General features: G+C 68.3%; 52 protein-coding genes and 4 pseudogenes (1 of these 56 running past the window's edge). 23 read left to right on the top strand and 33 right to left on the bottom strand.

From position 1 onward, the window contains the following. The 7 genes and pseudogenes from AB0M79_RS34850 to AB0M79_RS34820 all read right to left on the bottom strand — a co-directional run. Positions 1-107, bottom strand: a pseudogene (locus tag AB0M79_RS34850) (Tn3 family transposase); its annotated part reaches 359 nt to the left of the window's first position; the annotation flags it as partial. Between the two features lie 201 nt (positions 108-308). Then, positions 309-750: pseudogene (locus AB0M79_RS34845) on the bottom strand (RidA family protein); the annotation flags it as partial. A gap of 14 nt (positions 751-764) precedes the next feature. Continuing rightward, complete coding sequence (locus tag AB0M79_RS34840; RefSeq protein ID WP_364222609.1) at positions 765-2387, bottom strand: amidohydrolase family protein; 1623 nt, start codon at positions 2385-2387, stop codon at positions 765-767. 76 nt (positions 2388-2463) lie between these two features. Next, positions 2464-3942, bottom strand: a complete 1479-nt coding sequence (locus AB0M79_RS34835) for an aldehyde dehydrogenase family protein (RefSeq protein ID WP_364222606.1) — start codon at positions 3940-3942, stop codon at positions 2464-2466. Next, complete coding sequence (locus AB0M79_RS34830; protein WP_364222603.1) at positions 3939-4295, bottom strand: cupin domain-containing protein; 357 nt, start codon at positions 4293-4295, stop codon at positions 3939-3941. The genes AB0M79_RS34835 and AB0M79_RS34830 overlap by 4 nt, the downstream gene beginning before the upstream one ends. A gap of 69 nt (positions 4296-4364) precedes the next feature. Beyond that, complete coding sequence (locus tag AB0M79_RS34825) at positions 4365-5966, bottom strand: NAD(P)/FAD-dependent oxidoreductase (protein ID WP_364222600.1); 1602 nt, start codon at positions 5964-5966, stop codon at positions 4365-4367. Between the two features lie 31 nt (positions 5967-5997). Continuing rightward, a complete protein-coding gene (locus AB0M79_RS34820; RefSeq protein ID WP_357543964.1) occupies positions 5998-6384 on the bottom strand; it encodes a nuclear transport factor 2 family protein in 387 nt (128 codons plus the stop codon). Positions 6385-6516: 132 nt separating this feature from the next. Here AB0M79_RS34820 and AB0M79_RS34815 point away from each other — a divergent pair, with 132 nt between their 5' ends. The 6 genes from AB0M79_RS34815 (at position 6517) to AB0M79_RS34790 (ending at position 13999) form a co-directional block, all read left to right on the top strand. Then, on the top strand, positions 6517-7605 hold the full coding sequence (locus AB0M79_RS34815; protein WP_364222596.1) for a PLP-dependent cysteine synthase family protein: 1089 nt from the start codon (positions 6517-6519) through the stop codon (positions 7603-7605). 147 nt (positions 7606-7752) lie between these two features. Next, entirely contained in the window at positions 7753-8820 is a 1068-nt protein-coding gene (locus AB0M79_RS34810; protein ID WP_364222593.1) for an extracellular solute-binding protein, read from the top strand. 155 nt (positions 8821-8975) lie between these two features. Beyond that, positions 8976-10592 carry an ABC transporter permease subunit gene (locus tag AB0M79_RS34805; protein ID WP_357543967.1) on the top strand — a complete coding sequence of 539 codons (1617 nt, stop codon included), beginning with the start codon at positions 8976-8978 and terminating at the stop codon, positions 10590-10592. Next, positions 10589-11680: an ABC transporter ATP-binding protein gene (locus tag AB0M79_RS34800; protein WP_364222589.1), complete on the top strand. Its 1092-nt coding sequence runs from the start codon at positions 10589-10591 to the stop codon at positions 11678-11680. The genes AB0M79_RS34805 and AB0M79_RS34800 overlap by 4 nt, the downstream gene beginning before the upstream one ends. Positions 11681-11691: 11 nt before the next feature. Continuing rightward, positions 11692-12453: an IclR family transcriptional regulator C-terminal domain-containing protein gene (locus tag AB0M79_RS34795; protein WP_364222586.1), complete on the top strand. Its 762-nt coding sequence runs from the start codon at positions 11692-11694 to the stop codon at positions 12451-12453. 73 nt (positions 12454-12526) lie between these two features. Further along, complete coding sequence (locus AB0M79_RS34790) at positions 12527-13999, top strand: NAD-dependent succinate-semialdehyde dehydrogenase (RefSeq protein ID WP_364222583.1); 1473 nt, start codon at positions 12527-12529, stop codon at positions 13997-13999. A 57-nt stretch (positions 14000-14056) separates the two neighbouring features. Here AB0M79_RS34790 and AB0M79_RS34785 read toward each other — a convergent pair whose 3' ends face one another. Then, complete coding sequence (locus tag AB0M79_RS34785) at positions 14057-14191, bottom strand: hypothetical protein (protein WP_364222580.1); 135 nt, start codon at positions 14189-14191, stop codon at positions 14057-14059. Between the two features lie 33 nt (positions 14192-14224). Between AB0M79_RS34785 and AB0M79_RS34780 the strand changes: the two genes are divergently transcribed. Both AB0M79_RS34780 and AB0M79_RS34775 read left to right on the top strand, forming a co-directional pair. Continuing rightward, positions 14225-14356, top strand: coding sequence for a hypothetical protein (locus tag AB0M79_RS34780; protein ID WP_364222577.1), 132 nt, complete (start codon positions 14225-14227; stop codon positions 14354-14356). 70 nt (positions 14357-14426) lie between these two features. Next, positions 14427-14798 (top strand): hypothetical protein, encoded by a 372-nt coding sequence (locus AB0M79_RS34775; protein ID WP_364222574.1) that lies wholly within the window; start codon positions 14427-14429, stop codon positions 14796-14798. A 622-nt stretch (positions 14799-15420) separates the two neighbouring features. Here AB0M79_RS34775 and AB0M79_RS34770 read toward each other — a convergent pair. From AB0M79_RS34770 to AB0M79_RS34760, 3 genes are all read right to left on the bottom strand, one after another. Then, positions 15421-15870 (bottom strand): SRPBCC family protein, encoded by a 450-nt coding sequence (locus tag AB0M79_RS34770; protein ID WP_364222571.1) that lies wholly within the window; start codon positions 15868-15870, stop codon positions 15421-15423. A gap of 375 nt (positions 15871-16245) precedes the next feature. Continuing rightward, entirely contained in the window at positions 16246-18069 is a 1824-nt protein-coding gene (locus AB0M79_RS34765; protein ID WP_364222568.1) for a glycoside hydrolase family 15 protein, read from the bottom strand. Between the two features lie 148 nt (positions 18070-18217). Then, positions 18218-19102, bottom strand: a complete 885-nt coding sequence (locus AB0M79_RS34760; protein ID WP_364222565.1) for an SDR family oxidoreductase — start codon at positions 19100-19102, stop codon at positions 18218-18220. A 944-nt stretch (positions 19103-20046) separates the two neighbouring features. Between AB0M79_RS34760 and AB0M79_RS34755 the strand changes: the two genes are divergently transcribed. Continuing rightward, positions 20047-20784, top strand: a complete 738-nt coding sequence (locus AB0M79_RS34755; RefSeq protein ID WP_364222562.1) for a PRC and DUF2382 domain-containing protein — start codon at positions 20047-20049, stop codon at positions 20782-20784. A 601-nt stretch (positions 20785-21385) separates the two neighbouring features. On the opposite strand, the gene AB0M79_RS34750 is transcribed toward AB0M79_RS34755, so the two are convergent. Continuing rightward, positions 21386-21886 (bottom strand): hypothetical protein, encoded by a 501-nt coding sequence (locus AB0M79_RS34750; RefSeq protein WP_364222559.1) that lies wholly within the window; start codon positions 21884-21886, stop codon positions 21386-21388. Between the two features lie 116 nt (positions 21887-22002). Here AB0M79_RS34750 and AB0M79_RS34745 point away from each other — a divergent pair, with 116 nt between their 5' ends. Together AB0M79_RS34745 and AB0M79_RS34740 are read left to right on the top strand one after the other, a co-directional pair. Continuing rightward, positions 22003-22416: a phage holin family protein gene (locus AB0M79_RS34745; RefSeq protein ID WP_364222556.1), complete on the top strand. Its 414-nt coding sequence runs from the start codon at positions 22003-22005 to the stop codon at positions 22414-22416. Between the two features lie 22 nt (positions 22417-22438). Next, positions 22439-23176 (top strand): DUF3618 domain-containing protein, encoded by a 738-nt coding sequence (locus tag AB0M79_RS34740; protein ID WP_364222554.1) that lies wholly within the window; start codon positions 22439-22441, stop codon positions 23174-23176. A gap of 548 nt (positions 23177-23724) precedes the next feature. Here AB0M79_RS34740 and AB0M79_RS34735 read toward each other — a convergent pair. Beyond that, on the bottom strand, positions 23725-25257 hold the full coding sequence (locus tag AB0M79_RS34735; protein ID WP_364222551.1) for an ISL3 family transposase: 1533 nt from the start codon (positions 25255-25257) through the stop codon (positions 23725-23727). 112 nt (positions 25258-25369) lie between these two features. On the opposite strand from AB0M79_RS34735, the gene AB0M79_RS34730 reads away from it, so the two are divergent. The 3 genes from AB0M79_RS34730 (at position 25370) to AB0M79_RS34720 (ending at position 26793) form a co-directional block, all read left to right on the top strand. Then, positions 25370-25774: a transposase family protein gene (locus AB0M79_RS34730; protein WP_364222612.1), complete on the top strand. Its 405-nt coding sequence runs from the start codon at positions 25370-25372 to the stop codon at positions 25772-25774. Then, entirely contained in the window at positions 25771-26421 is a 651-nt protein-coding gene (locus AB0M79_RS34725) for a transposase (protein WP_364222548.1), read from the top strand. Before AB0M79_RS34730 ends, AB0M79_RS34725 begins: the two co-directional genes overlap by 4 nt. A gap of 168 nt (positions 26422-26589) precedes the next feature. Beyond that, the gene (locus AB0M79_RS34720; RefSeq protein WP_364222545.1) at positions 26590-26793 is read left to right on the top strand and encodes an aldo/keto reductase; all 204 of its coding nucleotides are present in this window, start codon (positions 26590-26592) and stop codon (positions 26791-26793) included. Between the two features lie 305 nt (positions 26794-27098). On the opposite strand, the gene AB0M79_RS34715 is transcribed toward AB0M79_RS34720, so the two are convergent. From AB0M79_RS34715 to AB0M79_RS34705, 3 genes are all read right to left on the bottom strand, one after another. Then, positions 27099-27974 (bottom strand): alpha/beta hydrolase, encoded by an 876-nt coding sequence (locus AB0M79_RS34715; RefSeq protein ID WP_364222542.1) that lies wholly within the window; start codon positions 27972-27974, stop codon positions 27099-27101. Continuing rightward, positions 27971-28126, bottom strand: a complete 156-nt coding sequence (locus AB0M79_RS34710; RefSeq protein ID WP_364222539.1) for a hypothetical protein — start codon at positions 28124-28126, stop codon at positions 27971-27973. Before AB0M79_RS34710 ends, AB0M79_RS34715 begins: the two co-directional genes overlap by 4 nt. Positions 28127-28851: 725 nt before the next feature. Continuing rightward, positions 28852-30024 (bottom strand): GAF domain-containing SpoIIE family protein phosphatase, encoded by a 1173-nt coding sequence (locus tag AB0M79_RS34705; protein WP_364222536.1) that lies wholly within the window; start codon positions 30022-30024, stop codon positions 28852-28854. An 862-nt stretch (positions 30025-30886) separates the two neighbouring features. Between AB0M79_RS34705 and AB0M79_RS34700 the strand changes: the two genes are divergently transcribed. After that, on the top strand, positions 30887-31186 hold the full coding sequence (locus AB0M79_RS34700) for a MerR family transcriptional regulator (RefSeq protein ID WP_364222533.1): 300 nt from the start codon (positions 30887-30889) through the stop codon (positions 31184-31186). A 55-nt stretch (positions 31187-31241) separates the two neighbouring features. Here the strand turns inward: AB0M79_RS34700 and AB0M79_RS34695 are convergent, their stop codons facing one another. After that, positions 31242-31583, bottom strand: a complete 342-nt coding sequence (locus AB0M79_RS34695; protein ID WP_364222530.1) for a hypothetical protein — start codon at positions 31581-31583, stop codon at positions 31242-31244. 123 nt (positions 31584-31706) lie between these two features. Here AB0M79_RS34695 and AB0M79_RS34690 point away from each other — a divergent pair, with 123 nt between their 5' ends. Further along, the gene (locus tag AB0M79_RS34690; RefSeq protein ID WP_364222527.1) at positions 31707-32450 is read left to right on the top strand and encodes an Hsp20/alpha crystallin family protein; all 744 of its coding nucleotides are present in this window, start codon (positions 31707-31709) and stop codon (positions 32448-32450) included. A 727-nt stretch (positions 32451-33177) separates the two neighbouring features. Here AB0M79_RS34690 and AB0M79_RS34685 read toward each other — a convergent pair. The 12 genes from AB0M79_RS34685 to AB0M79_RS34630 all read right to left on the bottom strand — a co-directional run bounded on the left by AB0M79_RS34685 (position 33178) and on the right by AB0M79_RS34630 (position 45970). After that, positions 33178-33414 carry a hypothetical protein gene (locus tag AB0M79_RS34685; RefSeq protein ID WP_364222524.1) on the bottom strand — a complete coding sequence of 79 codons (237 nt, stop codon included), beginning with the start codon at positions 33412-33414 and terminating at the stop codon, positions 33178-33180. 292 nt (positions 33415-33706) lie between these two features. Next, complete coding sequence (locus AB0M79_RS34680; protein ID WP_364222521.1) at positions 33707-34666, bottom strand: aldo/keto reductase; 960 nt, start codon at positions 34664-34666, stop codon at positions 33707-33709. Next, positions 34659-35408, bottom strand: coding sequence for an SDR family NAD(P)-dependent oxidoreductase (locus AB0M79_RS34675; protein WP_364222518.1), 750 nt, complete (start codon positions 35406-35408; stop codon positions 34659-34661). Before AB0M79_RS34675 ends, AB0M79_RS34680 begins: the two co-directional genes overlap by 8 nt. Beyond that, the gene (locus tag AB0M79_RS34670; RefSeq protein ID WP_364222515.1) at positions 35405-36289 is read right to left on the bottom strand and encodes a sugar phosphate isomerase/epimerase family protein; all 885 of its coding nucleotides are present in this window, start codon (positions 36287-36289) and stop codon (positions 35405-35407) included. Before AB0M79_RS34670 ends, AB0M79_RS34675 begins: the two co-directional genes overlap by 4 nt. After that, entirely contained in the window at positions 36286-37749 is a 1464-nt protein-coding gene (locus AB0M79_RS34665) for a hypothetical protein (RefSeq protein WP_364222512.1), read from the bottom strand. The genes AB0M79_RS34670 and AB0M79_RS34665 overlap by 4 nt, the downstream gene beginning before the upstream one ends. Further along, a complete protein-coding gene (locus AB0M79_RS34660; RefSeq protein WP_364222509.1) occupies positions 37746-38684 on the bottom strand; it encodes a dihydrodipicolinate synthase family protein in 939 nt (312 codons plus the stop codon). Before AB0M79_RS34660 ends, AB0M79_RS34665 begins: the two co-directional genes overlap by 4 nt. Then, positions 38681-39652, bottom strand: coding sequence for a hydroxyacid dehydrogenase (locus AB0M79_RS34655; RefSeq protein ID WP_364222506.1), 972 nt, complete (start codon positions 39650-39652; stop codon positions 38681-38683). Before AB0M79_RS34655 ends, AB0M79_RS34660 begins: the two co-directional genes overlap by 4 nt. Further along, positions 39649-40575, bottom strand: a complete 927-nt coding sequence (locus AB0M79_RS34650; RefSeq protein ID WP_364222503.1) for an NAD(P)-dependent oxidoreductase — start codon at positions 40573-40575, stop codon at positions 39649-39651. The genes AB0M79_RS34655 and AB0M79_RS34650 overlap by 4 nt, the downstream gene beginning before the upstream one ends. Next, positions 40572-41855 carry a neutral/alkaline non-lysosomal ceramidase N-terminal domain-containing protein gene (locus tag AB0M79_RS34645; protein ID WP_364222500.1) on the bottom strand — a complete coding sequence of 428 codons (1284 nt, stop codon included), beginning with the start codon at positions 41853-41855 and terminating at the stop codon, positions 40572-40574. The genes AB0M79_RS34650 and AB0M79_RS34645 overlap by 4 nt, the downstream gene beginning before the upstream one ends. 14 nt (positions 41856-41869) lie before the next feature. Continuing rightward, positions 41870-43255 (bottom strand): aspartate aminotransferase family protein, encoded by a 1386-nt coding sequence (locus tag AB0M79_RS34640; protein ID WP_364222497.1) that lies wholly within the window; start codon positions 43253-43255, stop codon positions 41870-41872. Between the two features lie 52 nt (positions 43256-43307). Then, complete coding sequence (locus AB0M79_RS34635; protein WP_364222494.1) at positions 43308-45119, bottom strand: thiamine pyrophosphate-binding protein; 1812 nt, start codon at positions 45117-45119, stop codon at positions 43308-43310. A 47-nt stretch (positions 45120-45166) separates the two neighbouring features. Continuing rightward, complete coding sequence (locus AB0M79_RS34630; protein WP_364222491.1) at positions 45167-45970, bottom strand: IclR family transcriptional regulator; 804 nt, start codon at positions 45968-45970, stop codon at positions 45167-45169. Between the two features lie 293 nt (positions 45971-46263). On the opposite strand from AB0M79_RS34630, the gene AB0M79_RS34625 reads away from it, so the two are divergent. The 4 genes from AB0M79_RS34625 to AB0M79_RS34610 all read left to right on the top strand — a co-directional run bounded on the left by AB0M79_RS34625 (position 46264) and on the right by AB0M79_RS34610 (position 50152). After that, positions 46264-47592: an extracellular solute-binding protein gene (locus AB0M79_RS34625; protein ID WP_364222488.1), complete on the top strand. Its 1329-nt coding sequence runs from the start codon at positions 46264-46266 to the stop codon at positions 47590-47592. Continuing rightward, positions 47592-48512, top strand: coding sequence for a sugar ABC transporter permease (locus tag AB0M79_RS34620; protein WP_364222485.1), 921 nt, complete (start codon positions 47592-47594; stop codon positions 48510-48512). Before AB0M79_RS34625 ends, AB0M79_RS34620 begins: the two co-directional genes overlap by 1 nt. A gap of 100 nt (positions 48513-48612) precedes the next feature. Further along, positions 48613-49446 carry a carbohydrate ABC transporter permease gene (locus tag AB0M79_RS34615; RefSeq protein WP_357528994.1) on the top strand — a complete coding sequence of 278 codons (834 nt, stop codon included), beginning with the start codon at positions 48613-48615 and terminating at the stop codon, positions 49444-49446. A gap of 109 nt (positions 49447-49555) precedes the next feature. Further along, positions 49556-50152, top strand: a complete 597-nt coding sequence (locus AB0M79_RS34610; protein ID WP_364222482.1) for a carboxymuconolactone decarboxylase family protein — start codon at positions 49556-49558, stop codon at positions 50150-50152. Positions 50153-50741: 589 nt separating this feature from the next. Here AB0M79_RS34610 and AB0M79_RS34605 read toward each other — a convergent pair. The 3 genes and pseudogenes from AB0M79_RS34605 to AB0M79_RS34595 form a co-directional block, all read right to left on the bottom strand. Further along, the gene (locus tag AB0M79_RS34605) at positions 50742-51971 is read right to left on the bottom strand and encodes a phospholipase (protein WP_364222479.1); all 1230 of its coding nucleotides are present in this window, start codon (positions 51969-51971) and stop codon (positions 50742-50744) included. Between the two features lie 183 nt (positions 51972-52154). Then, the gene (locus tag AB0M79_RS34600; RefSeq protein ID WP_364222476.1) at positions 52155-52946 is read right to left on the bottom strand and encodes a hypothetical protein; all 792 of its coding nucleotides are present in this window, start codon (positions 52944-52946) and stop codon (positions 52155-52157) included. Between the two features lie 169 nt (positions 52947-53115). Then, positions 53116-53973 (bottom strand): annotated as a pseudogene (locus tag AB0M79_RS34595) (peroxidase family protein); the annotation flags it as partial. A gap of 62 nt (positions 53974-54035) precedes the next feature. Here AB0M79_RS34595 and AB0M79_RS34590 point away from each other — a divergent pair. The 3 genes from AB0M79_RS34590 (at position 54036) to AB0M79_RS34580 (ending at position 56507) form a co-directional block, all read left to right on the top strand. Then, positions 54036-54572: an alpha/beta hydrolase gene (locus tag AB0M79_RS34590; RefSeq protein WP_364222474.1), complete on the top strand. Its 537-nt coding sequence runs from the start codon at positions 54036-54038 to the stop codon at positions 54570-54572. A gap of 270 nt (positions 54573-54842) precedes the next feature. Further along, positions 54843-56021 (top strand): IS110 family transposase, encoded by a 1179-nt coding sequence (locus AB0M79_RS34585; protein ID WP_364222471.1) that lies wholly within the window; start codon positions 54843-54845, stop codon positions 56019-56021. A gap of 216 nt (positions 56022-56237) precedes the next feature. Further along, positions 56238-56507: a hypothetical protein gene (locus AB0M79_RS34580; RefSeq protein ID WP_364222468.1), complete on the top strand. Its 270-nt coding sequence runs from the start codon at positions 56238-56240 to the stop codon at positions 56505-56507. A 757-nt stretch (positions 56508-57264) separates the two neighbouring features. Here AB0M79_RS34580 and AB0M79_RS34575 read toward each other — a convergent pair. Continuing rightward, a pseudogene (locus AB0M79_RS34575) lies at positions 57265-57671 on the bottom strand (transposase); the annotation flags it as partial.

The following is a 57671-nucleotide window of genomic DNA, read 5'->3' as shown; positions in this document are numbered from 1 at the left end:
TCACCGATCCCGGGATCGAGCACGATGGTCAGGATCTCGTCCAGCGGCGCCTGCCGATTCTCCCCGCCCTTCGCCCGCTCGGCCAGGACCTCGGCGACCTTCCGCTTCACATCGGGAGGCATCGTTCTGAGCGTTACTGATAGTCCCACTTGGGCGTGGATTTCGGTCCCAGGTCCCGTCTGCCCATTTCTTTGGGCGCGTCTTCGAGACCCGCCCATTGTTTTCGGCTTCGTCTTTGACTGCCCGATCTTCCGTCGCAGATGCGGCGAGGCGGCACCCGTGTGGGACGGTCGCCGCACCGCCGACTTAAGTTCGACCTCGACAGGAGCGTCGAAGGGCAGCACAGCGACCCCCTACGGCGCTGCGTGCGCGCTGTCCTCGCGGCCCAAATGCTAGGTCCAGCAAGTCGCTCGCGCCGTCGGCAACTCCCGGTTGCGCGGTGAAGGAGGGGTCGCTCGCGACGTAGACGGTCACCTTCACGACCGAAGCGACGCGGCCAAGGCCGCCAGCTACGGCAGCGATCGCGGCGAGTGCGTTGACAGTGGCCTGTCGGCTGCACTCCCTGCCGTGCTTCAGGGTAACTTCCCGGCCGAGCTTGCCCCGGTGCAGCAGCTGACCGGCACGGAGCGGGAGTTGGCCCGAGGTGTACACCAAACGGCCATTGCGGGTGGCGGGCACGTAGTTGGCGAGAGGCTCGGGAGAGACCGGAAGTTAGATGCCCGCTGCAGCAAGTCGGGACACCGGATCGATCTGCGTATCCACGCTCAGCCCTTCTCGAAGACCAGCGTTCCGCCGATCCAGGTCTGCATGACGGTCAGGGCGGCCAGATCCGTCGGCTCGGTCTCCAACGGGTCCGCAGACAGGATGACGAAGTCGGCGAACTTGCCGACCTCGAGCGAGCCGACCCGATCTTCCCAGCCGATCGAGAACGCCGACCACTCGGTATACATCCGCAGCGTCTCTTCGATCGTGACCGCCTCCGGGGCCTCTAGCACGTCGCCGTCGTTGGTACGGCGGGTGACCGCGGCCTGCATCGCCGGGAATGGGTCGTGCTGGTCCTCGGTGATGCCGATCGCGTCGGAGTTGCCCGGGATCGGCAAGCCGTGGTCGATCAGCGTACGGAACGGCATCACGGCCCCGATCCGGTCGCTGCCCAGGTGCGCGACGTATCCGGCCGCAGTGGTCAGGATGAAGGCCGGCTGCGGAACGGGGACGACTCCGGAAGCTACCAGCCGCTTGATCCGTTCGTCGGTCATGAACATGTTGCCCGCGTGTTCGATGCGGTGCCGGGCGATGCCGTGCCGCTCGGCCGGCAGTGCCAACGCGCCGTCGAGAGCCTGGTCCAGGGCACGGTCGCCGATCGCGTGCATGGCGATCTGCAGGCCCGCATCATCGGCGGTGGCGACCAGGGCGGCGACCTCCTCGTCGGTGAACGCGAGTTCGCCCCGGTAGCCGGGCTGGCCGGGGTAGTCGCCGTGGAGGGCGGCCGCCCCTGCGGTGAGCCCGCCGTCGAGGAAGACCTTGAAACCGGCCATCGCGAGATGGTCCGGGTCGAGGGCGTCGATCCGGCCCCTGGTACGGCCGGCGCGAACGTCCTCGGCCGACACCACAGCCTCCAGCTTCGGGTACAGCGCGGCGCGCAGGACCAGGTCACCGTCGGCAGCGAGCGAGGCGATCGCTTCCAGCCCTGCGCGGTGCAGGGGGATGTCGCCGACGGTGGTCACGCCGACAGCCAGATAGCGGTCCTGCACTCGTTTGATCGCCGCCGCGAGATCCTGGACCGGCGGCTGCGGGCCGCCGAGAGGCTCGAACATGTCGTAGGTGCGGCCGGTGGCGACGCCGGTGGTCGGGTCGCGCTCGATCCGGCCGCCGGGCGCGTTCGGGGTGTCGTCGTCGACACCCAGCAGCCGCAGGCCCAGCGAGTTGAAGACGTTGAGGTGGTAGCTCGACCTGTACATCACCGGGTGGGTCGTGCTGACCCGGTCCAGGTCGTGCCGATCGGGATAGCGCCCCTCGGCGAGCTTGAGATCCTGGTAGTGCTCCCCCTGACCGAGGATCCACTCGCCGGCGGTCGTGGAGTCAGCGCACTCGGCGAGCACCGAGACGATCTCTTCGATGCTCGATACCCGCGACGAGCGGCAGTCGATGGCGAGCTCCCAGGAGTAGGCGAGCAGCTCCAGGTGGGAGTGGCAGTCGATCAGCCCGGGGATCACCACCGCACCGGCCAGGTCGACGACCCGCGCTTCCCCGGCCCCCGCGAGAATCTCCTCTGTCGTCCCGGTCGCCGTGATCCGGCCGTTCTCGGTGCGAAACGCCTCGGCGACGGTTCCGGCCCGGTCCATCGTGCGGACTTGGCCACCGACGAAGCACACGGTCTGTGTTGGCACTGCTCTACCTCTTTCTGGGCATGTTTGTGAAGCCGCCGTCGCGGGTGGGGCCGACGGTGGCGGGTCAGGGAGTGCTTCAGCGGACGGCAGGCATCTGTACGGTCTTGGTCTCCAGGTACTCCTCGACGCCGAGCCGTCCCCGCTCCCGTCCGAGGCCACTGCTGCGCATGCCACCAAAGGGCAGGGCCGGCTCGCTGACCAGCGGAGTGTTGACGCCGACCGAGCCCGCTTTGAGCTTGCGGGCAACCGCGGTCGCGGCGGCTTGGTCACCGCCGAAGACGTACGCGGCGAGGCCGTACTCGGTCGCATTGGCCAACCGGACGGCTTCGTCGATGTCGGCGCAGCGGACGACGCTGAGCACCGGGCCGAAGAACTCCTCGTCGAGTACGGCGGGCTGGCTCTGTCCCTCGGCGGTGAGCAGTGTCGGCGCCAGGAACGCGCTCGCCTCGTTCTCGGCAGTCCTGACGGCGCCCGCGACGACGGTCGCGCCGCCCGCCACGGCCTCGGCCACCTGCGCCTCGATCCGTCCCACGGCCGCGTGGTCGATGAGCGGGCCCATCGTGGTCGCCGGGTCGCGCGGGTCGCCGACGACGATCTGGTCGACCGCCGCGGTGAGTTCGACGACCAGGTCGCCGGCCTTCGACTCGACGACGTACACCCGGTTGGCGGCCATGCACGCCTGCCCGGAGTTGAGGAACCGCGCCCGGACCAGGTCCCGCGCGGTCTGGACGACGTCGGCGTCGGGTAGCACCACCGCGGCCGCGTTGCCACCGAGTTCGAGGAGGACCCGCTTGATCGAGGATGCCGCCTTGCGCATGACGAGTTCGCCCACCTTCCGCGACCCGGTGAGGCTGATGCACGCGACCTCGGGAGCGTCCAGCAGGGAGTCACTGACCCGCTGCGGATCGCCGGCCACGACGACGTTCAGGACACCGGCGGGCAGACCCGCCTCCTCGAAGCAGCGTGCGATGGCCAGCGCGGTGAGCGGCGTCTGCGGGGCCGGTTTCAGCACTACCGTGCAGCCGGCCGCGAGCGCGGCGCCGACCTTGCAGGCCACCATGAATGCCGGGAAGTTCCACGGCGTGATCGCCAGGACCACCCCGATCGGTTCGTGCAGCACGAGGGCGTCGCGTCCGGGCGCCACGTCGGTCCAGGCCTCGCCGGGGAGACGAAGCGTCTCGTGACTGAACCATTCGAAGAAGCGGACCGTGTTGCGCGCCTCGCCGATCGCCTCCGCCAGCGGCTTGCCGGTTTCCGCGCTGATGAGTTCGCCGACCGCCTCGACCCGCTGCCCGAGCAGGTCGGTCGCTCGGCGCAGGACCTCGAAGCGCTGCCAGCCGGTCGCCGACGACCACCCGTCGAGGGCGGCCGCCGCCGAAGCGACGGCTGCGGCGGCCTGGTCGGCGTCGGCGTCGCCGACCGCGCAGATCGTGGCCCCGGTGGCCGGGTCGTGGACCTCGAACGTGTCCGGGGAGGTCACCCAGGTGCCGTCGATCCATGACCCCGGGCTGTCGCCCACGAGCCGTGCGACCAGGTCGGCCGGCCGGCTGCTCATTGCGCGTCCTCGGCGGTGCGGGCGGTGTACTCGGCCTCGCCGACCTCTCCGGTCCACTCGACTTCGCCGAAGTGGAGCACCAACTGGATCAGTTGGGCGGACGCGGTGGCGCCGTGCCAGTGCTCGACGCCGGGCTCGGTCCAGACGACGTCGCCCGGACGCATCACCACCACCTCGCCGCCGCGCTCCTGGATCCAGCCCTCGCCGGAGACGGTGTAGAGCATCTGGCCGCCCGGGTGCCGGTGCCAGTGCGTGCGCGATCCGGGTGCGAAGAACATGTTGAGGGCGCGGGTTCCGCCGTCGGCCAGGACGATGTCCGACCAGACCTGTCCGGTCGTGGTGGCCGACCGCATGGCCGACACCCGGTCCGCAGGGATACCTCGTCCGATGATCATCGTGGTCCTCTGGTTGGTGGGGTCAGGTCAGTCGGTGGTACGGCGGAGGTCGGCGAGTACGCGGTTGCTCGCGTTGTAGCCGGTGACGCCGCTCATGAAGTTGCCCGGCCAGTTGCCGACTCCGGTCAGGTAGAGCCCTTCGACCGGGGTCCGGTAGTCGGCGCAACCCGGGATCGGGCGCGAGTCGAAAATGTGTCCGGGGACGATGTCGCCGTGGGCACCGTTGCCTTCGACGAGGGCGAATTCCCGCTCGAGGTCCAGCGGCGAGTAGACGTGTACGCCGGCCAGGACCTCGGACAGGTTCGGGATGTGCTGCTCCAACGTGCTGACGACGGCCTTGCCCAGGTCGTCGCGCTGCTCGTCCCAGGTGCCCTCGGCCAGGTGGTACGGAACTCCTCGGACGCTGATGCTCACGAAGTGGCATCCCGGTGGGGTCAGCGAGGGGTCGTGCGCCGAGTCGATCATCGCGGTGACGGTGGGTCGCTTGCTCCAGCGCCCGAGTACCGCCTCGTTGTAGGCGTTCTGCAGCACGTCGATGCTGGCCGCGATCCGGAAGTTGGTGCCGAGGAAGAGACGGTTCTCCTCCTCGTTCCGAGCGGCGGCGAACCGTGGGGTGCCGTCGAGCGCGAGGTGAACCTTGGCGGAGGTGCCTTTCATGCTGACGGCCTTGGCGACGTCGTACAGGTCCTGCCCGATGTCCTCGGGGCCGACCAGTTTGGTCAGGGTCAACTTCGGGTTCGCGTTGGAGACGACCCGGGGGGCGCGGAACTCACGTCCGTCGGTGAGGACGACACCGACGACACGCTGATCCTTGCAGAGGATGCGCTCGACCTGCGCGCCGGTGAGGATCGTGGCTCCGTGGGCGCGGGCGGACTCCGCCATCGCGCCGGTCACGGCACCGATACCTCCTAGCGGCGCGGCGTTTCGCATCATCAGTTCGTTGTCGTCGTTGCTGCCGACGCCGCGGAGCGACTCCTCCCACAGCGGCCGCTGAAGCAGCAGGTAGCCGCTGCCCGGCGTACGCGGGCCGACGAAGTTGGTGGCGACCGCGGTGCCGGCGAAGAACGCCTGCAGTTGCGGCGACGAGAGCCGCTCCTCGAGGATGTCCGCGACCGGACCGAACATGATCGAATCGAAGTCATGACGCTGGCGCGGGGTGGTGAACCGCGCGGCCACCTCGGCGAACGACGGCGGCGGGTCGTAGAAGGAGACCTTCATCTGCCGGGCCACCGAGGCGTACAGCTCGATGACCGAGGCGTAGCCTTCGAGGTCGGCGTCCCCGTGCGCGAACTGCTCCATGACGGCCCGGCGCTTGGCCCGGTCCGGCCATGCCGGCAGGGCCCTGCCGTCCTCGAAGAGGGTCAGGGATCCGAGCGGCGGGTGGGCGAAGCGGAGTCCGTGCTTGCTCAGCTCGAGTTCCTGGGTGATGCGCGGATCGAGGCTGTGGCTGGCGTTGGCCACACTGCTCCCGCGGTATCCCGGGAAGATCTCTTCGGTGACGCAGGTGCCACCCACGATGTCGCGGCGTTCCAGGGCAAGCACCCTCAGCCCCGCACGAGCCAGGTATCCGGTGGCCACCAGGCCGCTGTGCCCGGTCCCGACGACAATCACGTCGTACGAGTGCTCCATCCGCTTCCTCTCGTTCCGTCGCGTTGCCAGGTCAGCCCAGTGGACTGATACGTCGAGCCGAGATGCGCCATCCCGCGTCGGTACGGGTCACGGTGTCGCGATAGATCGCGGCGGTGACTTCCCCTCCCGCCCGCAGGGCGAGCGCCTTGCTGTTGCACTCTGCGGTGTCGTCGTCGACGCCACCCACCACCACGTTGGTGATGTGGTGACTGACCGCGGGCGTCGCGATCGCTCTGAAGGCCGCGATCACATCATCGAGCCCGCGGGCCGTGAGACGACCCGGGTTGTCGAAGAAGACCTCGGGCGCGAACACCTCGCCGAGCCGGTCGTACTCGCGGGCGTCGAGGAGGTAGGCGACCCGGTTGAGGACTTCTTCGATCGCTCGGGCATCGGCCGGGGGCACGGGTTGGTTGGTCACTGGACTCCTTCGAGATTCCGCACAGTGGAAGTCTGACTTCCGCAGCATAGGATGCCCCTGAATTCGAAGCCGGTCAAGCGCCCCCCGGCATCCGCGACAGCGGTCGGAAGCAGACCCCGAAGGAGACCTCGAATGACGATGCGCCAGCAGACCTGTGTCGACCGGACCTGGGTCGACGAGGCGATCCGCCGCGTCGAGGCCGATGCCACCCGCAGTTCCGACACCCACCTGCTGACCTTCGACCTGCCCGGTCGGCACGGCATCGACCTCTACCTGAAGGACGAGTCCTCGCACCCCACCGGGAGCCTCAAGCACCGGCTCGCCCGCTCGCTTTTCCTCTACGCGCTCTGCAACGGCTGGATCGGCCCGACCACGACGGTGGTCGAGGCATCCAGCGGCTCGACCGCGGTCTCCGAAGCCTACTTCGCCCGCCTGCTGAACCTGCCGTTCATCGCGGTCGTCCCGGCCTCGACCAGCCCGGTCAAGATCGAGCTCATCGAGTGGTACGGCGGGCGCTGCCAGATGGTGGATCATCCGGGGCAGGTGTACGACGAGGCGCGGCGTCTCGCTGCCGAACTCGACGGCCACTACCTCGACCAGTTCACCTACGCCGAGCGGGCCACCGACTGGCGCGGCAACAACAACATCGCCGAGTCGATCTTCGAACAGATGTCCGGCGAGGCGCAACCGGTGCCGGCCTGGATCGTCGCCAGCGCCGGGACCGGCGGAACGGCGGCGACCATCGGGCGCTACCTGCGCTACCGGCGGCACATCACCCGGCTGCTGGTCTCGGATCCCGAGAACTCGGTCTTCCTCGACGCATGGCGCCTCGGCGATCGCGGGTTGCAGTCGGCCAAGGGCTCCCGGATCGAAGGGATCGGCCGCCCGCAGGTCGAGCCGTCCTTCGTGCCCGAGGTGATCGACGAGATGGTCCGCGTGCCGGACGCGGCTTCGGTCGCGACGATGCTGTGGACCTCGCGCCGCCTGGGTCGTCGGGTCGGACCCTCGACCGGGACGAGCATGTGGGCGACCCTCCACCTCATCGCCAGACTGGAGCGCAACGGCGAGCGAGGCAGCGTGGTGAGCCTGATCTGCGACGGCGGCGAACGGTACGCCTCGACGTACTACGACGCGTCCTGGCGCATAGACCAGGGCATCGACGTGACGCCGTACGTCGCCGTACTGGACGAGTACGAGCGCTCGGGGTCGCTGCCGGCGTGATCCCAGAAAGCTCGGCCACAGCTCTTGACAGCCCACACCCAGGCCACCAGCATTCCTGCAATGGAAGTCATACTTCCATTCTGCGGAAGTTCACCTTCAACCTGGTCCGTTCACCCACCGGCCGCCCAGACTAAGAAGGAAACCGTCATGCGAACATATCTCGGTGTGACCAGGGGCTGGCGTCGCGCCGGTGCCGTGCTGGCCGCAGTCGTCGTCGCCCTGGGTGGCCTCACGGCCTGCTCGGGAGGCGGCGACGAGAAGGGATCGATCACGTACGCCGGCTTCGGCGGCACCTACGAGGAGGCCGTCAAAGCGGCACTCTTCGACCCGTACTCAAAGGACGCTGACATCAAGGTCCTCTTCGACAGCAGCGGCTCCGACGTTGCCAAGCTGGTCCAGATGTCCAAGTCCGGCTCCATGACCCTGGATTTGATCGACGCCGAGGACTCCTCGCTCGCCCAGTTCATGGCCGCCGACATACTGCAGCCGATCGACTCCAAGAGCCTCGACGGCTTCGCCGACCCGAGCGCGGTCACCGAACACTCGGTGCCGTGGTACACGTTCTCGCGCAACCTGTACTGGAACAAGGACGACGTACCCGGCGGCGTCAAGTCCTGGGCCGACCTGTTCGACACCCAGCGCGTCCCGGGCAAGCGCGGCATGGTGGGGCTGCCCTGGGGGATCCTCGAAGGCGCCCTGATCGCCGACGGCGTCCCGGTCGACCGCCTCTACCCGCTCGACCTGAACCGCGCCTTCGCCAAACTCGACACCATCCGCAACGACACCATCTTCTTCCCGTCCAACGGTGACCTGCAGAACGCCATCTCCCAGGGCGAGATCGCGCTGGGCTACGGGAACCTCGCGCGGATCAAGAGCATCGCCCAGAGCGGTGCGGTGCCGCTGGAGTACACCTGGGAGGGGGCCGTCCTCTCCGTCCAGCAGCTCGTCATCCCCAAGGGAGCACCGAACGAGTCGGCCGCCTTCGACGCGATCAAGTACTCGCTGCGCCCCGAGGCCCAGAAGGCGATCATGGACAAGCTGGGCTACACGCCGTCGCAGCAGTCGGTGCTCGACGGCCTCGACGCCGACACCCGCGCCGACCTTCCCGGCACCCCGGAGACCGTCAGCGGCGAGACCTTCCGCATCGACGTGGAGTGGTGGTCCGCCAACGGCGCGGACGTGCTCAAGCGCTGGCAGGACTGGCTCAACGCGTGACCACCACGCCGACAGACGCGGACCTTGCGACGCCGGCCTCCCGTAGAACGGTAGGCCGGCGCCGCCGGCGGGGCTGGGACCTGAGCGGGGTTCCGGCGGCCCTGGTCGTGACCCTGGTCTTCGTGCTCCCCGTTGCGATCCTCTCCCTGCGTAGCGTGACGGAACCTACGCTCGGCCTGGAGAACTTCACCCGGCTGCTCGGGCACTCCGGTTACGTCGACAACATCTTCCGGACGATCCTGATCTCCGCGACCTCGACGTTCCTGGCGCTGGTCCTCGGCTATCCGATCGCCTATCAGATGGTGCACGGCGGTAAGTGGCTGCGCACCTTCCTGACGGTGGCGATCATGGCGCCGTACCTGACCTCGATCCTGCTGCGGTCGTTCTCCTGGCTGGTGATCCTCGGGCGCCAGGGCCCGGTCAACAAGCTGCTCGGGCAGTTGGGGCTGGAGCCCGTCGCGATGGTGTTCACGCCGATCGCGGTCGTCGTCAGCCTCTCCCACTACCTGCTGCCACTGATGATCCTGCCGCTGGCCGCCACGATGCGCTCGCTCCGGGACTCGCGGATGCGCGCCGCGACCAGCCTGGGCGCCGGGCCGGCCCAGGCCTTCGTCCGGATCTACCTGCCGTTGACCAAGCCCGGCATCCAGGCGGGGTCGGTACTGTGCTTCGTGTACGGCATCGGCGCGTTCGTGATCCCCGCGCTCCTCGGCGGTTCCGAGGGCAGCATGCTCGGCTCGCTGATCCACAGCGCGATCAAGCAGAGCGGCGATTACGGCCTTGCCTCGGCCGCTGCGCTCGTGCTCGGCGCCCTGGTCCTGGTCATCGTCGTCGTCTTCCAACGGCTGACCGGCATGTCGACGACCGAACTCGCCGGGCGTTCCGGCGCTGCGGCCACCCGCACCGCCCCCGTCAAGCGCGGCGGACGCGTCCTCAAGCTCGCGGGGCGCGCGGCCGGCGGGCTCGACCGCCTCGGCGTCACCCGCAGCCGACGACTCCCGAAGGTCCTGGCCACCGTTCTCGGCGTCCTCGTGCTGGCGCCGCAGTTCATCGTCATTCCGATCTCGTTCGCCGCCACCAAGGCGCTGGTCTTCCCGCCGGTCGGCTACTCGACCCAGTGGTACTCGGAATTCTTCACCGCAAGCTGGCTCGATCCGCTCGCGGTCAGCGTCCGGATCGCGCTCTTCGTGACCGTCATCGCTGGCGTGCTGGGGACACTTGCCGCGATGGGCGTCGTACGGGGAACGGTCCGTGGCTGGGGAACGCTGACCTCGACCCTGATGATGCTGCCGCTGCTGTTCCCGACGGTGGTCGCCGCTGCCGGCTTCTACGTGGAATTCGAGCGGATCGGACTCGTCGACACCGAACTGGGGATCGTCCTGGCGCACGTGACGCTGGCTCTGCCGTTCGTGTTCAGCGTGGTCAGCGCGGGGCTCCGTTCGCTCGATCCGATCTACGAGCGAGCCGCCTCCAGCCTGGGTGCGAGCCGGACGGTCCAGCTTCGCCGGATCGTGCTACCGCTGATCGCCCCGTCCATCGCGATCGCCGGCCTCTTCGCGTTCCTGACCTCGTTCGACGAGTCGACGGTCGCGATCTTCCTCTCCGGCGTGCACGTCAAGACGCTACCCAAGCGGATCTTCGAAGCGCTCTCACTCGAGACCAACCCGACCGTGGCGGTGATCTCCGTCTTCGTCATGGCCTGCGCCGCTGTCATCTGGCTCGGCTATGTGCTGTTCCGTCGCCTCACCAAGACATCGAGGAGCAAGTCATGACCGTCAGCCATGGCGCGATCCACTTCGACAACGTCCGTAAGGAGTACGGCGACCACGTCGCCGTCGACGACCTCACCCTCACGATCGAGCCGGGCGAGTTCTTCACCGTGCTCGGTCCGTCGGGTTCGGGCAAGACCACCACCCTGATGATGCTCGCCGGTTTCACCGATCCGACCTCAGGGACCATCAGCGTCGACGGCACCGACATCTCGCGCGTGCCGAGCGACAAGCGCAACATCGGTGTCGTCTTCCAGGACTACGCGCTCTTCCCGCACATGTCGGTCCGCGACAACCTCGCGTTCCCACTGGAGATGCGCAAGGAGCCGCGCGACGTCATCGCCGAGCGGGTGCAACGGGCGCTCGAACTCGTCGACCTGGCCGCTGCGGCCGACCGGCTGCCCGACCAGCTCTCCGGGGGCCAGAAACAGCGGATCGCGGTGGCCCGGGCAGTCGTGTTCGACCCGGCATTCCTGCTCATGGACGAGCCGCTGGGCGCCCTCGACCGCAAGCTGCGACAGCGTCTCCAGATCGAGCTCCGACAACTCCAGCAGGAGTTGAAGGTGACGATGGTCTACGTCACCCACGACCAGGAGGAGGCGATGTCGATGTCTGACCGCGTCGCCCTGATGAACCACGGCCGGATCGAGCAGATGGGGACGCCCCGGGAGCTTTACGAGCACCCCCGGTCCGCCTTCGTCGCGGACTTCCTCGGCACCAACAACATGCTCACGGTCCGTCCCGAGGCGCCGGGACGGCTGAGCGTCGAGAACGGCGGGTTGCTGTCGATCGACGACGGCAGGGACGTGCCCGCCGACGCGTCTGTGGTCGCGGTGCGTCCGGAGCGGATCGCGCTGACGGACATCGCGGCTACCCCACCCCCTGGGTTCAGCCACTGCACCGGGAAGGTCACGCACCGTCTGTACCTCGGCTCGCACACGATGTACACCGTCCACTCCGAGACACTCGGCCCGGTGCGGGTGCAGCTGCAGCACGATGACGGCGAGCACCCCTACCGCACCGGCGAGACGGTAGGCATGATCTGGCGGACACGCGATGTGAACCTCTTCGGCCCGACGGCCGAACGATGAAGGAGGACCAGGTGACCGAACTGGACGACGAGCCCACCGAACAACGCGGCGTCAGGTCGGTGATCCGTGCGCTCAACCTACTCTCCGCAGCCGCTCGCGGGAGCCGGACACTCACCGAGCTCGCCGGCGCGGCCGGTGTCAGCCTGAGCACCGCATCGCGGCTATTGGCAACCCTGAGGATGGCTGACTTCCTGGAACAGGACAAGGACGGTCAGTTCGTCCCCGGCCCCGAGCTGACCGCGCTCCTATACGCCAGCGACCAGTGGTCGGGCATCCGCAAGCTCGCAGGAGAAGCCGTCTCCAACCTTCGAGACGAACTCGACGAGACCGTGGCATTCTTCGTCCGCTCCGGGCATGACCGTGTCTGCATCGAGTCCGCGGAGTCCGGCAGACTCGTGCGGAGGGTCTGCCACCCCGGTGAGCGCGGGCCGGTGTACCTGGGCGCCGCAGGCAAAGCCCTCATCGCCTTCAGCAACGCCGAGCATGGCTACCTCGGTTTGCCGCCGGGCACCGACGAGTTCAAGACAGAGTCCGGGGCCGTGCGCACCTTGGCCGATCTGCGGGCCGAATGCGCCGTCATCCGAGCGCGTGGCATGGCCTACAGCGGTCGCGAGTCGACCGAGGAATCGTGGGCGGTCGCAGCGCCTGTCTCGCGGGGCGACCTCCTTCTCGGCGTCCTAGCCGTGGTCGTCCCGATGACCCGGTCGGACGAGCTGTACATCGCCAAGGTCCAGGCGGCTCTGCGGCAAGCCGCGGCGGCCGCCAGCCGCTGACCGCCGCACGGATCGAGCCACCAGATCCGGTGCAACCGTTTCCGCCCGACAACACCGAGGAGCTCGGTCACTCATGCCCGGACGCACTCTGCCTGGACCCGGTCGGCGCGGCCTCTTCATCGGCGGTGGTTGGCGTGCGGCGGAGCAGGGAGCCACCTTCACGGTGCTCGACCCGGCCGACGGGTCCGTCCTCGCCTCGGTGGCGGACGGCTCGGTCAAGGATGCAATCGAGGCACTCGATGCCGCCGCCGCTGCCCAGAAAGACTGGGGGGCGAGTGCGCCACGTGACCGCGGGGAGATCCTGCGCAAGGCGTTCGACCTCATCCGGGGCAGGACGGACGAGCTGGCCGAGCTGATGAGCCTGGAGATGGGCAAGACCATCACCGAGGCCAGAGGCGAGATCGCCTACGGCAACGAGTTCCTCCGGTGGTTCTCCGAAGAGGCGGTCCGCATCCACGGCCGGTGGATGCACGCTCCCGATGGAGCCAGTCGCCTGCTCACCATCCGCAAACCGATCGGCCCCTGCCTCTTGATCACGCCGTGGAACTTCCCACTGGCGATGGGAACGCGCAAGATCGCTCCGGCGATCGCCGCCGGCTGCGCGATGGTGGTCAAGCCGTCCGAGCTCACGCCCCTCACGATGCTGGCGTTGGCGGACATCCTCAACGAGGCCGGGCTGCCACCAGGTGTCCTGAACGTGGTGCCGACCGCTCGTGCCGCAGCGATGAGCGAGGCGCTGATGCCGGACCCACGACTGCGCAAGGTGTCCTTCACCGGATCCACTGCGGTCGGACGGCAACTCGTACGCCAGTCGGCCGACCAGTTGCAGCGCTTGAGCATGGAACTCGGCGGCAACGCTCCATTCCTCGTCTTTGAGGACGCCGACGTCGATGCCGCCGTGGACGGCGCGATGCTCGCCAAGATGCGCAACATGGGCGAGGCATGCACGGCAGCGAACCGCTTTCTGGTCCACTCGGACGTAGCTCAGGAGTTCGCCGAGAAACTGGCCAATCGGATGGGCCGGCTGGTCGTCGGTCGCGGCCAAGACCCCGGTGTCGATGTCGGTCCGCTGATCGACGAGCGCGCCGTCGACGCCGTCCACCGGCTCGTAACCGAAGCCGTCCGCGACGGGGCCCAACTCGTGGTCGGTGGTACCGCTCCTGACCGGCCGGGCTACTTCTACCACCCCACCGTGCTGCTCGACGTTCACCACGACTCGGAGATCAACGGCCAAGAGATCTTCGGGCCCGTCGCACCCATCAGCATCTTCACCACAGAGGAAGAGGCGGTACGCCGCGCCAACACAACCGAGTACGGCCTCGCCGCATATGTCTTCACCCGCGACCTCGCCCGCACCGTGCGGCTCGCGGAATCGCTCGAGTACGGCATGGTCGGCGTCAACACCGGACTGATTTCGAACCCGGCCGCACCGTTCGGTGGCATGAAGGCCTCGGGATTCGGCCGAGAGGGCGGCTTCGAAGGAATCGAGGAGTACCTCGAGACCACCTACGTGGCGCTGCCAGCCACGTTGCGACAAGCTGGTTGATTGGCACCGTTGCCTTATCGGATCCGTGGCGTGTTTATCCCCGTGTAGGGTCTGCGGTCAGATCGCTTCGGCGAGTTCGGTGAACGCCACGGCGACCCACCTTGCGGGCGGGCCGTCGAGTCCGAGTTCGTAGGCCTGGAGCAGGAAGCGGAACAGGTCAAGGCCCTGCGTATCGCGGTCGAGCGGGGCCACTCGGGCAATGCGACGGTCCTGGACGCCTGGCCGTTGCGGGGCTACGCGACCTCCGCCGGCCGGGCGTGGGTGACCGACTTCGCCCACGAGCTGCGCTACCGCTCCGGATCCTGCGTGGTCACCGACCGCGCCACCGGCCGCAGCACCGTCAACTGGGCGGCGTGAGTTCCTTCGTCAGCTACACGATCCTCTACAGCCCGTACTCCGGCAATTTCACGAACATCCACTTCCAATTGTGGCCGGGAGCGGCCACCTGGTACGCAGCCTGCGCCTGGCCCCGTTCGCAACGAGTGCCGCCGCCGTCACCGCGTACCTGGTGGCCCGCCTCGGCGACACGCACGACGCCATCGGCGACCTGCGCGTCCTGGGTCTGCTGCTGGCCCTGGGCAGCAGCTACGCGCTCGACGACAGCGCCGCGATCACGCTGCAGGCCAGCCCGTACGGCCTGGCGCGCCGGCTGTGGCTGCGGATCGCTTGTGCCGTGGCCTTCGTCGTGCCGGTGTGGGCGGCGCCCACCTGCGCTGGTCAGGTATCGCGGTCGCCGCGACTTGCGCGCTCGTGGCCGCGATGCGCGACCCGGCCGCGCGCTGGGCGACCCGGGGGTTGACCCCAATAGCGATCGACGTTACAACCGCGCGTCTAGGCAGGATCTGACCATGAAAAGCCGACCCGGCCTGCTGGTCGATTGCTGTCCTACCAGGAGCTTCCCGTCACGCCCATCGCGGCCCGCGCACCCACCGTGAGCTGCACCATCACGATGGAAAGGCTCCATGACCACTTCTCAAACACGCTCTGGTCTTGTTCTTCAACCTCGGCTGCTGGTGGTCGAGGTGATCCTGTGTGGACTGTGGCGTGTCGGTGCTCGACATGGAGACGGCCACCGTCTGATAAGCGGAGGAGGTCGAGGTTCGCTCAGCCGTACATCTGCCTTTGGGTCGCTTTCAGCTTGCAGACGTTGCCTTCGACCTCGGCACATACGTTCCTGATCCGCAGGGCCGCAAGATGAGGCAGCAGCCTTTCCAGGCCGAGATCATCACACCGCGAACATGATCATCCACATCGGACCAGATCCGAGGGCCGGGGCCGGTCCGATCACGAACCTCGCGCCAGAGCCCTCGGACCACTCAATCCCGGCCCGCCACAACTTCACGGCCACCCGCCGTAGCCGATTCTGTGACTGAGGGCGATAGGTGGCCAAGCCAGGTGCGCGTTGGCCCGTAGCGACTGGCCTACCTGGCGGGGAGTTGTCGGTGCATGGCGAGATCCTCAACGCGGTGCAGCGTTTCCGCGTTGCGTAGGCGCAGCACCGGCGACAGGGCGGCCTTCGGTAAGAAGCGGGCCATCCCCGCGACCGCCATCCAGCCCAGCCGTATCCGGGTCGTGGTGTTCGAGATCGGCTCTAATGTCAGGCGGACGCGAGCGACGCCGAGCGGTCCGGCGTACGTGTCGAGTTCGAGCAGCCGATCGGGTTCCATCTTGCGTACCACTGTCCGGTCCTCGATATGCAGCGGCCATGGGCCGACCCTGTGGTGGACTCGTGTACCGACTGCGGGCCAGCCGTCGTCGACAGCCCGGATGTGGGCGGCGCCGACGACCCAGCTGGCATAGCTCCACCCATTCGCCAACACAGCGAAGATTCGCTCCGCTGCGGTAGGGACAGTTCGGCAGACCTGGATCATCGCGACTCCTCGCCCTGATCGGCCCGAGCAGCCTCAGGGCGCCTGTGGTCGACTGTCTTCATCGGTCCCTCTGTCCTCGATCGAGTGGAGCTCGCTGGAAACGAGAGGCAGTGAGCCCTGGGATCGGGCGTGGGGTGAAGCCCGTCCATCGTGGCCACTGGATCCCTACAACCACTGATCGTTGATTGGAGTAACAGCCAGGCCAGCCACGGCTAGAATGTCCGATCATCGGCACGGCCGGAACCCGGGTTCGCGATGATCCTCCTACCGAGAGTCGCACGGTTGGCGGCATCTGCGAAGGTCTAGTCCGGAGCTGGGAGATTTGCACACTATCGTACCCATCAATGCGCGCCTACTTCATGGAGTTATGCCGGCTTATGTGGTTGCGCCAGCTCGGGCTAGGTTCACTCCGCTCGCGATGATCCCAATATGGCTGAATGCCTGCGGGAAGTTCCCGATGAAGGTACCTGTTGCGGGGTCAATCTGTTCGGACAGCAGGCCGAGCGGGCTCGTCCTCGCGCACAACGATTGGTAAAGGTCGTGGGCCTGTTCAAGGCGTCCCTGGTGGACGAGATTGTCGACCAGCCAGAAGCTGCACAGCAGGAAGGCACCTTCGTGGCCTTCGATGCCGTCCGGCGTCTCGTCGTGCAGGTAGCGGTAGAGCAGCCCGTCTCCGGCGGACAGGCGTGTGGCGATAGCGGTGGTGGTGGCGATCATCCGTGGATGGGTGGGGGGTATCACCTGCCGCAGGGGTAGGGCCAGCAGGCTCGCGTCGAGTGTTCCGCCGCCGTCGAGATGAGCGCTGAGCGTCTGTGCCTTCTCGTCCCAGGACCGTTCGAGGATGCGTCGGGTCAGCTTGGCGGCCGCCGCGCGCCACTGTTCTGTTGGTCCGGGCAGGTCGAGTTGTTCGCCGAGCGCCGCCGCCCGCTCCAGTGCCACCTGACACATGCCGGCCGAGTAGGTCAGCACCCGGCCGTCGTTTCGCGTCTCCCAGATTCCTTGGTCCGGTTCCCGCCACGCCTGCTCGGCGGCATTGGCAAGCCCGCGGAGTTGGGCCCACAGGGCCGGCTGAAGCTCTCCTCCGGCGCGTACCCATTGGTCGGCACAGTCGAGCACCTCTCCATAGACGTCGTGCTGGCGTTGGTCGGCTGCGCCGTTGCCCCAGTGGACCGGAGTCGAACCGCGGTAGCCTTTCAGCCCGGGGTCTTCGATCTCCTCGGGTACGGGGCGACCGTCGAGGGTGTACATGATTCGTGGTTGCCGATCCTGTTCGAAGGCGTCGAGTACCCATCCGAGGAAGGCGTCCGCTTCCTGCTCGAATCCGATACGACGCATGGCGAACACGGTGAAGGCGGCGTCGCGGATCCATGCATATCGGTAGTCCCAGTTACGGACGCCGCCGAGCGGTGCGGGTAGTGAGGATGTGGGTGCCGCGACCATCGCACCGTTGGCCCAGTCGTCACAGAGCTTGAGAGTGATCGCCGAGCGACGGATCAGCGGCTCTTCGGGGCCGCCGTAGGCGAAGTGGGCCATCCAGCGTCGCCACGCGTCTACCGTCGCCGCCAGCATCTCTTCGGCGTCGAAGCGGTGGTGGCGGTGGATTCGGCCCCAGGAGAGAACCAGGTCCACGTGTTCGCCTTCATGCAGATCGAAGGTGACCGGCAGGCTGGTCAACGGTCGATTAGCACGCAGGTGTAGTCGCAGGTCGGGTTGCCGGGAGGGGCGGATTTCGAGGCCGTCGAGTGCGGCACGGATGTGGCCGCTGTCGCGGGGCCGCAGGTCGACTTCCAGTCGGATGGTGCCGTCGAGGACGCGCGCCGAGCGGACGAGTTCTCCGCGGCCGGCGGGCGCGTCGTCGGTGAGATCGCTGCCGGAACGCACGACGATGGCGTCGGTGATCTGGAGCAGACCGGTGACGGTACGCAGTTCGGTGACGAGTACGGCAGTGTCTGGAACGTAGTACTGTCGTGCCTCCCGAAGGTCTTCTGCGGTGACCGTGAAGTGTCCGCCTCGCTGGTCGTCGAGCAGGCCACCGAACACCGCGTCGGCGTCGAAGCGAGGCAGACACAGCCAGGGAATCGAGCCATCGACTCCGACGAGCGCCACGGTCGAGCCGTCCCCGATCAGGCCCAGGTCCTCCAAGCGAAGGTATCCGTCAGGCCGGTGGACGGGGCGCAAGGAAGGGTTCAGGTCAAGCACGACGCGCGCACTCCTTCAGTCGAGGCTGACGGCCAGCTCTACCGCAGGGCACTTGAAACCCGTTGGATATGCGATCGCATCGCGGGCCGACGACTCGGCAACTGTCAACGTTTACCGTCTCCATTTGTGGCGTCTCAGAGCGAGGTGTTCAGCGGGCGAGAACCTGGCCCCCGAACAGGGCCAGCGTCTCGCCGGTGATGTAGCTACTGTCCGCGTTGCTCGCGAAGAACAGAAAGGCGGGGGCAATTTCCTCCGGCTGAGCGGGCCGACCCAGCGGTACGCCGTCGGTCTGGTCACCGTACCCGGCCAACTGCTCCGAAGTGCGGCTAGAGGCATTCAATGGCGTCCACACCGGTCCAGGTGCCACGCAGTTCACCCGGATACCCCGCGCGATCAGTTCCGTCGCCAGCGACTTGGTAAGAGTGTGTATCGCGCCGTTGGTCTCGGCGTACCCGATAAGCGCTGGGTTTCCCTCGAAACCGGCGACCGAGCCGCAGTTTATGATGCACCCGCCCGTCGGTAGATGTGGTAGCGCCGCGCGGGCCATGTAGAAGTAGCCCGACACATTGGTGTGAAACATCTCGTCAAGATCATCGTCGGAAACGTCAGCCAACGACGAGTACTGGAACATGACAGCGGCGTTGTTCACCAAGATGTCCAACCGACCGAACTCCGTGACCGTGCGCTCCACCGCCGCATCGCAGAACGAGGAGTCCTTCACATCCCCGGTCAGCACCAAGCACCGCCGTCCTTCACGCCGCACCAACTCGCGAACGTGGTCAGCGTCCTCTTGCTCGGCGGGCAGGCACACGATCGCCACATCCGCGCCCTCCCTGGCGAACAAGACAGCAACGGCGGCGCCGATACCGCTATCCCCACCGGTGATCAGCGCGATGCAATCAGCGAGCTTTCCGGACCCGCGTAGCATGGGCGCCTGATTGCGCGGGCGAGGATCCATCCTCGCGTCCAGTCCCGGCCTCGACTGCGACTGCCCGCAAAATGGTGGCGCAGGCTGCTCGACAACACCGCTCATCACAACCCCCCGTCGGTTCCGCCGTGGATCCCCCTTGCCGCACCGGGCAAACCTCCCCGACGCTCCTGCTGCAGCCGGGATATCGGTGGGGATGTTCCCCGGATTCGGCGGAGTCGGGTTGGTTGCCTCGTCAGGCTGCTCGCTCGTTGAGGAGAGACGTGCCGAGGAGATGCCCGCCCGAGTTTCGTCGTAAGGTCCTCGATCTGCCCAAGACTGGCCGATCGGTCGCTGAACTGGTCCGGATCTGGAGATCAGACGTGTACAACTGGCGTCGCCACGAGCTGATCGACACCAGATGCCCGGTATCACCTCCGCCGACCAAACGGTCGCCGCCTGGCGTATCGCCGAACCAGAGACCAGCTGGCCGTGCATCGACGCGCGGCCGATCTGCTCAGCAAGGTGGTGCCCGCTGAGGGTGTTACCGCTTCCGGGAAGTCCGGCCGGTCAGCTGCTCCGAGAACTGCTGCAGCTTTTGCCGTACACCAGTCTGGGTCGATCGGCGCTGTCCTCCTTTTCGTTGGGCTGAACCGTTGAACATCGCCTTGACTCGTTGAGTGACTGATCTCGAATTCACGGGGCAACTCCTTCCGCAGTAACGTGCGCGCCCGGATAGCGTACCGAGATCGCGCCGATCGGTTCTGCCTCCAGTCTTACCCATGTCCTGGCGCCAGGGACGAGGAAACGCTACCCCACATCCCAAACCTGTTCCGGACGTCAGAGCGCGGCTGCGGATTTGCCGAACCGCTGTTTTGTCAGCCGTCGCCTACCGAAAACCCGTCACTCCACAGAAAACCGGCGGATAGCGGAACAGTCGAGGATAGCCCAATAGGAACCGGCAGATGTCCCCGGTCTAGCACCGAGATGCCGCATCGTTCGGAGGCAGTCTGGCGAGTGACCCCGACACGTTGGGGTATCCGAGGCTGACGCACGAAGGAGGATTCACGATGCGGATGACTCAGGACCAGCTCAGCATGCTGCAAGGACAGCCCGTGCAGGACCGGTCTGGAAAGAAGCTGGGGCGTGTGGGCCAGATCTGGATGGATCGAGCCGGGGAGCCGAACTGGGTAAGCGTGAAGACCGGGTTCTTCGGTAATCGTGAGTCGATGGTTCCGCTGGAGCCTGCACGCATGGAGCAGGATCATCTGGTTGTGCCCTACGAGAAGGACATGATCAAGAAGGCCCCGCATGTCGAGGCGGCTGCCAACGAGCCGCTCAGCGATCCCGAGGTCGACGACCTGTACGCGTACTACAATCTCCAGCAGGCCCCGCCGGCGAAGGGCGCCTCCGCGGCTGGCCCAGAGCGGGGACGTCAGGAACAACTGACGCGGTCAGAGGAACGCCTGCGGGTGGGCAAGAGTCGCGAGCCCGCCGGTGCGGCGCGGCTGCGGAAGTACGTCGTTACCGAGAACGTGCATACGACGGTCCCCGTTTCGCACGACGAGGTACGACTGGCCCATGAGCCGTTCGCTGACAACTCCGGGGGCGAGCGCCCGGATATCGGCGATGCGACGCGTGAAATTGACCTCTACGCGGAGAAGCCGGTCATCGGTAAGGAGACTGTCCCCGTCGAACGGGTACGCATGACCGAGGAAGACGTTACCGAGGACCGGTCGATCGACGAGCCTGTACGTCGGGAAAAGATCGAGGCAGACTTCCCAGATCGTAGCGGCCGGAGCGGTTGACCTTCGACCTTTGGGCGGGATCCTCTCTCCAAAGCCGTGAAGCCGTCCGTCCTGTGATCATGGAACTCTCCGTGATTCACAGGACGGACGCATCAACGTTCTACAGGACTGACGGTGCTGCTGGGCTCGTCGCTCCAGGGATTGACGTAGCAATACCCCGTTGTTCGGTATTGGTATTACCGTCGGGATTAATGTCCTTGCTCCAGTCGCTGGGGCCTTCGCGATCTATCTGGTCTCGCTCGGCGAGACGCGATGCCAAGGAAGCTCCCGCAACCCCGAGAACGGCTCCTGCTGCGAAAGAGACAGCCAGGGTCTGCCATCTGGGTTCTCTGTTTCTCTTGTATGCCACGGATCACCGGCCCTCTCGGAACTCGCTGCCACTGCGCTCATTGTTCATGCCGCCCCACGCGCCGACCGGCATATTGAGAAACTTGCAGGATTCGACGGGAGGGCGACTCGCCTTTCCTGCCTTCCTGCCCTCTGTCGCCGGTGTCCGGCACCCTCGGTGGGCGAATGCTGTCCCCACATTCGGGTAGACGCTGCCGTCCACAGGGCGAGGTCTAACCGGCGAGAGGGAGTTTGAATGGCGGCGCGGAGTGGCTCAGGATCCCCGCCCGGTCCGGCGGCCCGGAAGGCCCACCAGGCCCAGGCCGAGGCGACCCAGGTTGGTCGAGAGGCCGCACACGCCGGGCAACAGGTCGCCCAGCAGGCGGCGGACCAGGGCAAACAGGTTGTCGCCGAGACTCGGCGGCAGACACGCAACCTTGCCCGGGAAGCTACCGCCCAGATGCGGGAGCAGGCGGAACAGCAGCAGAAGCGGGCCGCCGGAGGGCTCCGGGCACTCGGTACACAACTCGAGTCGATGGCGGACAGCAGCGAACAGGACGGCGTGGCCAGCGAGGTGGTTCGCCGAGGAGCCGAGGCGGTGAACCAGGCCGCGGGCTGGCTGGAGGAGCGTGAGCCCGGTGCCGTCGTGCAGGAGGTACGCGACTACGCACGACGACATCCCGGGATCTTTCTCGCTGGCGCCACGGTGGCTGGCCTGCTTGTTGGCCGGTTCGGCCGCGCGCTCACCTCCAGCGCCAACGTCACCAGTCAGCAACCCTCGGTGAACCAGCCGCCGCCCGCCGGGCAGCAGACCGAGGCGCCACACACGCGACCACGGGGGCCCGGTAGAGCATCGACCACCACCGGGCCCACCAGCAGGGAGGCGTGCTGATGAGCGACTCGGCCCGCCAGGGTTCCAGCCACACCGCCGAACGGTCCGAAGCGTCGATCGGTGAGTTGCTCGGCGAGGTCAGCCGGGACTTCTCGATGTTGCTGCGGCAGGAGGCCGAGCTGGCCAAGGCCGAATTCCGTGAAGAAGCACGCTCGGCCGGCACGGTCGCGGCGATGTTCGGCGGTGCGGCATTGGCGGGACTGCTGGCCGTGCTCTTCCTGTCCTGCGCGCTGTGGTGGGGTCTTTCCAATGTCATGGACCAGGGATGGGCTGCGCTGATCGTCGCGGTGATCTGGGCGCTGATCGGGAGCGTCCTGCTCAGCCGAGCCCGTAACCGGATGAAAACGATACGCCCACTACCGCGCACGACGCAGACCGCCCGCGAGATACCGGACGCGGTCAGGGGCCGCTGACCAGCATTGAAAGGGGATCGACATGTCCGATGACCCGGACCGGATTCGCCAGGACATCGAAGCCACCAGGGCCGAACTGAGCAGCGACGTTGACGCGCTTACCTACAAGGTCAATCCGAAACGGGTGGCATCGGAACCGGTACACCGCGCACGGAGCCGACTCGTCCAGATCAGGGAGAAGGTGATGGGCACCGCGAGCCACGCCCAGGACACCGCCAGCCAGCGAACCACCGCGGCAACCCACCGCGTCTCGGGCGCGGCCCAGGACGCCACTCACCGGCTCTCCGGAGCGGCGCACCACGCCTCGGACATGGCCGCCGAGGCAGCGCACGACACGTCCGACATCGCCTCCAACCTGGCCCATCAGGCATCCCACGCCACGGCCTCGGCGGCAGCCCAGGTCCGCCGGGCTCCTGCGGCAACGTTGCACCGTGCCGAAGGAAGCCCGCTGGCCGCCGGCCTGATCGCCTTCGGCGTCGGGCTCCTCGTCTCGGCGCTCATCCCGCCCAGTCACCAGGAACAGCGAGTGGCAGGTCAGGCGAAGCAGAAGGCCTCGGAGCACGCGGATCAGGTCAAGCAGGAGGTCGGCGGGATGGCACACCAGATGCAGGACAACCTGCGACAACCGGCGCACCAGGCAGCGGAATCAGTCAAGGGTGCAGCGACACACGCCGCCTCGACGGTACGCGAACAAAGCACAGCAGCGGCTCACCACGTTCAGGACGAGATGCAACAGAGCAGGACCGACCTCCAACACTAGGACCCCTGCACCGGGCTGCCTCCATCTCGCCAAGGCCCAACGCGACGGTGCCCCTCGCTGGCCCGTCGACGGCGACGGGAGACGGCCGGAATGCGACGTCGACTCAGCGAACCGACATCCATGCGATCGACGGTGACATGGTGCTCAGCACGGTTCCGACTGCATCTCGGCTCCGGAGTCCTGGGGGCGCTGCTAAGGGTCGGGTGGCCGGAGGGAGTCTCACCCTCCGGCTCCCACAGAACCGTGCGTAACGGTCTCCCGTTACACGGCTCTTGTCATCCTGATCACCAGAACGTCGGTGTCCATGTCCAGTGCGCGAAGAGCCTGGGGTGCCGGAACGTGTCAAGGGATTGAGGCCAGCGGCAGTTAAGCGGCTTCGGGTACGGGCTTCGCTTCCTGGTCGGGTTTGTTGATCCAGACCTGTTCGGGCAGGTCGAGGATCTGGGGTAGGAGTCGGGTGGTGCTGAACCGTTCCGGGTGCGCCGCCCGGGCCGGGGAGTGTCAAGTTAACGGCCCTGTCTCACATTCGGTGGTGACGGAGCGTGCTGCTATCCGAGGAGGATGCGGTGGCGGAGCAGGGTGAAGCCTGCTCGTCCGTGCATTTGGCGTGCGATCCGTTTGGTCTTGGTGTTGACGCCTTCGGTGGGGCCGTTGCTGTAGGGAAGCGTGAGTGCCGCGTTCACGGCGTCCCGGTCGCGGTCCAGGCCCCGGGCGAAGGAGCGCAGGTGGGGTAGATCGGTTGTGTGGATCTGGCCGATCCAGAGCGAGAGCCGGTCGGTGTTTCCTTCGCGGGGCGTGAGGAGTTGGGCGAAGTCCGCGATGTTGGCGGCCAGTTGGGTCATCTCGGGGCAGGCCGCGGTGAGCCGTGCCAGAAGATCTCGATGTTCGGGTTTGAGGTTGTCGGGTCTGGTGAGGAGCATCCGGGCGAGCCGGCGTGGGGAGATGTGGCTGCGGTCGGCGTCCGCGCGGCCTTGGTTGATGTACTTGTGCAGGAGGTTCAGGCAGCCGGTGTAGCCGAGGGCCTTGATCTGTTCGAAGAGGTGCGTGATGGGGACGGCGGGGTCCTCGGTCCGGCGTTTGCGTAGGGGCTCGCGGTAGGGGTCGACGAGGCTGGCGCGGTACTTGGGGACGCGGAGCATCCGTTCGGGTCGGTCGGCTCGCGCGTAGCGTTTGACGGTGTTCAGGGCCAACTGCAGGCGGCGGGCGCATTCGAGCAGGCCCACGCCCTGGTCGAGGAGGCTGTGGACCTGGTGCCAGCGATCCAGGGTGGTTCGGGCTCGGGGTCCGTCGTAGATGGGTGCGTCCAGCACGGCGGCCCAGCAGGTGCTGTGTGCTTTCACCGTGCTCAGTGCGGCTTCGCACAGGTTGTGCCACAGGTGCCACCTGTCGGCGACCTGCACCGCGTCGGGCAGGGCGCGACGGATGGCCTCAGCGTAGGTAGCGGAGCCGTCACGGCACACGACCTCGACGCCCGGATGCCCGCGTAGCCAGGCTTCGAGGGTGTCGGCGGTGCGGTCGGGCAGCACGTCGATCCGTTCATGTGTCTCGGCGTCGATCACCACCGTGGCATAGCGGTGCCGCCGGCGCAGAGCGAAATCGTCCACCCCGATCACCCGGGGCGTGCGCCCGGCGGGCAACGGGATGCGCAGCAGGGCGCGCAGGGCCGTGTGGCGGGACAGGTTCACCGCGAGTACCGCCAGCAGACGTGCCCCCGCCCGGCCCGCCAACTCCTTGACCACAGCCGCGACGTGCCTGGACAGGCGGATCGTGCGTCGCTGGTAACGCTCCAGCACCCGGGCATCTGCTCGCGGAACGTCTGCCGGCAGCCCCGCGTGGGGGCACACCAGGCGCCGAACCCGCACACGGACCACCACCCGCCGTCCGTCGACCGGCACGTCGGCCACCGTCCGCAGGTGAAATCCGTGCACCCGCCCCGACGACGCCCCGCACACCGGACAGACCGCGGTCCCTTGTGGAGTCCGTGCCCGCACCACGATCTGCTCGCCCTCGTCGGCCACATCCTCTATGAACAGCGGAGAAAGACCCGAGAACATCTTCTGCACACGCACGTTGACATCCAACACGCGAACGTCAACGCCCTCACGACTCTCCGTCACCACCGAATGTGAGACAGGGCCAAGTTAACGGCTCTGGCACGAAGTTGGTGAATCGGACCGGCCCCGGTGCTCGGGTCTGGTCCGATGTGGATGGCCATGGTCGTGGTGTGATCATGGCCTGGAAGGGCTGCTGCCTCATCTTGCGGCCCTGCGGATCAGGAGCGTACGTGCCGAGGGGCGGCCGGTCTGGCTGGATGCCGACGTTTCGGCTGGTGGCGCGCGGTGTCCGGACTGCGGGTCACAGTCGGCGCGGGTGCACAGCCGGTACCGGCGGGTCCTGGCAGGCCCGGGGATCGGTGGCCGGCAGACGCTGCTGCGGGTGCATATCCGGCGGTTCTTCTGCGATGACACCGCCTGTGGCCGGCGGACGTTCGCGGAGCAGGTACCGGGTCTGACGGCACCGTATGCCCGCCGTACTCCGCTGTTGTGCGGCATCCTGGAGAAGATCACGCTGGCTCTGGGAGGCCGGGTGCGCGGATGACGCGCCTGCTGGCCGTCGGGGTGTCCGGCACAACCCTGTTGCGGCTGGTCCGGGCGTTGCCGGTGCCCGAGATCGGCACGGTGACGGTGGTCGGCGTCGACGACTTCGCGTTCCGCAAGGGACGCGACTACGGCAGCATCATCGTCGACATGCACACCGGCCGGCCTGTCGACCTGCTGCCCGACCGTCCCGCCGACAGCTTCGCCGCCTGGCTGCGTGCCCACCCGGGCGCCGAGGTGGTCTGCCGTGACCGGGCCAGCGGCTACGCCGAAGGCGCCAGGCTGGGCGCCCCGGACGCGATCCAGGTCGCCGACCGGTTCCACCTGCTCTACAACCTCACCCAAGCCGTCGACCGGGTCGTCCGCGCCCACCGCACGTGCCTGAAGGACCAGCCCGACGCCGAAGCCGTCGCGCAACCGCGCCCGCCAACCGATGGCCGGCAGGGCCGCCGCACCGAGATGACCCGGCGACGGCACACCGAGATCCACACCCTGCACGACGGCGGCCGCCCGCCACGCGCGCATGATCCCGGTGGTCAATGCGCACTGACGGCGGAGGCCGGGGCGAGTTCCGCGTCCGCCTGGTCGACGAGCGCGACTTCCTCCTCGACAAGCGTGACTCGGACCCGGCGCCGGGCGCCCGCGTGACTGACCGTACGCACAGCTGCCCGGCGGAGGCGATGCACCCCACTGCTGCAATGCGATGAAGAGGAGCTTCCGCTGCTCGCCGGCGGGGGCGAGCGTATAGGCGCGGCGTGTGCGCCGGCCGGGTTCCTGATAGGGAGTCTTCTCCATGATCCCGTCGATGAGCGCTTCGTGGAGGCGGGAGCCGACTTCATCGACACGGCTGACACCTACCAGGAGGGCCAGTCGGAGCAACTGCTGGGCGAGTTCATCCAGGCAGATCGCGATGACCTGGTGCTCGCCAGGAAGTTCACGGTCGGTGCCTGCCCCGGCCTCGGCATCTCGCGCACCGGCAACAGCCGTAAGAACCTCGCAACTCAGTCGAGGCGAGTCTGAAGCCGAACCCGCCGGCGTCGACGTCCACGTCCAGGCGCCGCCGCACAGCACGCACCTCGTACGTCCGCTGCCGGCGGGCTGCACGGTCGCGCGCCCGCCGTCGGGCGCTGCACCTGACGACAGGTCCCGCGACCGGCCGGCGGGCAGCCGCCGGTACAACCGTGGGCGGCGAGGTCGGTTCGGCCAGTTCACCGTGGTCAGACGGCCGGCGACCCGCTGCTACCCGGCCGAGGTCAGCGTGTAGCGGACTAGTGATCACTACTGACGATCGAATGGCCATCAGTTGTCATCTCCGGGTGGCCGCTTCACTCCCCGGCATCGCCGGTCAGGAACCGCTGGACGGTCTCGGCGTATCCGGTGGGGATGTGGCCCGTGTCGGCCACAAGGGTGACGACCGCCCCGGGGACCAGATGACGCAGCCGGCGGGCGCTGTGGTGGGAGTCCAGTATCCGGTCCTTCTCTCCGGCGATGAACAGCAGCGGCACATTCAGCCCACGCAACCGGTCATCGCCGAAGACCGGCAGCCGGTCGCGCCGGGGCCGGTAGCTCTTGTGGACAAGCCACAGGTAGTCGTCGAAGGCCTTCAGGGTGGCGGCCATGGGCCCCGAGACCGGCGCCCCGGCAGGGCCGAGTACGTACCGCATCCCCGCACGCTGACCACGCTCGCCGAACGGCATGAGGAACAGCGACGTGATGATCGCGCCGTACCTCTGGCGCCCGATGCCGGCGGGCACGAGTAGTACGAGCTTCGTGACCCGCTCCGGTCGACGCAGGGCATAGTCGAGCGCCATCCATCCGCCCAGCGACGTGCCCACGACTGCCGCCTGGGTGACACCGAGCCCGTCCCACACATCGTCGAGCCACGTTGCGTAGGCGTCGGAGTTGGGAGATGGCCGGGACGGTGCGCTCAGGCCGGGCTCGCCGATGACGTCGACGCTGTACACCCGGTGCGACCGCGCCCAACTTTCCACATCGCCCAGCCAGGCCGCCGAGTTGAAGCCGGCACCGTGCAGAAGGACGATCGGCGGGGCGTGTTCGTCGCCGCAGGCAACGACAAACGTGTCGCCCTGGCGGGTGGGAAGCACCGACTCCGTCGACGGAACGGGCCAGCCGTCCAGGAACACGCGGTAGCGCTCCTCGACCGCGCGGCGTGCGTCGTCGGAGCGGTAGATCGAGGTCACCACTCCACCTCCGCGAAGCTGCTGACAAGGCTGACCACGGTGTTCTCGGCGCTGCCGACGGCCACGAACCCGGTGCAGCGGCGTTGGGAGTCACGAACGGTACGGGGGTGTGGGCCGCGCATGGCGGCCATGTTCTCGGCTGGGGAAAACACCGTCACTGACACCTGTCGCAGTCTGCTCTAAAAGACTCTGTTGCGCAACCCTAAAGGTCTTATAGGGATGTTTAGGGAACCCCTTCCCGTCACGCCCTTCATGTCAGACGCAGACGCGAACGAGGCTGCCGATCGGGCCGGCGCCGGAGCCGACGCGCTGCACCAACCTTCCTCAAGGTCCACTCACGTCGCCACGGGCGTGCCGACCATGTGTTCAACCAGTCGTGGAGTGGCGAGCACCGTGGCGTTCCACCGGTGGAGCGTCGCGGCGGCGGCTAGATCGCCGGCACAGGCATCTCGGTAGGGCCCAGGCGCTCCACGACAGTCGCTGCTCCAGGGGTGCGACCGGTTGTCCAGTTCGGTCAGCTCGATCGGTTGACCGGCGCGGCCGGCCGGTGTCAAACACGGTCACGCCGGCGTACCTGATGGCGCGAGGGCCTCGGTGCGCAGGGGTGTCCCTATGGGGTTCGTCAAGCGGCGGGGCGTGGTTGGTAGTGGGCTTTGTCGCGGAGCATGGCGAACAGGACGTCGCAGCGGCGTCGGACGAGGCAGATCAGGGCGGCGTTGTGTCGTTCCCAAAACGCAGCCTCTGGGCGACGGGCATGGGTCGGCCACTGAGCGGGTGGTCGTCGCCGAACTCGCCAACTTCGGCATCGATCATGGCTCAGGCTGGTCTGCTGAGGACGTCGGTAGCTCATCCGCGCCTCAACGCGGCTCCCCCGTAGCTAATCTGCCTGTTCTGGCTGGCGGTGGATTGCGAGCAGCGCGATGTCGTCGATCGGCTCGCGGTTGACCAGTTTGGTCATCACTGTGGAACAGACCGTTTCGGCCGGGCCGGGTTCGACGGCTGCCCGCAGTCGGTCCAGGCCAGTATCGATGAGTTCCCCACGGCGTTCGACCAGACCGTCGGTGTAGCAGAGCAGGACGGCGCCGTCCGGGAAGTCGATCACTGTCGTACGGCGCGATCGTCCGCCGTCGAAGCCCAGCGGATGGTCAACCGGCAGCGACAGCAGTTCAGCCGGCCGGTCCCGGCTGACAAGGACCGGCGGCGGATGGCCCGCCACCGAGAGGTGAACGCAATCGCGACCCGGCGGCAGCATGGCGTAGATAGCGGTCGCGAGGTGACCAGCCTCGAAATGGCGGATCTTGCGGTCGAGACGGGTGAGTACCTCGGCCGGATCGGCACATTCCAGCGCGTACGCGCGCAGCGCGCTGCGTAGGCGCCCCATCACGACGGCGGCGTGTAGTCCGTGGCCGGCAACGTCGCCGATCACGACGCCTAGCCAGCCGGACGGGAGTGAGAATATGTCATACCAGTCCCCGCCGACGCCGGTGTCGTGTCCTGGAAGGTACCGGGCCCCGAGGTCGACCCCAGGGACCGTAGGTAGCCGCGGCGGTAGCAGGCTGCGTTGCAGCGCGAGCGCGGCGGCGCGGTCGAGGTGGCTCAGTCTGGCCTGGGTGGCCTGGGTGGCTCGGTCTGCTGCGAGTTGCAGTAGACCGATGTCGTCACTGCTGAACTTGCGGGGACGACTGCCGCCGACCTGCAGCACGCCGATGACGTCGGTGCCAGCGATCATCGGCACTGCGAGCAGCGATCGCAGTGCCGGCGCGGAGGCCGGGCCGGGCAGCTCACCTGGTTCGGCCTGCTCGACGACGACCGGCAGCCGGTCCCGGAGGACGCGGCCGGCGGTTCCCTGCCCGACCGGGACCCGTACGTCGATGCCACCACCGTGCGCCGACCCAGACACTGCGACCTGGACCAACTGCTGGGCATGCGCGTCGAGTTGCAGGAGGGTGGCGACGTCCACCTGCAGGATTCGTCGTACCCGGTCGAGTAGTTCCGTCAGCATGTGACCGACCTCCATCTGGGACAGGCTGGCGTCGACCACCGCCTCCATTCGGCGTAGCCGTTCGTCGTCACCCAAGCCGCTCGTCGTCACCCGCACAGGGTATGAGAGGCCTCGTCGTAGTAGAAGGCGGTACCTGAGCCGAGCAGGCGGTCAGCCTGCCCGGACATTTTGGGGGCAGCCAGGCGATGCGCGAGCCGGTAACGGTCGAGGGACATACCACCACGCCCGGTAGCGACAGCCTCTAGCTACGCGCGTCCTTGTAGAAAATCTATGTGTGAGTTGGTAGACATGCTCGCCGTCGTCGGTTACGGTTTCTCGGGTTGAGAGCGAAGGAACGACAAAAGACGCGGACGAACCCGCCCCGACGAGGCGAGGGAGCAGGGGCCAGCAAGCCACACGGCCCTGCTCGGCACGAGAAGTGCCACGCAGTTGAACGACAGCATCACCAGCACCTCGTAGTTGAAGTGGAAGTTCAGTACGGCAGTACCCCGGGGATTAGGCATGCTCCCGGGCGCACCGAAGTGGCGGGGCCGACGTCAGGTTTCAGGGTCCCGCTGCTAGCAATAACCGGTCCGTCGCACGTGTACGGGGCCATGAAGTCGTGTGAGGTTCCGACACCGGCGGACGGCGCGTAAGTACGAGTAGAGGAAGTCAGAGGAAAGGGAGGGCCGTACACACCGTTGGATCGCCCGCTGCCGGCCGCAATCGACTGGGCTGGGCGCGGACACCGTTGTCTCCATCGAACGAGAGGTGGTCTCCGGTCACGCTTACGCGATCCCCGCACACGAAGCCGACTCGCGCGGCTGGTGCGGATACGACACGCCGGCTTTCTGTCGGTGAATGGTGTTTTTGACCCGTAACCCTTGGGCCCCGGCGCTGCGGCGCCGGGGCCCTCGTGATGGAGGTGTACATGACACAATCGGATGACAGGCTCGACGACGAGGATTACCCGGCCTACACGATGGGTCGCGCGGCGGAGATCGTCGGCTGCTCGCCGGACTTCCTGCGCCGGCTCGGCGAGGCGAAACTGATCGATCCGTACCGCTCCGGCGGCGGCCACCGCCGCTACTCCCGATACCAACTGCGCCTGGCCGCCCGCGCCCGCGAGATGTGCGACCAGGGCACCGACATGGCGTCCGCCGTACGGATCATCATCCTCGAAGACCAACTCGAGGAAGCCCTGCGGCACAACCAACAGCATCCCGGCTGACCACACCCGACCCGGCGACAGACCGGGCGACGCAACCGCCACACGGTCCCTCCCCTCAGGGCAGGGGCCGTTCGTCGTCACCGCCCGCAGCCCCGGCCCCGTGCCGCAGACGCCCGGACGGGCGCAACGACTCGTCCCAGCCGCCATCGCGCACTAGCCGGTCCGCCCGCGCCGTGATGTCGTCCGCCTGCACCAGCACCGCGTCGCCCAAAGCCCGCAACCGCGTGGCCCTCTGCCCGCGCGGCGTCGCCGCGGCACTGGAATACAGGATCGCCGCAGCCTGTCTCAACTGCTCAGCCGTTGCCCGCATCACCGCAGCGGTACGCGCCCGTTCCTGACAGTGCGCCCGGTACCCGGCATCCACCCACTCACCGGTACCCCGCCAGGCGAGCGTCATATCCTCAGCATGCCACCCGACAGGACAGCCACGCTGGATGGGCGCCGGCACAGGATGCCGCGTCTGCGGATGGGCCCGCGAACCGTGTCGCGGAGGCATGGTCCTCCTGCGATCACGTGAGGCATGTCGGCGCTGGAGTTGATCGAGCACGGCCGTCCGGAGGACGGTGTCGATGACCCGGTGTGCGGCGCAGTGCGACGCCCCGAGGGGAAGCTGAAGTGGATCTTCGTAAGAGGTTGGCACTCGACGCGAAGGAGTGCTAAAAAGGACCCGTCGCTGCTGGTCGATCGCGGTGATGCACCGCGGGAAGCCTGCAGTGGCTCGGCAGAATTGATCTTTGGCCGAGTGCCACGTGTCCGCCGGAAGGCCCGGCGGACGGCTCTGGAGGAGGTATCCGTGGTGCTGACTTTCGATCCTTTCCGCGAGTTCGACCGCGTCGCCGGTCAGGTGTTCGGTACCGGTACGGCCATCGCAGGCGCCGCTACCCAGGCGATGCCGCTGGATCTCTACCGCTCCGGTGACCACTACGTCCTGCACTGCGACCTCGCCGGCGTCGATCCCGGCTCGGTGCAGGTCGACGTCGACCGGCGGGTGCTGACGATCCGCGCCGAGCGTTCCGCCCGTACCGACGACGACGTGCAGTGGGTCCGTCGGGAACGACCGACCGGCACCTTCGAGCGGCGGATCGCCCTGGGCGACGGGCTGGACCTCGACAAGATCGCCGCGACCTGGCAGGACGGGGTCCTCACCCTGACGATCCCGCTCGCCGAGGCGTCCAAGCCGCGCCGTATCGCGATCACCGCCACCGACGGCCGCCGGCACGAGGTCGTCGAAGGTTCCGCGACGCCCGTCCTCACCAAGTCCTGACCACCTCCACACCGCCACGGCCGGGGGCGAGAGGTTGCTCTCGCCCCCGGCCGGCCCGAAACCGCGACCTGCCTGCGGGTTGGTGCTCGATCTGCCTGGTGCACTGGCTGCGCTGGTCTGTCCGATCGCCCTCGACACGGCGAGTTCAGGACTGAGATGCGTTGAGTACTGTGCTGATCGAGGCAGTGACGCAACCACCTCTCCACGGTCCAGCCGCCAGCTGTGCGCTGGCCCTGGTCGAGGCGAGCCACTGGTCGCGCGCCCGTCGGGCGGCGGCCTAGGGCAGGTAGCCGCCCGGGCACGCGTACGGAGCGGCCGGCCATGTGGGTGCCGCAGCGGGAGCGATGACGCGCATCCCTTTGGTCTCCTTCCGGTAGAGGCATGGGTCAGCGGGCGTCGCGGTGGGCGTCCCGGACCTCGCGGGGAATCGGGCCGTAGCTGAGGTGCTGGCGCTGATGCGGGACTTCCTGGACCGCGTCCACCCGTAGCAGCGCCCAGTCCCGGTCAACGTCATCGATAACTGGATCGACCAGGTCGGCGTGGTCCCCGCCTGGCGGGCCGGCGGGTCGGAGCCCACCGGTGACAAGCGGGCCGACCGACTGGTCGCGTTGCGTAATGTGCCTGAACTGATCGACCAGTTGCGGTTCGGGAGCTCGGATCGGTCACTGTTTCCGGGATGCCGCACGTCTACCGGACGGGGCGAGGATGGCCTCCGCGACCACTGCGGTCATGTCGGTAGCGGGCGTCCGCGCGTTCGGGGGTGGGGGCACCGTCGGCGAGGAGCGCCGTCAAGGCGGCGGTAGCCGGCGGCGGTAGCCGGGAAGCTGGCGGAGGTGACCTGGACGCCGAGCGCGGTGATCACCGCGGCGACGTGGGCGTCCTTGTGGGTGTCGATGCCGAGGATGATCTCCTCGCCGGTCGGGTCGGGCGCGCTGTCGGCGGTGGTGGCTGGCATGCTGGGCATGGACTGTTCGTCTCCTGCTGGCTTGGGACGGCGGATGGCCATCGCCAGGCCGGCAGGGCGGTCAGAACTGTGATGGTGCCCTTGTTCGCAGCAAGGCCCCTATCGGGACACGCCCTACCGGTCTGGTGACAGCAGGCCCTCCCGCGAGCCACAGTCGACAGATCGGACCGAAGGCATCGACTGAGCCGGTTGCGTTGCGGGTCAGACCACGGCCCACGGAAGCACGGCTCCTACGATCTCAGAACCGCACCATCACACTCACAGTTCACCTATGTGTCTCGATTTACCGCAGTCAGCGGCTGGCGCCGTCGAGCGCGGCGAGTTCGTCGGTATCCAGAGCCAGCCCCGCGAAGGCGATGATCTCGGTCAGCTGGGCCGGCGTGCGGGCACTCGCGATGGGAGCGACAACCGTCGGCTGGTGGGCAAGCCAGGCGAGGGCCACCGCGCCGAGCGCCACCGCACGCCGGTCGGCGATCGCCCTCAGGGCGTCGATCACCCGCTCCCCGCCGCGTTCCCGGTACCGGTCTGCGGCCGCCCGGCGGGGGCTGGCCGGCGCCAACCCGCTGCTGTACTTGCCGGTCAGGTACCCGCTCGCCAGGCCGTAGTACGGGAAGCATGCCAGGCCGTGCCGGGCCACCACGGCCCGCAGATCCGTCTCGTACGCCTCCCGCTCGACCAGGTTGTAGTGGGCCTGCAAAGCGACGAACGGCGCCCAGTCGTTGGCGGCCGCGGTCTTCAGCGCCTGGTCCAGCCGTTCGGCGCCGTAATTGGACGCGGCGACGTACCGGACCTTGCCTGCCCGGACCAGGCTGTCGAAGGTCTCCAGCGTCGCCTCGAGCGGGGTCTCGGTGTCGTCGAGGTGGGCGTACAGCAGGTCGACGTAGTCGGTGCCGAGCCGGCGTAGTGAGTCGTCGACCGCGGCACGGACGGTCGCCGGCGCCAGCCCTTCCATGCCTGGCATCCGGCCGCACTTGGTCGCGATCACCAGCTCACCTCGGTCGACGCCGGTGGCCAGCCACCGTCCGATGATCGTCTCCGATTCGCCGCCCACGTTGCCGGAGACCCATGAGGAGTACTGGTCGGCCGTGTCGACGAAGTTGCCGCCGGCCGCGACGTACGCGTCCAGCACGGCCCGGGACTGCGGTTCGTCGCAGGTCCAGCCGAGGACGTTGCCGCCGAAGCAGAGCGGCGCGACCCGAAGGTCGGTGCCGGCGACGGGCAACCGTGCGGCGAGGGCGTTGCGATCAGACAAGAGTCCGTCCTCCGTCGACGTGGATGACCTGGCCGGTGATGTAGGCCGATCGGGGCGAGGCCAGCAGGGCGACGACGCCCTGCACGTCCTCTACCAGGCCGAGGCGCCCGGCCGGGACGAGCCCGGTGAGCGCGTTCTCGACCCCCGGCTTGGCGAGATGGCCGATGGTCAGACCGGTCGGTGTGTAGCCCGGCGCGATCGTGTTCACGGTGACGCCGGCCGACGCCCACTCGTGGGCCATGACCCGGGCGAACTGGTTGAGCGCCCCCTTTGAGGCCGCATAGGCGCCGTGGTCCCGGTGCGCCAGCGTCCCGGCCACTGACGAGAAGAGGATGAGCCGGCCCTGGCGCCCCGCCGTCATGATCGCGCCGGCGGCCTGTGCGAAGTGGAACGCCGAGTCGAGGTTGACCGTGAGCAGGTGCCGCCAGGCGTCTGCGGTGACGGACAGGATGGGCTGCCGGTCGTTGACGCCGACCGCGTGGACGGCGACGTCCAGCCCACCCAGCCGGGCGGCCATCTCGTTGACGGCGGCGCGCGTGGCTTCCCGATCCGTCAGGTCGACCTGCCGGGTCGGCAGACCCGGATGGGCGGTCGCCAGCTCGTCGAGGGTGTCCGCCGACCGGTCGAGGGCGGCGCAGACGCAGCCTAGCTCGGCGAGAGCCTCGATCACCGAGCGGCCGAGCCCGCCCACACCGGCGACCAGGACCCGCCGTCCGGTCAGTCCCCACCAGTCGGCCGTCACCGGGCCCCCTCGGCCGAGGCGATCATCCCCGTGACCGCGTCGAGGCTCGCTACGCACCATTCCTCCAGAAGCTCCGGGCTGGTGAACGGGTCGATCGTCAACCAGCCGTCGTATCCGTCCGCGACCAGTCGGTCGATCAGGGCGGGCCAGCCGACGGCGCCCTGGCCCACGACGACGGTCAGGAAAGGCCCTTCGAGCCCGTCGACGAAGAGCCGCCGCGCCTCGGGCCGGTCGCGATGCGCTTCTTCGAAGCGGACGCAGTCCTTGGCGTGGACGCCTCCGATGTACGCCCGCAACCGCTCGTACGCCTCCGGGAACGCCGGCTCGCCGACGGCCACGAAGTTCGCCGGGTCGTAGCAGACGCGCACGCCGTCAGGTCCGGTTCGCCGGGCGAGCGCTTCGAGACTTTCCACGGATCGCGAGGCGTTGACGCCGTACACGTCCTCGCCGCGCTGGTCCAGGTTGTTCTCCACCAGGACCGTGAGGGAGCGGCTCGCGGCCTCGTCGAGCAGTGGCGCGAGCTGGTCGGCCAGGATGTCGACGGCCTCGCCCCGGGTACGCACGTCGGGCGTGGCGCAGTACACCTGGATCGCCGGCGCGCCGAGCGCCACGGCGTCGTCCATGGCCGCGACGACGACGCGCCGGGCGTCGTCGGGCCGCGTGGCGCCGCCGAGCCGGATCTGCTTGCTCGGCACGTTCACGCAGCAGACGCTCATCCCCGCGTCGTCGAGCATGCGCCGGTAGCTGCCGGCCGAATGCGTGCCGCGGTTCCAGGGCCAGTAGTCGATGCCGGTCACGCCGAGGCGGCCGGCGAATGCCAGCAGATCTTCGGCGGAGTAGCCGTCGAACGAGAATCCGGACAGTGCGATCCGCGGGCTCACCGGGTCACCTCCGCGTTCAGGTCGGCGAGGACCTCCAGGCCGGTGGAGACGAGCCGCTTCTCCCATTCGGTTGTCGGCCCGGCCGGCCGCAGGTAGTTCTGGTGCGACTCGATCTCGTACCCGCCCTGCTCGAAGGCGGCCGCGGTGGGCACATAGAACAGCACGCCGTTCGTGTAGCCGCTGACCAGCGTGGTGCGGAAGGGAGAACCGGCCCGGATCTGGAGCCCGATCTCCACGAACAGCTCGGCCGGTATGCCGATCAGCGCCAGGTCTCCGATCCGGATGCCCTGGACCTCAACGTCGACCGTGAGCGTTCTTTCGCGCCGTGCGGCCTCCATCTGCATCCGGGTCCAGATGACCCGCCGCCGCGCCCGCAGCCGGCTCGGCAGGTCGGACTCCTGGCTCCGCACGGCGTCGAGGTTTTCGACGGCCGCGGCGTACTCGGCGGCGGCCTCGTCGGGGGCCGGCAGCTCGCGCAGTGGCAGCGTGACCGTGGTCGAGATGCTGGCCACGACCGGGTCGGTGTGCCGGGCGTCCTGGTACACCCAGCCGGTGACCGACGAGTTCGAGGTTGACGAGCGCCAATGCACCCGGTGGTCGCGGACTCGGTGCTCGATGAGCCGCTGGTACACGCGGACTGCTTCGCAGCCAAGCTCGGTGCCGAGCCGGTCGGCCTCGCGGACCCCGTCGTCGCCGGTCACGATGCCGCACAGCGGGTCGATGTCGCCGGCGCAGCCTTGCAGGAAGAGAGCCGTCGCGCCGGTGAGCCGCTCGGTGACCTCGCGGGCCGCGCCGACGTAGTCGGGCGAGATTAGGCCGGACTTGGGGCCGAGCACGTCCGGGTGGCAGGAGTAGTGCACCACCGCCGCGATCGGCCGGCCGCCGACCTCGTCGAAACGCACGACGCCCACGGTCGGGTCGACGATGCCGTCCGGGTTCTCCCCCAGCAGCAGGTTGCCGTCGGGGCCGACCTCGCGGCGGTTCACGCCGACCGTCACCGCGCCGGTGCCGTGCCCGACGACCGCGGGACGTGCGCCCGCGACCGCGACCGCGCAGATGCCGGCGGCCTTCGCAACGACCCCCCGGAAGTAGACGTCGGCGAGTTCGACCTGATCGGCCTCGGTCTCGGGATCGAACTCCTGGGCGCTGGGCGGCGCCGGTGTCGCGTGCGAGTGGCTGACGTTGACGAAGATGTCCGCCGGGCCGATCCGCTCGACGACGGCGCGGCGGAGGTGCGCGACCTCGTCCGGTGAGAGGTGGATGAGGTCGCAGGCGAGGACGATGACCGTCGTCCGGCCGCCGAGCAGGGCGAGTGCGCTGAGGGTCAGCGGGCGGTCGACCGCCTCCGACGCTCCCTCGCGCAGGGTCCCGGTGAGGCGCATGCCCACCGGCGGGGTGATGTCGGCGCGGGCGACGCCCACGCGCAGGTGAGCGGCGGCGGGGTCGGTGTCTGAGGTCATGGGGATCCGTCCGGGTTCGTCAGAGGGGCGAGGGCGGAGAGCGCGGTGAGCAGGGCTTGGAGGGCGTCTCCCTGGGGCGCCCGCAGCGGGGCGCTCACCTGTGGGGACGCGATGATGCCCCAGTGCCACAACGCGGTCTTGACGGCGCAGATCGCGGTGGCGTTCACGGAGGTCGCGACGGCGTGTGCGGTCAACTGCTCGTACGCGGAGATCGTGTCCACGTCGGCCCGCGTCTGGTCGCCCGGGTTGAAGAACGCCCGGCGGCAGGCGGACGGGGCGACGTTGGCCATCGCCGGCACGACCCCGTGGGCGCCGACGTCGGCCGCGACGTCCACAAGGGTCCGTGTGCCCAGCAGCATCGTGAACCCGTCGGGCCCGACCACCTCGCGGGTGCGGTCCGCGACGCGGCGAAACCACTGCAGGTCGTTCTGCGAGTCCTTGATTCCCTGTAGGACCCCGTCCGCCGCCAGTGCCACGACGCCCGCCGCCTCCAGTGCCGGTCGGACGTTCTGTGGGATGTTGTAGGCGAACAGCGGAACGTCGGCGTGAGCGTCCTTCAGCGCCCGGTAGTGCCCGTCGATCTCCATCGGGCTGTGTGGGTAGTAGAAGGGCGGCGTCGCCGCCAGGGCGTCGGCGCCGGCGCGGATCGCGTCCCGACCGGTGCGGATCGCGAGCGCCGTACCGGGTTGGCTGACGTTGACCACGACCGGAACCCGTCCGGCGACCTCGTCGCAGACCACCTCGACCAGGCGGGTGCGTTCCGCGGCGTCCAGCGCGGCGAACTCGCCGCTGGTGCCGAGCAGCCACAGCCCGTCGGTTTCCGCGGACAGCAGCGCCCGGACGAGACGCCGGGCCGAGGTCTCGTCGACGGTCTCGTCCGGATGCATCGGGGTGACCATCGGCGCGATGACGCCGTGCAGGCGGATGGCGGTCACGCGGCGCGTCCGGTGGTGGTGGGTTTTGGCACCGCCCGGACGGCCGGGAGCCCGTCGAGGACGGCCAGCACGTCGGTGGCGACACCGACGGATACGCGGCGCGCGGCCTGTTCGGTCAGGGCGGCGCTGTGCGGGGTGAGGAGGGTGTTGGGCGCGGAGAGGATCGGGGTGGACGGCTCGGGCGGCTCCTGCGCGAACACGTCGAGCCCGGCCCCGGCGATCGTGCCGTCGGCCAGCGCCGCGGCCAGGGCGTCCTCGTCCACCACGGCTCCCCGGGAGACGTTGATCAGCAGGGCGTGCCGGCGCATCGCCCGAAGCTGCGCGGCGCCGACCAGGTGGCGGGTCTGGGGCGTCAGCGGGACGTGGACGCTGACGACGTCGCTGTGGCGCAGCAGGTCGTCGAGGCTCACCGGCGACGCGGCAGGCCCGTCGGCGCCGGCGGCGCGGAACGGATCGTGGTAGAGCACGCGCATGCCCAGGCCGCGGAGGCAGATGGCCGCGACGGCGCGGCCGATGGAGCCGAACCCGATGACGCCTACGGTCGCGCCGGCCAGCTCGGATCCGCCCAGCGCGTCGCGGGCCGACCAGTCCCGTTCGCGTACCGCGCGATCCTGCCGGTGCAGCCGCCGGGCCAGCGCGAACATCATGGCGATGGTGTGCTCGGCGACGGACTGCGCGTTGAGCCCGGCGGTGTTGACCACGGTGACCCCGTGCTCGGCCGCGGCGTCGAGGTCGACGTTGTCGACGCCGACGCCGTAGCGACCCACCACCTTCAGGCGCGGCGCACGGCGGAAGAACGCCCGGTCGAGCCGCCCCCGGGCACGCAGGATCACCGCGTCGACCTGTTCGGCGTGTTCCAGGAGGCTCGCGGGGTCGACCGACGCCGCGAGCGTGACGGTGGCCCGCTGCTCCAGCAGCCGGTGCCCGTCGGGGTGGATGGGCTCGGAGAGCAGTACGACGGGCCTCATCGCACAATATCCACTGTAGAGCCGGAGCGGACGAAGGACCGCGCGTTCTCCAGTGCCGCCGCGATCGCCCGTCGCCGCACCTGTGGTGCCCCGGCCGCGACGTGCGGGCTGAGGACCACGTTGTCCAGGGCGAGCAGCGGGTGATCGGCAGGGAGCGGCTCGGGGTCGAGGACGTCCAGTCCGGCTCCGGCGAGCGCGCCGCTGGCGAGCGCCTCGGTGAGGGCGGTGAGCTCGACGAGCCCACCGCGGCCGGTGTTCACCAGGATCGCTGTCGACTTCATCGACGCCAGCTCGACGCGTCCGAGCGTGGGACGGTCGCCGCGGGCGTACCGGAGATGGAGGCTGACCACGTCGGAGCGTTCGAGCAGGTCCGGCAGGGACGTGAGGCGTACGCCGTCGGCCCCGGCCGCCCACCGTACGGAGTCCTCGCGGCTCGCTGTGGCGAGCACGTGCATGCCGAACGCGGCGCCGAGCTGGGCCGTCCGCCGGCCGACGGCCCCGAGGCCGACGACGCCGAGCACCCGGGACGCGAGTGTGGTGCCCCAGCAGTCAGGTGGCGGCAGCCCGGCACGGACCCGGCGGTCGGCCTGGAGGAGGGACCGGGTGACCGCGAGTATGAGCGCGAACGTGTGTTCGGCGATCGCGTCGGTGCCGTAGTTGGCGATGTTGCTCACGCGCACGCCGCGGGCGGCGGCACGGTCTACGTCGACGAGGTCCCACACACCGGTGCCGGGGAAGGACAGCAGGCAGCCGCTCGGCACGAGCGCGAGCAGCCGGTCGTCGACGGGCTCGTCCACGCAGAGGGCGGACGGCGGCGCGACCGTCCCCGACTCCAGGAGTGCCCGCAGTGAGTCGTACCCGACGGCCGGCTCGCCCGCCTCGCCGGCCCACGCCGCAGGGACGTAGACGGTGCCCGCGCTCATACCGACCCCGCCATCGCGTCGACGGCGTCCAGCACCTGGGCGACGCCGTCGAGGCTGAGTGGTGTCGCGACGCTCTCGTACCGGTTCTTGGCCATCTCGTCCGGAGGCGACAGGTAGCCGGGGTAGTCGTTGGCGTAGCCGGCGACCCGCAGCAGCGTGTCCGGGGTACGGGTCTGCAGGCGCAGTGCGGTCTCGACGAACGGCTCGCCGGGGATGCCCAGCAGGACCAGGGGGCCGAGGCGCAGCAGCGACACCTCGGTCACCAGGGACCGGGCGGTGCGCCACACCTTGGCGACGGCGGGGCTGTGCGGGATGTGTCGCAGCAGGCGGTCGAGCTGGTCCGCCGGCTTGAGGGGCGCCTCGACGGTCCGGAGCGCGCCGCCGACGCCCTGTCCCGGCCGCAGCGGGCCGGTGGCCGTCACCGCAGCCGTCCGGAGCACCTCGCCGCCGAGTGCCGTGGCGAAGCGGGCCGCTACGGGGATCGAGCGGATCCTCGGGTCCCGGCCACGCCGACCGGCGAGTACGACGTTTTCGCCGTCGGGGTACGGGAAGGCGCGCGGGTTGATGTTGCCGGCCCCGCCGTTGACGAACAGGGCGACCCGGGGACCGCCGGGCACGGCCTCCAGCATCGCCGAGCACAGGCCGGGGAACTCGCCGGAGATCGACCGGTTGTGCGTCCCGACGATCACGGGATGGCAGGCGTACCCGTAGACGAGCGCCAGGCAGGACCCGTCCGCGCCGTCGAAGCGCACCACCGGCACGTCCGGGTCGACCGGTCCTGAGGCGTCCCGTCGGTTGATCGTCAGACCCGCGAGGCGCCCGACGCCGACTCCGGCCGTGGCCGGCTGCCGGCTTCCCACCGCCTCGGCGACCGCCTGTACCACCCCGTCTACGACCGCCGCCGTCACCGACGGGTCGACCGGCTCCCACTGGCCGGTGAAGTCCGGGCCCGAGTGGTTGTGTGTCGCCACGAGCATCACGGAGGTCTCCGGAATCCCGTAGGCGTCCCGGACCCGTCGCCGCACGGTGGCGGTGACCGCGGCGGTGACGACGCAGACGTCCAGCGACACCAGGACCGCCGTGCCGTCGGCGTCCGTCAGTGCCACCGCGCGGGCGTACGTCGGGTCGGCCACGTCGACGAAGTCGCCGGTCCGGCCGATGTACCCGTCGTGGTCGCGTGGGCCACCGTCGATCGGATGGATGACCGGGTATCCGGCCATCGGGACGGCCGACCGGGGCGTGATGTCCACCCGGCCGACCCCCACCTGGAGATTGCTCATCGCCTCGGCGCCCCTCACCCGATGCGGTACTGGTTCTCCATGCGGCCGACGGCCGCATCGAATATGTCCAGCGCCCGGTCGGCGAGTTCCTGGGTCATCACCAGCGGTGGGGTGATGCGCATGATCGGGGCGGCGCTGGCGACGAGGATGCCGTTGGTCACCAGCTCCCGGTACAGGTACTCCGCGGCCTCCTGGCTGATCCGCTCCTTCGTCTGGCGGTCGGTGACGAACTCGACCGCCATCAGCATGCCCTTGCCCCGGACGTCCCCCATGGACTGGTGCCGGGTCTGCATCTCCTCGAGTCTGCCCTTGATGTGGGCGCCGACGACGGCCGCGTTCTCGATGAGGTTCTCGTTGACGATGGTGATCAACGTGGCGAGGCCGGCGGCGGCGGAGACCGGGCTGCCGCCGTACGTGCTCGTGCCGCCGTTGTGCTGGGCCCAGGGCAGCGACGACATGACCCGCTCCGACGAGGCGACCACGCCCAGCGGGAAGCCGGAGCCGATGCCCTTGCCCATCGTCATGATGTCGGGCTCGATGTCGTAGTGCTCCGAGGCCCACATCTTGCCCGTACGCCCGGCCGAGGTGAGCACCTCGTCGATGAAGAGCAGGATGTCGTTGCGGCGGCAGAACTCCTGGATCTTCGTGAAGTACTCCGGCGGCGGCACGATCGCACCGCCGGCGCCCTGGATCGCCTCGGCCACGACGGCGGCGACGTTGCCGGTCGTCTCCTGCTCGAAGACGTTCTCGATGAAGTCGGCACACTTGGCGCCACAGGTCTTCGGCTCCAGCATCAGCGGACAGCGGTAGCAGTAGGCGTTGGGTGTCTGGTAGAAGCCGCTGGCGAGCGGCCCGAAGCCCTTCTTGTAGCCGCCGCCCATCAGCGACAGCGCGCCCAGCGTCTTGCCGTGGAAGGCACGGTAGAGGGAGATGAACTCGGTGCGGCGCGTGTGCGACCGGGCGAGCCTCAGCCCGGCCTCCACGGTCTCCGCGCCGGACGTGTACATCTGTACCCTGTCCAGCCCCTCCGGCAGCACCGACACCAGGTAGTCCAGGAAGTCCGCCCGGGACTGCGACGTGTAGTCGTAGATGTGGATGAACTTCTCGATCTCCGCTTTGATCGCCTGTACGACCGTGGGGTGCGCGTGCCCGGTAACCGTGACGACGGTGCCGGAGCTGAAGTCGATGAAGATGTTGCCGTCGACATCTTCGACAAGCGCGCCGAACCCCTGGTTGACGGCCACGCCGGACAGGGTCGACAGCGCCGACAGCCCTGGGGAACTGTGCACGCGCTCCCGGTCGACCAGCGCCCGGGAGCGCGGGCCGGGTACCTCGGTCACGAGCCGCGGAAGCTCGCTCACGTCGATGTTCTGCAACTGCGTCGGTTGGACAGCGGTCATCGGTCCTCCAAACGATCGTCGACCTCGGGTGCGTTCGAAACGTGCCGACCGGTCAGGCGTTCCGGTTGCCGGAGAGGATGTCGTTGACGTCCCACTTGCCGGTCGCCCGGGTCCGTGGCGCCTTTTCGGTGTGCACGTCGAGCACGTACGGCCGGCCCGAGTCCAACGCCGTGCGCAGCGCCGACCTGAGGTCGGCGGGGTCGGTGACGACGGCGCCCAGCGCACCGCACGCCTGGGCCAGGGCGGCGAAGTCGGGGTTGTACGGCTTTCCGTCCGGCGTACGGAACGTCGTACCCAGCGCGCCCAGGGCGTGCTTGTGCTGATAGACCGAGATCGAGCTGTATCCGAAGTTGTTCATCACGACCCAGACGACCGGGATGTCGTACTCCACGGCGGTGACGACAGCGCTGAGGATCGACGTGAACGCACCGTCGCCCACCTCCGCCACGACCGCCCGCCCCGGCGCGCCGACCTTGGCGCCCAGCGCCGCCGCGACCGCGCCGCCCATCGTGCCCCAGCCGGAGGCGACGTAGTGGTCGCGCGGGTCGTAGACGTCGAACTGCTGCGCCACCTGGTGGCGGATGCCGACGTCGGTGAGGAAGATGCCGTCGCGCGGAAGCACCTCACGGATGTCGCCGAGCAGCCGCTCGACCGTGATCGGCGTGGCGTCGCTGTGCCGACCCTGCTCGATGTCCGCGCGCCAGGCGCGGATGCCTTCCTGGATCGCCGCGAACCGCGCGGAGCTCTCCCAGTTCCGGCGCGGCGTGGCCCCACGGATCTCGGCCAGCAACTGGCCGACGAAGGCGCCGACGTCGGCGACGACGCCGAGCGCCACCGGGTACGTGCGTCCGATCTGACTGGCGTCCACGTCCACCTGCACGATCTGGGTGGGCGGAACGCGGAACGACACCTCCGGGTCGTACGAGCTGGTCTCCATCTCGCCGAACCGCGTGCCCAGTGCGAGGACGACATCGGCACTGTTGACCAGGGCGTGGCCAAGCGGCGTGCCCACCGTCGCGGTGTAGCCGGCGCAGAGCGGGTGGTCCTGCGGGATCACGCCCTGCCCGGCCATCGTCGTGACGACCGGGATGCCGAGGTGCTCGGCCAGGGCGAGCAGCGAGTCCCGGGCTCGCGACCGGGCGGCTCCCCCGCCCGCGTAGATGACCGGCCGTTCCGCCTCGACCAGCATCTGGGCGGCACGGGCGACCTGGGTGTCCGGAGCGTACGTCCGCCGGTCGGCCGGCACGCGATGCGCGGCGACGTGGATGTCGTCGCGGAACGTGGCGGAGAAGAGGTCCATCGGCACGTCGAGCAGGACCGGCCCGGGCTGGTCGGCCAGGGCGATCTGGCAGGCCCGGCCGGTGACGTCGGCCAGGCCCTCGCGACTGGCGACCTTCCAGGCCCGCTTCACCAGTGGCCGCACCATCTCGACCTGCTGGGCCTCGCCGTGCAGGTCGAGCTCCTGGAAGCCGCCCCGGCCGGCGAGATACGACGGCACGTCGCCGGCGATCACGATCATGCCGGCGCCGTCGAGTGCCGCGTCACCGATGCCGGTAAGGGCGTTGGTCAGGCCAGGTCCGATCGTGGTGAGCACGGCGGCGAGTTGGCCGGTGGCCCGGAAGTATCCGTCCGCGGCATGTGCGGCGACCTGCTCGTGGCGAACTCCGATGAAGGTCAACGACGATTGCTCGATCGCGCCCAGCATCGCAAGGTTGGTGTGGCCACACATTCCGAAGACGTATCGCACGCCGTACGCCTCGAGGGTCGCCACGATGGCCTGCGCGCCCGACCGGACCTTCGCCCGGACGCCGCTTTCCGTCGTAGCCTCGACGAGATCGTCGCGCTCCCGCACTGCCTCAACCACCCAAGTCTCCTGTCATCGTTTCTGCTCGTCGTCGTGGCCGGCGGCGGTCAGCGGACCGTGGGCGCCAGCTCGGTGCCGAGGTCGGCGACCGCCTTCGCCAGCAGGCGCGTCGCGTCCTTGAGCTGCTCGCCGGAGAGGCGCCAGCTCGGTCCGCTGATCCCGAGCGCGCCCACCACGGCGCCGTTGCTGGATCGCACCGGCGCGGCCACGCACGTCAGCCCTTCGTCCCACTCCCCCACGTCCACGGCGACGCCGTCGGTGCGGATCCGCTCGAGCCCTTCGACGAAGGCGTCCAGCTCGGTCACGGTGTGCCGGGTGCGGGAGGCCATGCCGGTCCGCTTCAGCAGCCGCCGGACGTCGGTCTCGTCCATCCACGCGACCAGCGCCTTGCCCATCGCCGTGGCGTTGACCGGACGATGGGATCCGATCGGCGAGAGCAACTTGACCGGCTGCGGCGACTCGATCCGGTCAACGTAGAGCACCTGCTGCATGTCGAGAACGCCCAGGTAGGACGACTCGCCGACGCGGAGGGTCAGGTCTTCGAGGTAGGGCCGGCTCGTCACCCGCAGGTGGCTGTTGGCCAGCGCCTGGCCACCGATCGAGAACAGCCGCATGCCCACCCGGTAGCGGCGCAGACCGTCCTGCTCGACGAAGCCGCGCGACTCGAGGTTGAACAGGACCCGGGCGACCGTCGACTTCGGCAGCCCGAGCCGTTCGGCCAGCTCGGTCAGTGTCTGCCCGACCTCCGGCGCCTCGGTGCTGAGTGTTTCGAGCACATCCAACGCACGCTGGATCGACTGCGACATGGCCGTCGTGTGGGCTGCTGCCGCGGCTCCCTGCTGGGTGGCCACCCTGCCTCCTGAATCCGTTCTGGATGGTGCCGGCGCTACACGGCGCTCGGCAATTTTGGAACTCGGTACCAAAACGGAGAGTAGAGACGATTGCGCAGGTCGTCAAGGCATTGATCTAGAAGGCAGTGCTTGACGCAAGTTCGATCAGCCATTTACTTTGGCACTCGTTACCAGGACGGAGCCTCATCAGTCCGGTAGCCCCGTCCACGCTCCGCGACCTTGGTGGTGCCACACGGCACATCGGCCGACGGCGAGCACCACCCCGTGCTGGCGACGTGAAAGGACCAACGCAGATGGACGCAGGAGTTCGCATCGGCCTGTCCCGTGCCCTGTCCCGCCGAACACTCCTCGGCGCCGGTGGCGCCGCTCTTCTTGCCGGAACCCTGGCGGCCTGCGGTCGCGGATCCGGCGGGCGCGACTCCGGCGCGACGCTGACCTACAACACACCTTCGTTCGGAGTCGAGCAGGTCACGCCCTACCTCGACACCTTCAAGCAGCAGTACGGCAGCGCGGTGACCGTCTCCGCCGTGCCGAAGGACTACCACCCGACCACCGAGACGCGGCTGCGTGGCGGAACCGACTACACGGTCGTCACCTGCGACGAGGGCTACCCGCAAAAATGGCTCAAGGAGGGCTGGCTGGTCAGCGTCGAAGACAAGCTGGACCTGTCGAAGGTCAAGAACGACATGTACCCGTCGCTGCTGCAGTCGGCCACGGTCGACAACAAGCTGGTCGCACTTCCCGGCAACGGCCTGACGAAGGTCATGGTCTACAACGAGGCGGTGCTCGGCGGCCTCGATCCGGCTGACGACTGGGAGGCGTTCTTCACCCAGCTCACCTCGCTCAAGGACAAGGGCGGGTCACGGTACCCGTTCGTGCCGATGTGGACGAAGGCCTACAGCCTCATCACGTACTTCGCGATCGGTGACAGCTACTCCCGCGGCGCGAAGGACTGGTTCGACCCCGACACGCTGGCCCCGCGCTACCAGGACGACCCGGCCGTCATCGAGACGATCGAGTTCTGGCGGCGGCTGTGGGAGGCCGAACTTGTGCCTCCGGATGTCCTGACGGCCGACCACAACGCGACCGCGGAGATCTTCGCCGCCGGCAACTCGGCGTACTTCCAGCACAACCTCTCGCAGGTCCTCCCGGTGCTCAACCTCGACACGACCAAGTACGCCAAGGTCGCCGGGAAGATCAAGCTCATGATGTACCCGGGCACGACCCACGAGTGCCTGACCGGCACGAACTGGGTGTGCCTCACGAAGTCGGGCGCCGAGGTCGAGCACGGTCCCGAACTCGCGCGGTTCCTCGGCGGCCTGGACAAGGAGGACAAGTACCTCGTCCCGACTCGGTACCGCGCCATCGACCTCGGCGTCGAGCCGGGCTACGCGCCGGTGTTCGAGGAAGCCGACGTCATCGCCAAGTGGAGCACGTTCACCGACCCCACGCTGGTGGCCGAGCAGAAGGCCAAGTCACGGCTGATCGGGCCGGTCGTGCAGCAGGGATGGTTCACCGAGTGGCTCGACCGTACGGCGTCCGAGCTACAGAACGCCATCCTCGGCAAGGTGAGCATCAAGGACGCGCTGACCGCCTCGGCGTCCTTCGCACAGGGGCGGTGATGGCCACTCAGCCGACCGCTGTCGTACCGCCGTCGCACGCGGCGGCACGACGAGCGGCACGGCGGCGCGAGCGCCTCGGTGAGGTCGCGCTCATCGGCCCGGCCATCGTGGTGGTACTGGGCGTGCTCGTCTACCCGCTGATCCACTCGCTGTGGTTGAGCCTCACCGAGCCCACCGACGACGGCAGCACGTTCGGCCTGGGCAGCTACGCCGCCGTCTTCAGCGATCCGGTCCTACCCATCGCCCTGCGCAACACGTTCCTGTTCTCCGCCATCGCGATCGTCGGCTCGATCGTGCTCGGGCTGGGCATGGCGTTGCTGTTGAACCTCCCCTCGCCGCTGCGGAGCTTCGGCCGAGCAGCCATGCTCATTCCCTGGTCGATGTCCCAAGTGGCGGTGGCCGTCATCTGGGGCTGGATCTACAACGGCTCGTACGGCGCCCTCAACGGTCTGCTGTTCGAACTCGGGCTCATCGACGCGTACCGCGCGTGGCTCAACGACGGCACCACCGCGTTCGTCCTGTTGGGCGCGGCGTTCATCTGGAGCATCGCACCGTACGCGACCCTGATCTTCCTGTCCGGGCTGCAGGCGATTCCACGGGAGCAGTACGAGGCCGCGCAGATCGACCAGGCCAACGTCTTCCAGCGCTTCCGCTACATCACGCTGCCGTGGCTGCGCAGCAGCTTCGCTGTCGTGTTCGTGGTCGCCTCGCTCGAGGGCTTCCTCGCGTTCAGCCTCGTCTACATGCTCACCAACGGAGGCCCCGGATACGAGACGACGGTGCTCGCCTGGTGGGGCTACGCGACGATGTTCACCTACGGGGCGACCGAGAAGGGCGCGGCGATCCTCTACTTCCTCACGGCGATCGTCATGGCCGTGTCCCTCGTCTACATGCGGGCGCTTCGGCGTCCCGCCGTCTGAACGGGAAGCGGCGATGCAGGCTACCCTGACCCGAACCACGCAGACAGCGACGAAAGCGAAGCCTCAGCGGCGGCCACGCCGGCGCTGGCGTACGGCTTGGGTGACGTCCGCGACCGTTCTGGTCATCATCTGGTCCATCGCCCCGTTCCTGTGGCTGATCCGCAGCAGCCTGTCACCGGTGGGCGAGATGACGCGGACTCCGCCTGCCTGGTTACCGGAGAGCGTCACGTTCGACAACTACATCGACCTGCTGGTCGCGCTCTTCGCCCCGGGAGACGGCACGACCACCGTCGAACTGATCGCGCTCGGCCTACAGAACAGCATGATCGTCTGCGTCGCGGTCACCCTGCTCAACGTCCTGCTCGGGTTCAGCGCGGCCTACGGCTTCTCACGCGCGAAGGGCCGACTCTGGTCGACCGCCCTCAACGGGCTCATCGTCTCCCGGATGGTGCCGACGTTCGCCATCATCATCCCGCTGTTCCTGGTGTTCAGCCGCCTGGAAATCTACGACACGTTCCTCGGGTTGGTGCTCGCCGAACTCGCGGTGACGCTGCCGTTCAGCATCTGGCTCATGAAGAGCTACCTCGACACGATCGACATCGAGCTGGACGAACAGGCCCGGGTGGACGGCGCGTCGAAACCACAGGTACTGCGCAAGGTCATGCTGCCGGCGGCCCGTCCCGGCGTCGCCACCGCGGCCATCTTCACCTTCTTGACCAGCTGGAACTCGTTCATCTTCCCGCTCGTGCTGTCCTCCAGCCCGACGGTGATGACGGTCCAGCCGCAGATCGCCGCCACGTACAGCGACATGCGTGCCGACTACGACGTGATGTTCGCAAGCACCGTACTCGCCTGCATCCCGCCGATGATCCTCGCGTTCATCCTGCAGCGGCAGCTCACCCAGGGGCTGCTGTCCGGGGCCATGAAGGGCTGACGCCGCCGGCCAAGCGCCGCCGGTCCGCCGGACCTGTTCCTCGGCCAGGTCGCCCTGAGCGACCCGACGCAACGCCTGCCGCTTCATGAGCCCGCCCGAGGAGGAAGCGATGTCCCGGATACCGATGCTGGCGCCGGAGGACCTCGACGACGACCAGCGCCGCGCCTTCGAGTCGATCACACGCGGCCCGCGCGGCGGTGCAGGGCGGGCCGCACTCGTAGATGATCGTGGCGCACTGCTCGGCCCGTTCAACGCGATGGTCACCGCCCCCACCGTCGGCGAACCGCTCCAAGCGCTTGGTGTGGCGATTCGGTACCGTACGGGCCTGTCGGCACGGGCACGGGAACTGGCGATCCTCACGGTCGCCGCACACCACCGCAGCGACTTCGAGTGGGAGGTGCACGTCCGGGACGGCCGTGCCGCCGGCCTCACCGACACCGAACTCGCCGCAGCCGTACACGGCGACCCCGCCGCGCTCACCGACCAGACCGAACGCGTCGTCCTCCGAACCACCCGTGCGATGCTCCGGACGGGTGACCTGACCGACGACGAGTACACCACCGCCGTGGAGGCCATCGGCGAGGCCACACTGGTCGAGCTGACCACACTGGTCGGGTACTACGCCCTACTGGCGTTGCAGCTGAGGGTGTTCCGGGTGCCGGCCCGCGTGACCGGCCCCTGGACTGCCCAAACCGCAGAGGACTGACGGATCGTCGGGCGGTCCTGTACGGGTTGATGGAGACGGCCGGGGCGGTCGGCAGCTCGTCTCTTGCCGCCCATCTAGAGGCACTGCGGCGTGGCCTCGACGACAGGCTCAGCGGCGACGTAGTGATGAACCCTTCGCGTCCCGCGACGGTGATCGCTCCGCTGTTCTCGCCCACGGCGCTGCTGCCGCTCAGCGAGCCGGGCGGGGTCTCGTATCCGATGGAGCACACGCCCGGCCCACTGCGGCCCTACTCGGCCACCCTGGCGATCCCCGGCGGGCGAACTCGGCCAGCGCCCGCAGGCGCCCGGGGTCGGACAGCTGAGCGAGGACGTCCGCGGCGTGCGCGGCCTCGCGGACATCCGGTCATTCTGCCCGGCGTCACTCCGGCCGGCGACCACGTTCCCGGCCGGGCGGAACAGCACAACCGTCTCCACGACAAGTCCCAGAAGCAGGATCACCGCCAGCACGGCGAACGCCACCGGCGCGGCATCTGGGCGGGCGGGTGCCCCGAGTCGTAGCACCCGCGACGGGACGTGCCTCACGGCGAAGCCCGTAGGCTCCGCCGTGAGGAGACCCGCCGATCGGCGGGTCAGGTCACCGGGGCCTGGCCGGACGTGGTGTCCGGCAGGAGCCGGGCGGCGTCGTCGATCTGCTCGGGAGTGACCTTCAGCAACCCGAACTCCCGTGCCGCCTCGTAGTAGACCCTCGCCAGGGCGTAGCAGGCAGGCTGTACCGCGGCGGGGTAGTTGGCGCACACCCGCTGCAGGTCGCCGTAGAAGGCGAGGTCGAGCCGGGCCTTGTTCGCCTCGAACCGCTGAGCGGCCTTGTAGTTGCGGTATCCGAAGTCATGTCGGTCGCAGGCCGACTCGAACGTGAATCCGAGTGGATTCTCCGGTGCCCAAGTGCAGTTGTTGGTGGACCAGTCGAACTCGTACGCCGCGTAGGTTTCCCGGTAGAACCGCCCGATGTTCCACGAGTCATAGCTGCCGGAACTGTCCGAGGTGAGGCTCTCCAGCACCGCCAGCCGGTTGGGCGCGAGACCGGTGGAGATCTCGCCGGACCCTACCGCGACCGACAGGGTGCTGGTGCCGAGGCCGGAGCAGGCGCTCAGGTAGCGCATCCCGATCGGCAGCGGGAGGCAGTTGGCCCAGGTGCCGTTGTACGCCTGCAGCGCCAGGTTGAATCCGATCTCGATCTGGGCGCCGCCGTCGTAGACGCGCCCGTCGATGAGCACCGTGGCGGCGCTGTAGCCGTAGTAGCCGTTGACGAACGAGAACGGCGCCGCCGCCGCGACGACCTGCCCGTTGTACGGCGAGCCGGACGTGCGCTCGATCAGAAGTGCCTGCCCGGCGCCCGCGAGGTAGAAGTTGCAGACGATCTCCGTGACGAAGTCGATCCGTACGTTGAGACCGGCTTTACTGGTCGTCCTGCTGATGTAGGGCGTGCAGCCCGCGTTTTCCAGTTGTGCGCCGCTAACCATGCGCGGTGCTTTGCCCGCGGCAGGCGGGCGCAGCGTGACCGCCGAGCCGTTCGCAAGCTCGGCCGCCGATCGCGGACCCGCGGGTCGCTTGGCGGCGTCCGGCTTCTGTGCGGTCACACCGGGCGCCGCCGTGACCGCCTGATCGGGGAGCACCGGGGCGTCCGCAGTCGGCGCGGCGTATGCCGGGAGGGTGTTTCCCAGCGCGCCGAGCATCCCAAGCGCAACCGCCGCAGCCAATGCAAGAACCTTCCTGGTGGTACGTGTCGATCCCATTTCCCCTCCGCCCGTGTTGGCTGTTGCGGGCAGGCTTTCAGTCGGCACTGGACGGGCACTGGACATCGACTGGATGAAATGTCTGGCCAGCTGGGTACGGCGAACCGCGACCAGGACCGTGTGGACCTACACGACCAGCCGGGCCCAGAAGTCCAGGCAGTGCCCCTGGGCTTACCGGTAGGTACGCGGCAACCCTGCGCCGCGACGTGCTGCGAGGTTCGCGACCGGTTCCGCCGACCGTGGCCTCGCTCAGTCGGTCAACAGTTCGTACGCCGTCTCGGGGGCCGGCATGCTCTGAGCGGCCGTCGGCCGGCGCGGTGGGATCGCCGACCCGAACTGGTTGTACACGATCTTGGTGGACCGCGCCTCGAACTCTCCGGCGGCGGGGGTCGAGATGGTCAGTTCGACCAGTCGGCCCTCTTCGTCGATGCGGGCTCTGAACGGGATGGACGTGGTCGCCCCGCCGAGTGCCTCGCGGATCTCCTCGTCGACCAGCATCGAATCGGTCACCTTGCTGAGGTTGACATAGCCGCGGTAGTCGCCGGATCCGATCTCCGACATGCGGGCGGCTGTCTGTAAGAGCGCGGCGGCTGACGCCGGGTCTGGATCGTCGGAATCCCGAGGCGGATCCAGCAGATCCGGAACGCGGGTCTGGTCGACGAGGAGATACTTGTCGCTCCACGCGTCGATGCCCGCGGCCTTGTTGAGTTCGTCTCCGTAGTCGATCCGTACCCACAGGTTCTCGTCGACGGTGATGAGGTCCAACGTGCCTGAGCCGCCGTCGACGTCGAACAGGGTCTTGACGGCGGCGCTATTGCTGGCCAGGTCCACCACGCCCGCGCTGTTCTGGGAGCCGTCGGTGATGGTGAAGGCGAAGTTGCCCTGGTCGAGCACCTTGGTCGCGTCGAGCAGCGCCTGGCGCATGGGGGCATCCGCCTCCTCTATGCCGTCCCAGCTCCAGACCCGTATGCAGCCGCTGGTGCCGACTGCGAGCAGGGACGCGGCGACGAGACCGGCGAGAGTCCGCCGAGTGGTCTTCACGAGAGCTTCTCCAAGGGGCTGTTTCCCGCACCGGAACGGCCGGGCGGCTGCGTCGGCAAGCCTAGGAGAGCCCGTTGGAAGAAACGCTTGAAGAACGCTTGCAGCGCCGGTGAAGACGCGACCGGAGACGTCCGGGCCGGCCGAGGCACGGCCGACCCGGACAACGCAATCAGGCGAGGTCGAACCGGTCGAGGTTCATGACCTTGTCCCCCGCGGCCACGAAGTCCCGGACGAACTTCTCCTTCGAGGCGGAGGTCGCGTAGACCTCCGCGTTGGCGCGGAGCTGGGAGTGCGAACCGAAGGCGAGGTCGACGGCGGTGGCGGTCCACTTGACCTCGCCCGTGGCGCGGTCCCGACCCTCGAACACGTTCTCCGACGACTGGGCCGTCTTCCACTCCGTGCCCATGTCGAGCAGATGCACGAAGAAGTCGTTCGTCAACGTCCCAGGGCGATCGGTGAAGACGCCGTACGGGGACTGCCCGGCGTTGATGTTCAGTGCCCGCAGGCCGCCGATCAGCACCGTCGTCTCGGGCGCGCTCAGGTTCAGCATGAACGCCCGGTCCAGCAGCAGGGTCTCCGGCGACAGCTTCTCGCCGGCGCGCAGGTAGTTGCGGAACCCGTCGGCCCTCGGTTCGAGGACGGCGAAGGTCTCCACGTCGGTCTGCTCCTGCGACGCGTCCGTACGACCCGGCGCGAACGGGACGGTGATGTCGTGCCCGGCGTCCTTGGCCGCCCGCTCGACGGCCGCACACCCGCCGAGGACGATCAGGTCGGCGAGCGACACCTTCTTGCCGCCGGTCTGTGCGCCGTTGAAGTCCTGCTGGACCCGTTCGAGCGTCTGCAGCACGGTGGCCAGCTCGGCCGGGTTGTTGACCTCCCAGTCCTTCTGCGGCGCGAGGCGGATACGGGCCCTGTTGGCGCCGCCGCGCTTGTCGGTGCCGCGGAAGCTGGCCGCCGACGCCCAGGCCGTGGCGACCACCTGGGAGACGGACAGACCCGACTCGAGGACCTTGACCTTGAGGGCGGCGTGCGTCGGTACGCCGTGACACATGGTTTGATCGGGACGTCGACCGATCCAGAGGGGACCCGGTGGAGCGCAGAGCGATCATCTTCCACGGGACCGGCGCGAATCCGGACTTATGCTGGTACCCCTGGCTGGCAGGGCGGCTCGCGGCCCGGGGATACGACGTCGAGGTGCCGCATCACCCGGGTATCAACGTCGAACCGATCGCTACGTTCCTGCCGAAGGTGCTGAACGGGCACCGCTTCACCGAGGACACGGTTCTCGTGGGTCATTCCGGCGGCGCGGCTCTCCTGCTCGCGCTTCTGGAGCATGTGGACGTAACCGTCGCCCAGGCAATCCTGGTCGCCGGCTACTGCACCCGACCCAACACGGAGGAGGAGCCGGTCCTCCAGCAGGACTACGACTGGGCTGCGATCCGATCGCACGTCCGGGACATCTACTTCATCAACTCTCGCAAGGATCCGTACGGCTGCGACGACCGACAGGGACGCGCCATGTTCGAGCGGCTCGGCGGCACCCAGATCGTGCGCGACGATGGACACTTCGGCGACTACAACCAGCCGTACCCACGGTTCGAACTGCTCGACCGGCTTATCCGCTGACGCCAGCAAGCCACCGGACCTTGATCGGTTACACGGAACTCGGCTACTTGTTTCATTGACCTGCGACCGTTGCCCGGCCAGGCTTCGGTCGAGGCGCCCGGGCTGTCGCTCTCAATTCGGCTGCCCACGCTGGTCGTGTGGCTCTCATCTGGCCTGCGCGGCTCCGGGCGTCGCCCAGGGCGGGGAGAGGCTCAAGAGGGGTTTGCTCGGCTCGAAGTAGCGTTGCCCTCCCGGCTCGACAACCAGGTGAATCGAGCATCGGAGGACACGTTGACTGTCACATCGGACCATGTGGTCATCGGGATGGACCCGCACAAACGCTCCGCCACGATCGAGATCATGGCCGGCGACGAGACCGTGATCGGCGGCGGCAGGTTCGACACCGACCGCGACGGCTACGCGGCGATGAAGACGTACGCCACGCAGTGGCCGACCCGGGTCTGGGCGATCGAGGGCTGCCAGGGAATCGGCCGGCACATCGCCAACCGGCTACTCGCCGACGGCGAACAGGTCGTCGACGTCCCGCCGAAGCTGTCCGCCCGGGCGCGGGTGTTCGCCACCGGCCAGGGCCGAAAGACCGACGCCACCGACGCCCACTCCATCGCGCTGGTCGGCACCCGCATGACCGGCCTACGTCCAGTGGTCAACGACGAACAGCTCGCCCTGCTGCGGATCCTGGTCGACCGCCGCCGATCCCTCGGCGAGGACCACACCCGAATGGTGTCCCAGCTGCACCAACTACTCCTCGAACTCATCCCGGGTGGCGCGAAGAAGAGCCTGTCCGCCGCCCAGGCCAAAGCACTGCTGGCCACGGTCCGACCCCGTGACACGGTCGGCAAGACCCGACGCCGGGTCGCCGCGGAACTGATCAGCGACCTCGAACGGGTCTACCGACGATCCAAGGAAGCCGACAAGGAACTGAAAGAGCTCGTGGCTTCCACCGGCACCACGCTGATGGACCTGCACGGCATCGGACCCTCCGGCGCCGCCCGGCTGCTGGTCGAGGTCGGCGACATCACCCGGTTCCCCAACCGCGCCCACTTCGCCTCCTGGAACGGCACCGCCCCCATCGACGCATCCTCCGGCGAACAGGTACGACACCGGCTCTCCCGCGCCGGAAACCGGCAGATCAACCGGGTGCTGCACATCATGGCCACCGTCCAGCTACGCAACCCCACCGAAGGCCGCACCTACTTCGACCGGAAGAAAGCCTCCGGCAAGACATCGATGGAAGCGATGCGCGCGTTGAAACGACGCCTGTCCGACATCGTCTACCGACAGATGATCGACGACGCCACGATGGCTACGGCGACGGGCCCGGGAGGACAACGGGAGACGACTACTGACTCCAGCGTGACCAGCTCACATCCCCATGCCGGCTCTTCGGAGAAGTCACTTCCCGGACCCGCCACACCCCAGCCTAGAACAACCCTCGCTGCGGCCTCTTGACACAGAGGGGAGCCAGATCCGCACGTCGAGGGATCGGCTGGGCTCATCCCCGCCCGCGTCCGCCGAGGCTTCCGGAACATCCGCGCCGAAAGCGCTCCACCAACCAGTGCACCCAACCCACACGACCGGGCCCTGGACGCCCGCCGGGCACCCCGAACCGCCGACACGCACCCCGCCTCAACGACTTCGAGCTGACTCAAACGATCATGGCGGCCAATGGCCGATGCCGCACCGGCACCGACAACGGACAGCGCGCCGCCACTACGTGCTTCGTGGACTCATGCCGCCGCCGCCCAACGCGATAAGGCAGCACAAGAACCGGCTCCCCATCACCTCGCCGACGACGACATCCGCAACACACTGCGGGACGCCGACGGCAAGGACAAGAGCAACGTCTACCGCGAGCTACGGCTCGCTCTCACCTATACCCCGGGCAAAACAAAATCAGCGTCGAGGCTACGCCTGACGCTGATTTCTGTGGGATAACTGTACGTGTCCGAGGGGCGATCGATACCACTACCCCACCGGTCCATCGGACCGACAGCGAGTTGATCATTTGTATGGGCATCTAAATCGGACATCCCGGACGGCGGTGCCGTCCGGGATGGTTTGCACAAGATCTGCCTGTGCCCCCGGCTAGAGACAAGCCTGCATGCCCTGATCGTGCTCGCAACCTACGATGAGCAGCGGCGACATCGAGCGTGGCCCGCGGTCTCAGCGCCTGCTTGGGTTGAAGGTTGGTCGTTCAGAGCACCTCATTCGGGATCGTGGTTCGCGGCTATCGCGGCGGCAACCGCCTCGAACTCCGCCAACGCCGCGGTGAGATCTTCGACGATCTCGCGGGCAATGATCTCGGGCGCGGGGAGGTTGTCCATGTCCTCCAGGGACTGGTCGCGCAGCCAGGTGATGTCGAGGTTGACCTTGTCTCGGGCAATCAGTCGACGTCGATCTTCGACCCCTGGCCGCTGATCTGGGTTTTGATCCGATACAGGTCGAAGTCCACGTGGGCAGCCGATGTGAGAGCGACAGCCCGGGCGCCTCGACCGAAGCCTGGCCGGGCAACGGTCGCAGGTCAATGAAACAAGTAGCCGATGAGTGTGAGTTTCTCGCTTTATGCATCCGGGGTTGACCGTACGTTGCAGCGGGAGCGGCGCTGGGTGCCGGGAAACTCGGGTGGGACCGGGCCTTGGCGCCAGGGCTTCCGGTCCCACCAGGTTTCGGCATCGGGGATTTAGCTTTTTCTTTAACCATCGTGTCGATTTCGTGCGGTGATGGTCAGGTCACGCTTGACGGTTTTGCCGACGTCATGACGGGGTGTGGGCCGGCGGTTGCGGGAGCCTGGTGGTCGTCCAGGACCTGGTCTGCCGGGTTTCGGTGCACTGGCTGGCAGGGCGGTGGTCGGACGCAGGTTCCGAAACCCGCGGCGGACTCGGGCGGGAGTGAGCCGGTCGGGTGCGGCTGGCCCCTCCCATGGCCGGCGTAGGTCCGCGACGAGGGGTCGGGCGAGTAGCTGGGTGTAGGCGGCGATGATCAGCCAGGTCCACCGGTCGGCGGCTTCGGTGGTGCGGATCTTCGGGCGGGTCCATCCCAGGGTCTGTTTGAACAGTCGGAACGTGTGCTCGAGGTCGAAACGGCGCAGGAAGGTCTGCC

Source organism: Polymorphospora sp. NPDC051019, assembly GCF_040683055.1.
Taxonomy (GTDB): Bacteria; Actinomycetota; Actinomycetes; order Mycobacteriales; family Micromonosporaceae; genus Polymorphospora; species Polymorphospora lycopeni.
This window is presented reverse-complemented; position numbering and strand designations above follow the sequence as displayed.

Excerpts from the sequence above, each read along its gene's own strand:
- AB0M79_RS34835 (WP_364222606.1), bottom strand. The coding sequence starts at position 3,942 with ATGAGCAGCCGGCCGGCCGACCTGGTCGCACGGCTCGTGGGCGACAGC.
- AB0M79_RS34830 (WP_364222603.1), bottom strand. The coding sequence starts at position 4,295 with ATGCGGTCGGCCACCACGACCGGACAGGTCTGGTCGGACATCGTCCTG.
- AB0M79_RS34825 (WP_364222600.1), bottom strand. The coding sequence starts at position 5,966 with ATGGAGCACTCGTACGACGTGATTGTCGTCGGGACCGGGCACAGCGGC.
- AB0M79_RS34815 (WP_364222596.1), top strand. The coding sequence starts at position 6,517 with ATGACGATGCGCCAGCAGACCTGTGTCGACCGGACCTGGGTCGACGAG.
- AB0M79_RS34810 (WP_364222593.1), top strand. The coding sequence starts at position 7,753 with ATGCGAACATATCTCGGTGTGACCAGGGGCTGGCGTCGCGCCGGTGCC.
- AB0M79_RS34800 (WP_364222589.1), top strand. The coding sequence starts at position 10,589 with ATGACCGTCAGCCATGGCGCGATCCACTTCGACAACGTCCGTAAGGAG.
- AB0M79_RS34790 (WP_364222583.1), top strand. The coding sequence starts at position 12,527 with ATGCCCGGACGCACTCTGCCTGGACCCGGTCGGCGCGGCCTCTTCATC.
- AB0M79_RS34770 (WP_364222571.1), bottom strand. The coding sequence starts at position 15,870 with ATGATCCAGGTCTGCCGAACTGTCCCTACCGCAGCGGAGCGAATCTTC.
- AB0M79_RS34760 (WP_364222565.1), bottom strand. The coding sequence starts at position 19,102 with ATGAGCGGTGTTGTCGAGCAGCCTGCGCCACCATTTTGCGGGCAGTCG.
- AB0M79_RS34755 (WP_364222562.1), top strand. The coding sequence starts at position 20,047 with ATGCGGATGACTCAGGACCAGCTCAGCATGCTGCAAGGACAGCCCGTG.
- AB0M79_RS34745 (WP_364222556.1), top strand. The coding sequence starts at position 22,003 with ATGAGCGACTCGGCCCGCCAGGGTTCCAGCCACACCGCCGAACGGTCC.
- AB0M79_RS34740 (WP_364222554.1), top strand. The coding sequence starts at position 22,439 with ATGTCCGATGACCCGGACCGGATTCGCCAGGACATCGAAGCCACCAGG.
- AB0M79_RS34725 (WP_364222548.1), top strand. The coding sequence starts at position 25,771 with ATGACGCGCCTGCTGGCCGTCGGGGTGTCCGGCACAACCCTGTTGCGG.
- AB0M79_RS34705 (WP_364222536.1), bottom strand. The coding sequence starts at position 30,024 with ATGGAGGCGGTGGTCGACGCCAGCCTGTCCCAGATGGAGGTCGGTCAC.
- AB0M79_RS34700 (WP_364222533.1), top strand. The coding sequence starts at position 30,887 with ATGACACAATCGGATGACAGGCTCGACGACGAGGATTACCCGGCCTAC.
- AB0M79_RS34695 (WP_364222530.1), bottom strand. The coding sequence starts at position 31,583 with ATGACGCTCGCCTGGCGGGGTACCGGTGAGTGGGTGGATGCCGGGTAC.
- AB0M79_RS34690 (WP_364222527.1), top strand. The coding sequence starts at position 31,707 with ATGTCGGCGCTGGAGTTGATCGAGCACGGCCGTCCGGAGGACGGTGTC.
- AB0M79_RS34685 (WP_364222524.1), bottom strand. The coding sequence starts at position 33,414 with ATGCCCAGCATGCCAGCCACCACCGCCGACAGCGCGCCCGACCCGACC.
- AB0M79_RS34665 (WP_364222512.1), bottom strand. The coding sequence starts at position 37,749 with ATGACCTCAGACACCGACCCCGCCGCCGCTCACCTGCGCGTGGGCGTC.
- AB0M79_RS34655 (WP_364222506.1), bottom strand. The coding sequence starts at position 39,652 with ATGAGGCCCGTCGTACTGCTCTCCGAGCCCATCCACCCCGACGGGCAC.
- AB0M79_RS34650 (WP_364222503.1), bottom strand. The coding sequence starts at position 40,575 with ATGAGCGCGGGCACCGTCTACGTCCCTGCGGCGTGGGCCGGCGAGGCG.
- AB0M79_RS34645 (WP_364222500.1), bottom strand. The coding sequence starts at position 41,855 with ATGAGCAATCTCCAGGTGGGGGTCGGCCGGGTGGACATCACGCCCCGG.
- AB0M79_RS34640 (WP_364222497.1), bottom strand. The coding sequence starts at position 43,255 with ATGACCGCTGTCCAACCGACGCAGTTGCAGAACATCGACGTGAGCGAG.
- AB0M79_RS34625 (WP_364222488.1), top strand. The coding sequence starts at position 46,264 with ATGGACGCAGGAGTTCGCATCGGCCTGTCCCGTGCCCTGTCCCGCCGA.
- AB0M79_RS34620 (WP_364222485.1), top strand. The coding sequence starts at position 47,592 with ATGGCCACTCAGCCGACCGCTGTCGTACCGCCGTCGCACGCGGCGGCA.
- AB0M79_RS34610 (WP_364222482.1), top strand. The coding sequence starts at position 49,556 with ATGTCCCGGATACCGATGCTGGCGCCGGAGGACCTCGACGACGACCAG.
- AB0M79_RS34605 (WP_364222479.1), bottom strand. The coding sequence starts at position 51,971 with ATGTCCAGTGCCCGTCCAGTGCCGACTGAAAGCCTGCCCGCAACAGCC.
- AB0M79_RS34580 (WP_364222468.1), top strand. The coding sequence starts at position 56,238 with ATGGCCGATGCCGCACCGGCACCGACAACGGACAGCGCGCCGCCACTA.